54 protein-coding genes, 1 tRNA gene and 1 pseudogene (2 of these 56 running past the window's edge) are annotated in these 57671 nt (G+C 54.5%); 24 read left to right on the top strand and 32 right to left on the bottom strand.

Features of this window, described 5'->3' with window-relative positions:
* Together OGV82_RS12665 and OGV82_RS12660 are read left to right on the top strand one after the other, a co-directional pair.
* Positions 1 to 1086: the 3' portion of an MFS transporter gene (locus OGV82_RS12665; protein WP_012131609.1), read on the top strand. 237 nt of this gene lie to the left of the window's left edge; only the last 1086 of its 1323 coding nucleotides appear in the window; the start codon falls outside the window, past its left edge; the stop codon is at positions 1084 to 1086.
* 311 nt (positions 1087 to 1397) lie between these two features.
* Positions 1398 to 3383, top strand: a complete 1986-nt coding sequence (locus OGV82_RS12660) for a ligand-gated channel protein (protein WP_024130173.1) — start codon at positions 1398 to 1400, stop codon at positions 3381 to 3383.
* A gap of 51 nt (positions 3384 to 3434) precedes the next feature.
* On the opposite strand, the pseudogene OGV82_RS22985 reads toward OGV82_RS12660, so the two are convergent.
* From OGV82_RS22985 to yieE, 3 genes and pseudogenes are all read right to left on the bottom strand, one after another.
* Positions 3435 to 3523: pseudogene (locus OGV82_RS22985) on the bottom strand (hypothetical protein); the annotation flags it as partial.
* A 1-nt stretch (position 3524) separates the two neighbouring features.
* Entirely contained in the window at positions 3525 to 4994 is a 1470-nt protein-coding gene (lysP, locus tag OGV82_RS12655; RefSeq protein ID WP_012131607.1) for a lysine-specific permease, read from the bottom strand.
* A 259-nt stretch (positions 4995 to 5253) separates the two neighbouring features.
* Positions 5254 to 6117: a DNA-binding transcriptional regulator YeiE gene (gene yieE, locus OGV82_RS12650; RefSeq protein ID WP_012131605.1), complete on the bottom strand. Its 864-nt coding sequence runs from the start codon at positions 6115 to 6117 to the stop codon at positions 5254 to 5256.
* A 119-nt stretch (positions 6118 to 6236) separates the two neighbouring features.
* Here yieE and OGV82_RS12645 point away from each other — a divergent pair, with 119 nt between their 5' ends.
* From OGV82_RS12645 to OGV82_RS12635, 3 genes are all read left to right on the top strand, one after another.
* Positions 6237 to 7286 carry a YeiH family protein gene (locus OGV82_RS12645; protein ID WP_012131604.1) on the top strand — a complete coding sequence of 350 codons (1050 nt, stop codon included), beginning with the start codon at positions 6237 to 6239 and terminating at the stop codon, positions 7284 to 7286.
* Between the two features lie 115 nt (positions 7287 to 7401).
* Positions 7402 to 8259, top strand: a complete 858-nt coding sequence (gene nfo, locus OGV82_RS12640; RefSeq protein WP_047462483.1) for a deoxyribonuclease IV — start codon at positions 7402 to 7404, stop codon at positions 8257 to 8259.
* Positions 8260 to 8261: 2 nt separating this feature from the next.
* Positions 8262 to 9356, top strand: coding sequence for a sugar kinase (locus tag OGV82_RS12635; RefSeq protein WP_047463977.1), 1095 nt, complete (start codon positions 8262 to 8264; stop codon positions 9354 to 9356).
* Positions 9357 to 9729: 373 nt separating this feature from the next.
* On the opposite strand, the gene OGV82_RS12630 is transcribed toward OGV82_RS12635, so the two are convergent.
* The 6 genes from OGV82_RS12630 to fruB form a co-directional block, all read right to left on the bottom strand.
* Entirely contained in the window at positions 9730 to 10980 is a 1251-nt protein-coding gene (locus tag OGV82_RS12630; RefSeq protein ID WP_047462480.1) for a NupC/NupG family nucleoside CNT transporter, read from the bottom strand.
* An 85-nt stretch (positions 10981 to 11065) separates the two neighbouring features.
* Positions 11066 to 12001: a pseudouridine-5'-phosphate glycosidase gene (locus tag OGV82_RS12625; RefSeq protein WP_012131595.1), complete on the bottom strand. Its 936-nt coding sequence runs from the start codon at positions 11999 to 12001 to the stop codon at positions 11066 to 11068.
* Positions 11989 to 12930, bottom strand: a complete 942-nt coding sequence (locus OGV82_RS12620; RefSeq protein ID WP_012131594.1) for a pseudouridine kinase — start codon at positions 12928 to 12930, stop codon at positions 11989 to 11991. The genes OGV82_RS12625 and OGV82_RS12620 overlap by 13 nt, the downstream gene beginning before the upstream one ends.
* Positions 12931 to 13288: 358 nt before the next feature.
* On the bottom strand, positions 13289 to 14980 hold the full coding sequence (fruA, locus tag OGV82_RS12615; RefSeq protein WP_101744025.1) for a PTS fructose transporter subunit IIBC: 1692 nt from the start codon (positions 14978 to 14980) through the stop codon (positions 13289 to 13291).
* Positions 14981 to 14996: 16 nt separating this feature from the next.
* A complete protein-coding gene (fruK, locus tag OGV82_RS12610) occupies positions 14997 to 15935 on the bottom strand; it encodes a 1-phosphofructokinase (protein ID WP_012131592.1) in 939 nt (312 codons plus the stop codon).
* Positions 15935 to 17065, bottom strand: coding sequence for a fused PTS fructose transporter subunit IIA/HPr protein (gene fruB, locus OGV82_RS12605; RefSeq protein ID WP_101744026.1), 1131 nt, complete (start codon positions 17063 to 17065; stop codon positions 15935 to 15937). Before fruB ends, fruK begins: the two co-directional genes overlap by 1 nt.
* Before the next feature lie 369 nt (positions 17066 to 17434).
* Between fruB and setB the strand changes: the two genes are divergently transcribed.
* Positions 17435 to 18616, top strand: a complete 1182-nt coding sequence (gene setB / locus OGV82_RS12600) for a sugar efflux transporter SetB (protein WP_047462472.1) — start codon at positions 17435 to 17437, stop codon at positions 18614 to 18616.
* Here the strand turns inward: setB and OGV82_RS12595 are convergent.
* Positions 18613 to 18867, bottom strand: a complete 255-nt coding sequence (locus OGV82_RS12595) for a YkgJ family cysteine cluster protein (protein WP_024130170.1) — start codon at positions 18865 to 18867, stop codon at positions 18613 to 18615. The genes setB and OGV82_RS12595 overlap by 4 nt on opposite strands.
* A 171-nt stretch (positions 18868 to 19038) precedes the next feature.
* On the opposite strand from OGV82_RS12595, the gene yeiP reads away from it, so the two are divergent.
* Entirely contained in the window at positions 19039 to 19611 is a 573-nt protein-coding gene (yeiP, locus tag OGV82_RS12590; RefSeq protein WP_012131588.1) for an elongation factor P-like protein YeiP, read from the top strand.
* A gap of 67 nt (positions 19612 to 19678) precedes the next feature.
* Here the strand turns inward: yeiP and uxuA are convergent, their stop codons facing one another.
* Entirely contained in the window at positions 19679 to 20869 is a 1191-nt protein-coding gene (uxuA, locus tag OGV82_RS12585; protein WP_012131587.1) for a mannonate dehydratase, read from the bottom strand.
* Between the two features lie 204 nt (positions 20870 to 21073).
* On the opposite strand from uxuA, the gene OGV82_RS12580 reads away from it, so the two are divergent.
* The 9 genes from OGV82_RS12580 to yejF all read left to right on the top strand — a co-directional run bounded on the left by OGV82_RS12580 (position 21074) and on the right by yejF (position 32757).
* Positions 21074 to 22540: a mannitol dehydrogenase family protein gene (locus OGV82_RS12580; protein WP_101744027.1), complete on the top strand. Its 1467-nt coding sequence runs from the start codon at positions 21074 to 21076 to the stop codon at positions 22538 to 22540.
* Positions 22541 to 22659: 119 nt separating this feature from the next.
* Positions 22660 to 23646, top strand: a complete 987-nt coding sequence (locus OGV82_RS12575; RefSeq protein ID WP_101744028.1) for a CobW family GTP-binding protein — start codon at positions 22660 to 22662, stop codon at positions 23644 to 23646.
* Positions 23647 to 23674: 28 nt separating this feature from the next.
* Positions 23675 to 24394, top strand: coding sequence for a phosphatase PAP2 family protein (locus tag OGV82_RS12570; protein ID WP_012131584.1), 720 nt, complete (start codon positions 23675 to 23677; stop codon positions 24392 to 24394).
* 413 nt (positions 24395 to 24807) lie between these two features.
* Entirely contained in the window at positions 24808 to 25377 is a 570-nt protein-coding gene (gene mepS, locus OGV82_RS12565; RefSeq protein ID WP_012131581.1) for a bifunctional murein DD-endopeptidase/murein LD-carboxypeptidase, read from the top strand.
* A 188-nt stretch (positions 25378 to 25565) separates the two neighbouring features.
* Positions 25566 to 27122 (top strand): cyclic di-GMP phosphodiesterase, encoded by a 1557-nt coding sequence (locus OGV82_RS12560; RefSeq protein ID WP_049009458.1) that lies wholly within the window; start codon positions 25566 to 25568, stop codon positions 27120 to 27122.
* A 109-nt stretch (positions 27123 to 27231) separates the two neighbouring features.
* Positions 27232 to 29046 carry an extracellular solute-binding protein gene (locus OGV82_RS12555; RefSeq protein ID WP_101744029.1) on the top strand — a complete coding sequence of 605 codons (1815 nt, stop codon included), beginning with the start codon at positions 27232 to 27234 and terminating at the stop codon, positions 29044 to 29046.
* A complete protein-coding gene (locus OGV82_RS12550; RefSeq protein WP_012131578.1) occupies positions 29047 to 30141 on the top strand; it encodes a microcin C ABC transporter permease YejB in 1095 nt (364 codons plus the stop codon).
* On the top strand, positions 30141 to 31166 hold the full coding sequence (locus tag OGV82_RS12545; RefSeq protein ID WP_012131577.1) for an ABC transporter permease: 1026 nt from the start codon (positions 30141 to 30143) through the stop codon (positions 31164 to 31166). Before OGV82_RS12550 ends, OGV82_RS12545 begins: the two co-directional genes overlap by 1 nt.
* Position 31167: 1 nt before the next feature.
* A complete protein-coding gene (yejF, locus tag OGV82_RS12540) occupies positions 31168 to 32757 on the top strand; it encodes a microcin C ABC transporter ATP-binding protein YejF (RefSeq protein ID WP_047462454.1) in 1590 nt (529 codons plus the stop codon).
* A gap of 3 nt (positions 32758 to 32760) precedes the next feature.
* Here the strand turns inward: yejF and OGV82_RS12535 are convergent, their stop codons facing one another.
* The 3 genes from OGV82_RS12535 to rsuA form a co-directional block, all read right to left on the bottom strand.
* Complete coding sequence (locus tag OGV82_RS12535) at positions 32761 to 33105, bottom strand: YejG family protein (RefSeq protein WP_047462451.1); 345 nt, start codon at positions 33103 to 33105, stop codon at positions 32761 to 32763.
* A 335-nt stretch (positions 33106 to 33440) separates the two neighbouring features.
* The gene (locus OGV82_RS12530) at positions 33441 to 34631 is read right to left on the bottom strand and encodes a Bcr/CflA family multidrug efflux MFS transporter (RefSeq protein WP_024130168.1); all 1191 of its coding nucleotides are present in this window, start codon (positions 34629 to 34631) and stop codon (positions 33441 to 33443) included.
* 49 nt (positions 34632 to 34680) lie between these two features.
* Positions 34681 to 35379, bottom strand: a complete 699-nt coding sequence (rsuA, locus tag OGV82_RS12525; protein WP_047463976.1) for a 16S rRNA pseudouridine(516) synthase RsuA — start codon at positions 35377 to 35379, stop codon at positions 34681 to 34683.
* Between the two features lie 150 nt (positions 35380 to 35529).
* On the opposite strand from rsuA, the gene radD reads away from it, so the two are divergent.
* Positions 35530 to 37290, top strand: coding sequence for a DNA repair helicase RadD (radD, locus tag OGV82_RS12520; protein WP_047462446.1), 1761 nt, complete (start codon positions 35530 to 35532; stop codon positions 37288 to 37290).
* Positions 37291 to 37414: 124 nt separating this feature from the next.
* A complete protein-coding gene (rplY, locus tag OGV82_RS12515; protein WP_012131568.1) occupies positions 37415 to 37699 on the top strand; it encodes a 50S ribosomal protein L25 in 285 nt (94 codons plus the stop codon).
* 130 nt (positions 37700 to 37829) lie between these two features.
* Here the strand turns inward: rplY and yejK are convergent, their stop codons facing one another.
* Positions 37830 to 38837 carry a nucleoid-associated protein YejK gene (yejK, locus tag OGV82_RS12510; protein WP_012131566.1) on the bottom strand — a complete coding sequence of 336 codons (1008 nt, stop codon included), beginning with the start codon at positions 38835 to 38837 and terminating at the stop codon, positions 37830 to 37832.
* 134 nt (positions 38838 to 38971) lie between these two features.
* Here yejK and OGV82_RS12505 point away from each other — a divergent pair, with 134 nt between their 5' ends.
* The 4 genes from OGV82_RS12505 to narP all read left to right on the top strand — a co-directional run bounded on the left by OGV82_RS12505 (position 38972) and on the right by narP (position 41987).
* Positions 38972 to 39199: a YejL family protein gene (locus OGV82_RS12505; RefSeq protein WP_012131565.1), complete on the top strand. Its 228-nt coding sequence runs from the start codon at positions 38972 to 38974 to the stop codon at positions 39197 to 39199.
* Between the two features lie 19 nt (positions 39200 to 39218).
* The gene (gene yejM, locus OGV82_RS12500; RefSeq protein WP_012131564.1) at positions 39219 to 40979 is read left to right on the top strand and encodes an LPS biosynthesis-modulating metalloenzyme YejM; all 1761 of its coding nucleotides are present in this window, start codon (positions 39219 to 39221) and stop codon (positions 40977 to 40979) included.
* 73 nt (positions 40980 to 41052) lie between these two features.
* A tRNA-Pro gene (locus tag OGV82_RS12495) sits at positions 41053 to 41129 on the top strand.
* A 210-nt stretch (positions 41130 to 41339) separates the two neighbouring features.
* Positions 41340 to 41987 (top strand): nitrate/nitrite response regulator protein NarP, encoded by a 648-nt coding sequence (gene narP, locus OGV82_RS12490; protein WP_012131563.1) that lies wholly within the window; start codon positions 41340 to 41342, stop codon positions 41985 to 41987.
* Positions 41988 to 42065: 78 nt separating this feature from the next.
* Here the strand turns inward: narP and OGV82_RS12485 are convergent, their stop codons facing one another.
* From OGV82_RS12485 to napF, 15 genes are all read right to left on the bottom strand, one after another.
* Positions 42066 to 43115 carry a cytochrome c-type biogenesis protein CcmH gene (locus OGV82_RS12485; protein ID WP_047462441.1) on the bottom strand — a complete coding sequence of 350 codons (1050 nt, stop codon included), beginning with the start codon at positions 43113 to 43115 and terminating at the stop codon, positions 42066 to 42068.
* Entirely contained in the window at positions 43112 to 43669 is a 558-nt protein-coding gene (dsbE, locus tag OGV82_RS12480; RefSeq protein ID WP_012131561.1) for a thiol:disulfide interchange protein DsbE, read from the bottom strand. The genes OGV82_RS12485 and dsbE overlap by 4 nt, the downstream gene beginning before the upstream one ends.
* Positions 43666 to 45609: a heme lyase CcmF/NrfE family subunit gene (locus OGV82_RS12475; RefSeq protein WP_047462438.1), complete on the bottom strand. Its 1944-nt coding sequence runs from the start codon at positions 45607 to 45609 to the stop codon at positions 43666 to 43668. Before OGV82_RS12475 ends, dsbE begins: the two co-directional genes overlap by 4 nt.
* Entirely contained in the window at positions 45606 to 46085 is a 480-nt protein-coding gene (ccmE, locus tag OGV82_RS12470) for a cytochrome c maturation protein CcmE (RefSeq protein WP_047462435.1), read from the bottom strand. The genes OGV82_RS12475 and ccmE overlap by 4 nt, the downstream gene beginning before the upstream one ends.
* Positions 46082 to 46294 carry a heme exporter protein CcmD gene (ccmD, locus tag OGV82_RS12465; protein ID WP_012131557.1) on the bottom strand — a complete coding sequence of 71 codons (213 nt, stop codon included), beginning with the start codon at positions 46292 to 46294 and terminating at the stop codon, positions 46082 to 46084. The genes ccmE and ccmD overlap by 4 nt, the downstream gene beginning before the upstream one ends.
* The gene (locus tag OGV82_RS12460) at positions 46291 to 47028 is read right to left on the bottom strand and encodes a heme ABC transporter permease (protein ID WP_286462726.1); all 738 of its coding nucleotides are present in this window, start codon (positions 47026 to 47028) and stop codon (positions 46291 to 46293) included. Before OGV82_RS12460 ends, ccmD begins: the two co-directional genes overlap by 4 nt.
* Positions 47029 to 47172: 144 nt before the next feature.
* A complete protein-coding gene (ccmB, locus tag OGV82_RS12455; protein WP_012131555.1) occupies positions 47173 to 47832 on the bottom strand; it encodes a heme exporter protein CcmB in 660 nt (219 codons plus the stop codon).
* Positions 47829 to 48455, bottom strand: coding sequence for a cytochrome c biogenesis heme-transporting ATPase CcmA (ccmA, locus tag OGV82_RS12450; RefSeq protein ID WP_101724221.1), 627 nt, complete (start codon positions 48453 to 48455; stop codon positions 47829 to 47831). Before ccmA ends, ccmB begins: the two co-directional genes overlap by 4 nt.
* A 6-nt stretch (positions 48456 to 48461) precedes the next feature.
* Positions 48462 to 49064, bottom strand: coding sequence for a cytochrome c-type protein NapC (gene napC / locus OGV82_RS12445; RefSeq protein WP_012131552.1), 603 nt, complete (start codon positions 49062 to 49064; stop codon positions 48462 to 48464).
* A gap of 9 nt (positions 49065 to 49073) precedes the next feature.
* Entirely contained in the window at positions 49074 to 49523 is a 450-nt protein-coding gene (gene napB, locus OGV82_RS12440) for a nitrate reductase cytochrome c-type subunit (protein WP_024130166.1), read from the bottom strand.
* Complete coding sequence (gene napH, locus OGV82_RS12435; RefSeq protein ID WP_047462425.1) at positions 49520 to 50383, bottom strand: quinol dehydrogenase ferredoxin subunit NapH; 864 nt, start codon at positions 50381 to 50383, stop codon at positions 49520 to 49522. The genes napB and napH overlap by 4 nt, the downstream gene beginning before the upstream one ends.
* Complete coding sequence (napG, locus tag OGV82_RS12430; protein WP_058667724.1) at positions 50370 to 51065, bottom strand: ferredoxin-type protein NapG; 696 nt, start codon at positions 51063 to 51065, stop codon at positions 50370 to 50372. Before napG ends, napH begins: the two co-directional genes overlap by 14 nt.
* A 6-nt stretch (positions 51066 to 51071) precedes the next feature.
* On the bottom strand, positions 51072 to 53558 hold the full coding sequence (napA, locus tag OGV82_RS12425) for a nitrate reductase catalytic subunit NapA (protein WP_012131548.1): 2487 nt from the start codon (positions 53556 to 53558) through the stop codon (positions 51072 to 51074).
* Positions 53555 to 53821, bottom strand: coding sequence for a chaperone NapD (napD, locus tag OGV82_RS12420; protein WP_012131547.1), 267 nt, complete (start codon positions 53819 to 53821; stop codon positions 53555 to 53557). The genes napA and napD overlap by 4 nt, the downstream gene beginning before the upstream one ends.
* Positions 53808 to 54302 (bottom strand): ferredoxin-type protein NapF, encoded by a 495-nt coding sequence (gene napF, locus OGV82_RS12415; RefSeq protein WP_024130164.1) that lies wholly within the window; start codon positions 54300 to 54302, stop codon positions 53808 to 53810. Before napF ends, napD begins: the two co-directional genes overlap by 14 nt.
* Positions 54303 to 54379: 77 nt before the next feature.
* On the opposite strand from napF, the gene yojO reads away from it, so the two are divergent.
* Together yojO and eco are read left to right on the top strand one after the other, a co-directional pair.
* Positions 54380 to 54547 (top strand): protein YojO, encoded by a 168-nt coding sequence (yojO, locus tag OGV82_RS22980; protein WP_502873744.1) that lies wholly within the window; start codon positions 54380 to 54382, stop codon positions 54545 to 54547.
* Between the two features lie 165 nt (positions 54548 to 54712).
* Positions 54713 to 55210 (top strand): serine protease inhibitor ecotin, encoded by a 498-nt coding sequence (gene eco / locus OGV82_RS12410; protein ID WP_101744056.1) that lies wholly within the window; start codon positions 54713 to 54715, stop codon positions 55208 to 55210.
* Positions 55211 to 55311: 101 nt separating this feature from the next.
* On the opposite strand, the gene mqo is transcribed toward eco, so the two are convergent.
* Both mqo and mgtE read right to left on the bottom strand, forming a co-directional pair.
* Entirely contained in the window at positions 55312 to 56973 is a 1662-nt protein-coding gene (mqo, locus tag OGV82_RS12405; protein WP_101744030.1) for a malate dehydrogenase (quinone), read from the bottom strand.
* A gap of 243 nt (positions 56974 to 57216) precedes the next feature.
* Positions 57217 to 57671, bottom strand: partial view of a magnesium transporter gene (gene mgtE, locus OGV82_RS12400; RefSeq protein ID WP_049009135.1) — the final stretch only. The gene runs 982 nt beyond the window's last position; the window shows 455 of its 1437 coding nt (coding positions 983–1437); its start codon lies beyond the right edge, outside the window — the gene reads right to left on this strand; its stop codon occupies positions 57217 to 57219.

The raw sequence follows: 57671 nt of genomic DNA, 5'->3' as shown, positions 1-57671 counted from the left end.
TATGGTTCCATGAAGTTTGTTGGCGGCATGCTGGTTGATAAAATTAACCCTAAAGCCATGACCGGCCCGGTGCTGATTGGCGTCGGCATCGTCAATATTCTCTTTGGCTTTTCCGATAGCGTCGCGGCGTTCTACGTATTGTACAGCCTCAATGCGATTCTCCAGGGCACCAGCTTCCCGCCAATGGCGAAAATTATGGCCTCCTGGTTCTCAAAAAACGAACGCGGGCGCTGGTGGGCAATCGTTGAAGCAGCGCATAACATTGGCGGCAGCCTTGCCCCGCTGCTCACCAGCTTCGCCATTGCCTTTAGCGGCAGCTGGAAAATGGGCTTCTATGTCCCTGGAGTCATTTCCCTTCTGATGGGGGTTGTCGCGCTGTTTACGATTCAGGATCGTCCCGGCACCCTCGGGCTACCCAATGTCGGCGAATGGCGTAACGACCCTACCGAGCTTGCACAGGTAAAAGCCAGCCCGGTCAATCTGAGCTTCTGGCAGGTGTTCGTTAAATACATTCTGACCAACCCACTGGTATGGATCATCATCGTAGGCGATATGTCCGTGTATATTGCGCGCACTATTCTCAATGACTGGCCGCAAATCTATTACTCGCAGGTACACGGCTGGAGCCTGATTAAAGCAAACTCCATTATCTCGTGGTTCGAAGCTGGCGGGCTGGCAGGGGGACTGCTGGCCGGATATTTGTCAGACTTTATGTTTAAAAGCAACCGCTGGATGACGGGGTTAATCTTCGCCTTAATGCTCTGCGTATGCATCGTGCTTATCCCACTGGTGCAGGATACCTCTTACACCATCACCGCCGTACTTTTCACCATCATGGGATTTGCACTGTACGGGCCGCATATGCTTTTTGCCGTCGGCTGCCTGGACGTTACTCACAAAGATGCTGCGGGTTCTATTACCGGTTTCCGGGGATTATTCAGTTATGTTGGCGCGGCAATGGCCGGCGTACCGGTCATTCTGGTGAAAAATAGCTGGGAATGGTCTGGCGTCTATATTTACGCCTTCATCGCTATTTTATTAACCACGCTCTCCCTGGCGCTACTTTCTCGTCTCCATCGTCTGTAAAAAACGATAATCTATTGCCATAACGTAACAACGGAGGGTATCTGCCCTCCTTTTCATCCTTCATTTCTCCATTTTTTCTTCAAAATTTCCTCACATTTACGATCCGCCATCTTATTGATTTGAAATCCCTTTCCGTGAAAAACAATTAAACACAAATGATTTCAATTATCATTTGTGTTTACAAATATTCATTCTTTTGTACAATTCGTCCCGCTTATTCACCGCAAAGAGTACTTAAAAGACAAATACATACCGTTGTCATGGCCTTTTTTCATGGCTCGCAGTTTTACTCATTTAATGGAATGACAAAAATGACCATACCTCACGTTAAGGCTATCGCTGCCGCAGTATGCGCAGCGTGTCTCCCATCGCTCGTCTATGCTGCCGATCAGGACACCGTCGTTGTTACCGCCACGGGATTTGAGCAGAAAATCCAGAACGCCCCCGCGTCTATCTCCGTTATCACCAAACAGCAGATCGAAGACAAAGCCTATCGCGATGTCACCGATGCGCTGAAAGATGTGCCCGGAGTCGTCGTTACCGGCGGCGGCAGCAGTAGCGATATCAGCATCCGCGGGATGGCTTCGCAATACACGCTGTTCCTGGTCAACGGTAAGCGCATCAGCACGCGCGGCACGCGTCCGAACAGCGATAATTCCGGGATCGAGCAAGGCTGGCTGCCGCCGCTGGAATCGATCGAGCGTATTGAAGTTATTCGCGGGCCAATGTCATCGCTTTACGGTTCAGATGCGATGGGTGGCGTCATTAACGTGATCACCAAAAAAGTGTCCAACACGAAAGGCTGGACCGGCTCCCTGCATGGCGACGCCACCTTCCAGGAAGACAGGGACTCCGGTGATTTGTACCAGACCAACGCTTATGCGTCCGGCCCGCTGATTGACGGATTGCTGGGGGCGAAAGTGACCGGGCTGCTCTCTCGCCGTGCGGAAGACAAAATCGTCAATGGCTACAACGAGCAGCGCCTGCGCAACGGGGCTTTAACGCTTAACTTTACGCCGGATGATAAAAACGATTTTGACTTCGACATCGCGCGTGAATTGCAGGATCGCGACAGTACGCCAGGCAAGTCAATGGCAGAAGAAAGCTGCCGCAACGGTAGCTGTAAGCCAAACAGCAAAAGCGAAAACCGCTATGAGCACACCACCTATTCCTTAACCCACAGCGGTTATTACGACGACTTCAACACCACCAGCTACATTCAGCAGGAAGAGACCAACAACCCCGGTCGCCAGATGAAGTCTTACAACACCATCTTTAATAACCAGAACCAGATCTTCCTCGGCGCGCATACCCTGACATTAGGTGGGCAGTATCGTTACGAGAAACTGAGCGATAACGGCAACCAGTTAAAAGCCTACGAAGACGTGAACAAGCTGACCCGCTGGAGCTGGGCGCTGTTTGCTGAAGATGAGTGGGCGATGACCGACAGCTTTACGCTGACCGGCGGTATCCGTATGGATAAAGATGAAAACTATGGCGACAACTGGACGCCGCGTGGCTATGGCGTATGGCATCTTACCGATCAGTGGACCTTAAAAGGCGGCGTCTCTGCGGGCTACCGCGCACCGGATCTGCGCCAGTCCTCCCCGACCTGGGGACAGATTACCGGCGGCGGTCGTCTGAACGGTATTATTGTCGGTAACGCAGACCTGAAACCAGAAAAGAGCCTGAGCGAAGAGTTGGGCCTGCTGTGGGATAACGGAGATAACCTTAACGCTGGCGTGACGCTGTTCAATACCGACTTCAAAGATAAGATAACTGAAGTGCGTCGCTGCAACAGCAGTTCAGATCCGGCCTGTACTATTGGTGGTGAGAAATACGACTTTGTCAGCGATCGCGTCAACGTTGATAAAGCCAATATGCGCGGCGTGGAGTCCACCTTTGGCTGGAAGATCACCCGCGATCTCAACTGGACGGCGAACTACACCTATACCGAATCTGAGCAGAAAAGCGGCCAGTTCTCTGGCAAGCCGTTGAATAAAATGCCGAAGCATATGTTCAATACCACGCTGGACTGGCAGGCAACGCAGGATGTTGGCTTCTGGAGCCGTCTGAACTTCCGCGGCAAGACCTCCGAATACCTGAGCCGTACTTCAATGGCCCAGGGAACGCCGTCTTATACGCAGGTTGATGTTGGTGTGCGTTATTACGCGTACAAAAATCTGCTGTTAACTGCGGGCGTGTATAACGTTCTGGACAAACAGATCGATTACGAGACTTACGATACCATTCTCGACGGTCGTCGTTACACGGTTGGCCTGACTTATAACTTCTAAGTTCAGTACAACAAAAAGCCCCGGCATGATGAATGCCGGGGCTTTTTTATTTTACCTGCCGGATGGCGGCGTAAACGCCTTATCCGGCCTACAAATGTCGCTCCTGTAGGCCTGATAAGCGCAGCGCCATCAGGCACCAGGTTATTTCTTCACACGCTCCGGGAAGTGCATTTCACTGTAGCGAACAAAGTGCGTTCCCTTTGTCAGCTTGTAGCCAAACCAGATAGCCAGGAACAGCGGAATCCCGATATAGGTTGCCGCTACGCCGCCCCAGTCAATGGTGTCTTTCAGGAAGGCTTCATAGTTCTGCCCCAGCGTGATGGTCAGACACAGCACAAACGCAAAGATCGGCCCCAGCGGGAAGAATCCAGAACGATACGGCAGATCTTTCACATCGTTACCCTGCAACACATAGCCACGGCGGAAACGATAATGGCTGATGGCAATCCCCAGCCAGGCGATAAAGCCCGTCATCCCGGAGGTATTCAGCAGCCACAGGTATACCGTCTGGTTGCCAAACATCGACGTCAGGAAACAAAGCCCCGCAATTACCGTCGTCGCATACAGCGCGTTACGCGGAACGCCGCCGCGTGACAGCTGCGCGAAAATACGCGGCGCTTTACCGTCACAGGCCAGGGTGTAGAGCATACGGGTAGACGCGTACATCCCGGAGTTACCCGCCGACAGCACCGCCGTCAGGATAACCGCGTTCATTACCGCCGCAGCGGAAAGCAGACCCGCATGCTGGAACACCAGAGTGAACGGGCTGACGCTAATGTCTTTCACATCGTTACGCAGCAGGCTCGGGTCGGTATACGGGATAATCAGGCTGATAATCAGGATCGCGAACACATAGAACAGCAGGATACGCCAGAATACCTGACGCACCGCGCGCGGAATGTTTTTCTCTGGATCTTCAGACTCACCCGCCGCGATACCAATCAGTTCCGTCCCCTGGAAGGAGAAGCCGACGATCATCGCCACGCCAATCATCGCCGCAAAACCCCCGGCAAACGGCGCATCGCCGGTCGTCCAGTTGCTCCAGCCCACTGGCTGCGCCCCTTTGAAGATGCCGACGATCATCATGACGCCCACGATGATAAAGATAATGACGGTCGCCACTTTGATCAGCGAGAACCAGTATTCTGCTTCGCCAAAGCCTCTGACCGAGATGTAGTTCAGCAGGAAGATCACGCCGAGGAACAGCGCACTCCAGATCCAACCCGGCGTATCCGGGAACCACCAGTTCATCACCAGCTGTGCGGCCACGAGGTCTACGGCGATGGTCACCGCCCAGTTGTACCAGTAGTTCCAGCCAAGCGCGAAGCCAAAGCCTTCTTCAACATAGTTCTGACCGTAAGTCGCAAATGAACCGGATACCGGCATATACGCCGCCAGTTCGCCGAGACTGGTCATCAGGAAGTAGACCATCAGACCGATCAGGATATAAGAAAACAGCGCGCCGCCTGGACCCGCCGCAGAAATGGTTGCACCAGATGCAACGAAAAGACCCGTACCGATGGAACCGCCAATGGCGATCATTGTCAGGTGACGCGCCTTTAATTCGCGACGTAACGCGGGCGCTTCTGTGGTTTTAGTTTCGGAAACCATGTGAAAATGCTATCCATCCAAAAAATGAGGCGCGATTGTAGCAGACGAAACGCCATCCTTCCGGCACAAATGCGCAGTTATAAGAGACCTTCATGACTGGCCGCGGATTATAAGTAAAGTGTAGATCGGATAGACGTTAAGACATTCGCCTGATGGCGCTACGCTTATCAGGCCTACAGGATCGACATTTGTAGGCCGGATAAAGCGTCGAGTTTGTAGGCCGGATAAGGCGTTTACGCCGCCATCCGGCAAAGGACGCTTATTCGCAGTAGCGCAGAAAACGCTGTAAGGCATTGGAAAGGTGTTTCTGGCGATGGTGGATTCGCCACAGGGTTCGCACCAGGCGCGGCAAAGGCACCGCGATTTCACTCAACGTTCCCGCCTGAAGCTGTTCCTCAATAACCCGCCGCGACAGGCAGCTGATGCCCAGACCATGACGCACGGCGTGTTTGATCGCTTCGGAGTTACCCAACTCCATCGCCATTTCGAATTTTGGCAAGTGCGAAAGCAACAGGTAGTCAACAATCTCACGCGTACCGGAACCGCGCTCGCGCAGTATCCAGGGCGCGGCGGCAAGTTGTTCAAGCGTTACCGGCCCTTGCGCCAACGGCGAGGACGGTGCGGCAAACACCACCAGCTCATCGTCCAGCCACGGCTCAGAAATAATCTCAGTATTGTGGCACGGGCCTTCAATCAGGCCGATATCTACCCGAAAATCGAGCACCGCCGTAATGACATCCTGGCTGTTGCCCACGCTAAGTTCCAGCGGCAGATCGGGAAAGTCTTTCCTGTAACGGGCAATTACCGCAGGCAGGATGTAATTACCGATGGTGCTACTGGCATAAACGCGGATTGCGCCATTGTCTTCCCGAAACAGTTGCTCAATTTCGACAGCCTGCTCCAGCAGCGCCAGCGCGCGCGGGTACAGCAAGCGCCCGTGTTCATTAACCACCAGCCGTTTTCCGACGCGGTCAAATAGCTGTACGCCAAGCTGACCTTCCAGATCGGTCAATGCCGCGCTTACGGCCGACTGCGACAGCGACAGCATGACAGATGCCTGGGTCGTCGAGCCGCTTTTTAGCACCTCAGTAAAAACTTCTAGTTGTCGTAGCGTGATATGCATTGTTGTTTTCCACTGGCAGGCCGTCGCTTACCACTTATAAAGATTAATTATAAATATATAATCAATTTTATTTTTAAACCAGTTCGCCATAACATTTTACCCATATAGAGGAGAAGGTTATGACAGAACTCACCTTACAGAATCACCATCGTACAGTGTGGCATTTTATACCGGGGCTTGCCCTGAGCGCAGTTATCACAGGGGCCGCCCTGTGGGGTGGATCTATTCCAGCCGTCGCGGGAGCCGGGTTCAGCGCCCTCACCTTAGCCATCTTACTGGGAATGGTCATCGGCAATACGGTGTATCCGCAAATCTGGAAAAGCTGTGACGGCGGCGTGCTGTTCGCTAAACAACATCTATTACGCCTGGGGATCATTCTCTACGGGTTTCGCCTCACCTTCTCACAGATTGCAGACGTGGGCGTCAGCGGGATTGTGATTGATGTACTGACGCTCTCCAGCACTTTTTTACTCGCCTGTTTCCTCGGGCAGAAAGTGTTTGGTCTGGACAAGCACACCAGTTGGCTGATTGGCGCCGGAAGCAGCATTTGCGGAGCGGCGGCAGTGCTGGCAACGGAGCCCGTCGTTAAAGCGGAGGCCAGTAAAGTTACGGTGGCCGTCGCGACGGTGGTGATTTTCGGTACGCTGGCAATCTTCCTCTACCCGGCAATGTATCCGCTGCTGGCGCACTGGTTCAGCCCGGAAACCTACGGCATCTATATTGGTTCGACCATGCATGAAGTAGCCCAGGTCGTTGCCGCCGGACACGCCATTAACCCGGACGCGGAAAACGCCGCGGTGATTGCCAAAATGCTGCGCGTAATGATGCTGGCGCCGTTTCTGATTCTGCTGGCCGCCCGCGTGAAACAACTTTCTCCGGCGACGGGCGCGGAGAAAAGCAAAATCACCATCCCGTGGTTTGCGGTGCTGTTCATCGTAGTGGCAATCGTTAACTCGTTCCATCTGCTGCCGCAGGCGGTGGTAAACATGTTGATTACGCTGGATACGGTTCTGCTGGCGATGGCAATGGCCGCGCTGGGCCTTACAACGCACGTCAGCGCGCTGAAGAAAGCCGGGGCGAAACCGTTACTGATGGCGCTGGTGCTGTTTGTCTGGCTGATTGTTGGCGGCGGCGTGATTAACGTACTGATTCACCATCTTATCGCATAAAGCACTACATTTTGCCCCTGTTAACCCGCTATCATTGGAGAGTATTTTTTTCGAATACACGACATTATTCAAACCTGAAGAATAATGTGTATAGCGGGTTTAACAGGAGTCTTCCATGAAATATATCGGAGCGCATGTCAGCGCCGCTGGCGGGTTAGCCAACGCTGCAATTCGCGCCGCAGAAATTGACGCAACCGCATTTGCACTGTTCACGAAAAATCAGCGTCAATGGCGCGCCGCGCCGCTCACTGCCCAAATCATTGATGACTTTAAGGCCGCCTGCGAGAAATACCACTATTCGCCTGCGCAGATCCTTCCCCACGACAGCTATCTGATCAACCTCGGGCACCCTGTCAGCGAAGCGCTGGAAAAATCGCGCGATGCGTTTATTGATGAAATGCAGCGTTGTGAGCAACTGGGGCTATCGCTGCTCAATTTCCACCCGGGTAGCCATTTACAGCAAATCCCGGAAGAGGAATGTCTGGCGCGAATTGCAGAGTCGATCAACATTGCCCTTGAGAAAACGCAAGGGGTCACGGCAGTCATTGAAAACACTGCGGGTCAGGGGAGCAATCTGGGATTCAGGTTTGAGCATCTCGCCGCCATCATCGACGGCGTGGAAGATAAGTCCCGCGTGGGCGTCTGTATTGATACCTGTCACGCGTTCGCGGCCGGTTACGATCTGCGTACCACCGGCGAATGTGAAAAAACATTCGCCGACTTTGAGCGTGTTGTGGGCTTTACATACCTGCGCGGCATGCACCTGAACGACGCGAAAAGCGCCTTTGGCAGCCGCGTTGACCGTCACCACAGTTTGGGCGAAGGCAACATTGGTCATGATGCATTTCGCTGGATTATGCAGGACGATCGTTTTGACGGTATTCCGCTGATTCTGGAAACCATCAACCCGGATATCTGGGCAGAAGAGATTGCCTGGCTGAAAGCGCAGCAAACGGCAAAGGTGGTTGCGTAATGATGAACGACAGGGAAAAGCAGATCCTCAAGATCCTGCGCCGCAATCCGCTCATTCAGCAAAATGAAATCGCTGATATTTTGCAGATCAGTCGCTCACGCGTGGCGGCCCATATTATGGATCTGATGCGCAAAGGGATGATCAAAGGCAAAGGCTATATCCTCACCGAGCAGGAGTATTGCGTGGTGGTCGGGGCGATCAATATGGATATTCGCGGCGTGGCGGATATCCATTATCCGCAGGCGGCTTCCAACCCTGGCAGCATTCACTGTTCTGCTGGCGGCGTGGGGCGCAATATTGCGCATAATCTGGCGCTACTGGGTCGCGATGTGCATTTGCTCTCTGCGGTCGGTAGCGACTTTTATGGTGAAACGCTGCTGGAGCAGACTCGTCAGGCTGGTGTGAACATCTCCAGCTGTATCCGTCTGCATGGGCATAACACTTCAACCTATCTGTCCATCGCCAACCAGCAGGAAGAGACAGTGCTGGCGATTAACGACACCCACATTCTGCAACAGCTGACGCCGCAGTTGCTGAATAGCTCGCGGGATCTGATCCGTCACGCTGGCGTGGTGCTGGCGGACTGCAACCTGACGCCAGAAGCCATCGAATGGGTCTTTACCATTGCGGATGAAATCCCGGTCTTTATTGATACCGTTTCAGAGTTCAAAGCGGAAAAAATCAGGACCTGGTATTCACGCATTCATACGTTAAAACCCACGCAAAAAGAGCTGGAGATTCTGTGGGGAAAAGCGGTGCGTTCCGATGCCGACCGTGTACAGGCCGTCAATGACCTGCATCAGCAAGGCGTACAGCGAATCTTCGTTTGCCTGGAAGATGAAGCGGTCTTTTGTAGCGAGAAAAACGGCGAGCAGTTTTTACTCACCCCGCCGCCTCACACCCGCGTGGACAGCTTCGGCGCGGATGATGGCTTCATGGCCGGGTTGCTCTACAGCTTTCTGGAGGGAAGTGATTTTCGCGATAGCGCGAATTTCGCGATGGCCTGCGCGGCGTTATCGCGCGCCAGCATCAGTATTAACAACCCCACCCTCTCCGCCGATAACGCGCTTTATCTGCTGAAAACAACCCTGGCATAATGCCTGATGGCGCTTCGCTTATCAGGCCTACGGAGTGCGTCACTGTGGGTCGGATATGCCTGATGGCGCTACGCTTATCAGGCCTACGGAGTGCGTCACTGTGGGGCGGATATGCCTGATGGCGCTGCGCTTATCAGGCCTACGAATTGCGTTACTGTGGGTCGGATATGCCTGATGGCGCTGCGCTTATCAGGCCTACGAGGTGCGTTACTGTGGGTCGGATATGCCTGATGGCACTATGCTTATCAGGCCTACGGGTTGCGTCACTGTGGGTCGGATATGCCTGATGGCGCTGCGCTTATCAGGCCTACGGAGTGCGTTACTGTAGGCCGGATAAGGCGAAGCCGCCATCCGGCAAAATCGTCTACTACAACTACGCCAGCCCGATAAAGAACCCCGCGATAGTAGCACTCATCAGGTTAGAGAGCGTTGCCGCCGCCAGCGCCCGTAAACCTAGCTGAGCGATTTCCGGCGCACGCTGCGGCGCAATCGCAGAAAACGCGCCCACCACCACGCCAATCGAACCAAAGTTGGCAAAGCCACACAACGCGAAAGAGATGATCGCTATCGTCTTCACATCCAGCGTACCGGCAGCTTGCAGATACGGAGAGAAGTTGAGGTAAGCGACAAACTCGTTAATCGCCAGTTTTTGCCCAATCAGGCTACCGGCAAGCGTCGCATCGCTCCAGTCCACGCCCATAATCCAGGCCAGCGGCGCTAAAACCCAGCCGAAGATCCCTTCTAGCGTGGCGTGACCAAAGCCGAACCAGCCGCCAACGCCGCCGATGATGCCGTTAATCAGCGCGATAATCGCCACAAACGCCATCACCACCGTCGCCACACCGGCGGCGATTTTCAGCCCGGTCATCGCGCCGCTGGCCGCCGCTTCGATGATGCTTTTTGGCGGCGTTTCGGTAAATGACAGATTTTCAAACGTCACCTTCGATTCTTCCGTCGCCGGGCTCAGCATACGGGCAAACAGAATGCCGCCAGGGATCGCCATTAAGGACGCCGCCAGCAGATAATCAATCGGCACCCCCATTCCGGCATAGCCGATCATCATCGAACCGGCGATTGAAGCCATGCCGCTACAAATGGCGGTAAACAGTTCATTACGATTTAGACGGTCGATAAACGGCTTAACAATCGCCGGGATCTCGTTTTGCCCGAGGAAAATGGTAGTGACCGCAACGAACGACTCGATCTTGCTGATGTTCAGCGCTTTCTGGAAAATACCACCGAGAATACGGATCAGCAGTCCCATCACGCCAATGTAGTAAAGCAAGCTGATCAGCGCAGTCACAAAGATGATGGCCGGCAACACGCGAAAGGCAAAGATAAACCCAGCGCCGTCAAACAGCACATCCATTTTTGGCCCTACTAATGAGCCAAAGATAAATGCGCTACCCGCGTCGCTGTAGGACATCACCTTGTGGACACCGAGCGCGGCCTGCTCCACCAGCCATTTCCCCGGCGGGAAATAAAGCATGATCCCACCGATGGCGATTTGCAGCACCAGCGCCGCGCCAACGGTACGCAGGCTGATACGTTTTTTATTCACTGACAGCAGAAATGCGATTGCCAGTAGTACCACCATACCCACAACACTTCTCATTATATCCATAATGATTTTCCCTTCATGCCAGGAAACCCGGCGTGAAAGCCAGGTTTGATATCGCGGGCGACCGCTCTCTGCCCGTGCGTTTTTATCAGGCGAGGCGTTGATATTCCTTCGCTATTTCACAGGCCAGTACAGCGTTGTTGAACACCAGTTGGATATTGGATTTCAGGCTATCGCCGCCGGTCAGTTCCGCCACGCGCGCCAGCAAGAATGGCGTGCTTTCTTTCCCCACGACGCCCTGCTCTTCCGCTTCTTTCACGGCCTGATCGATCGCCGCGTTGATTTTCTCTTCCGCCATCGCAAACTGTTCCGGGATCGGGTTTGCCACAACCAGACCACCGTTCAGGCCGGTTTGCCATTTCACCGCCATTGCGCGGGCGATGTCTTGCGCGCTGTCCAGGCGAATACTGACGTCAAACGGACTGGTACGGCAGAAAAATGCCGGTAATGCCTGGGTCTGATAGCCAATTAACGGCACGCCAAAAGTCTCTAAATATTCGGTGGTTAATCCCAGGTCGAGAATTGATTTCGCCCCCGCACAAACTACCGTGACATTGGTATGCGCCAGCTCCTGTAAGTCAGCAGAAATATCAAACGTATGTTCTGCGCCACGATGTACGCCACCGATACCGCCGGTTGCAAATACTTTAATTCCGGCCAGTGCGGCAATAATCATGGTGGATGCGACCGTCGTTGCGCCATTTTTCCCAGCGGCAACCACAAATGGTAAGTCACGACGACTGACTTTTGTAACGTTATGTCCTTCACGACCTAATAATTCAATTTCTTCTTTATTCAGGCCCACTTTCATTACACCGCCAATAATGGCAATGGTTGCGGGCACGGCGCCATGCTTACGAATGGTTTCTTCAACTTCAATTGCCGTTTGCGCATTTTGCGGAAAAGGCATGCCGTGGGAAATAATGGTTGATTCCAGCGCAACAATGGGTTTCTTACTCTTTAATGCGTCCTGTACTTCTGGCGAAATTTGTAATAATTCAGAGGAAAGAGTTAATTCAGACATTCTGTGTTCTCCACTAACGATGTAACATTCGCGACAGATAAATCAGGGTTATTGGTATATTCACAGGCAAGCGCCATTGATGAACAACCCTGTGCAAATCGAACCGAATCTATAAAGGGTAAGCCGTCCATCCAGCAGGCGGCGAGTCCCGCCATCATGGCGTCGCCAGCGCCGGTCACATTGACGACGTTGGTTTTAATGGGGAGCGACCAGCCGTTTTCGCCGTTGATATCGCTGTAATAAACGCCGTCGCCACCCATACTGAGCACCAGACGGTTCAGGCCATGTTCATGAAACCATGCCGCAACGCTCCCGACATCTTCCCGCCCGGAGAGGGGAATGCCGCTGAGGGTTTCAGCTTCAAGCCGGTTGGGTTTCAGCGTGTGAATTTTGCCAAGTCGCTCGCGAATTTTGACACACTTCCAGGCAGAAACCGGATCAACAAACACCGGCACATCGCCCGCATTTTCCAGCACCCAGTTCAGTGCCTCTTCGCTGATATTACAATCGGCGACAATCACTTTTGCCCCACGAATAAAATCAGCATGCTGTGATAAAAATTCAGCCGAAATAAAGTCGGTAATGCTCATGTCATTTATGGCGACCAGCATTTCTCCGGTATTGTCGAGCAGGGATAAGTAACTTGACGTATTTTCTCCCGGCACAATCAGACATTTATCAACGTGCACACCGGATTGATTCGTTTGCGCCATTAATGACTGCCCATAGAAATCACTCCCGACTGCCGTCAGTAGCCATGAGTTTTTTCCCAGTAGCGCCAGATTATGCGCAATATTGCGCCCCACGCCGCCGGGGGTAAATTTTATTTTTCCCGGATTGGAGTCCGCATAATTTAAAGAAGCATGCGAATACCCGGCAACATCCATATTGGCTGAGCCAATCGTCACTATGTATTCCGTTTCACGCATAGAACGTCCTCTGGCATTAAGCTGCCATAACAATGAGTTCGTTAAGAATAACCACCGCCACAATCGAGATTATTAGAGCACATGTTCATATTAAAACATGTGTTCATGATATGCGTGTTTTTGATAAAGTAAATCCATCCGCAAGCCCCAAAGCGAATAGATATGAACAGAGTCACAATTTTTTATAGATACAGTTTGCAAGGGAGGAAAAAGTTGCGAGCCAGGACACAAAATAGGGGGGATAAAAAAGGCAGAAAAATGCCGGATGGCGACGCTAATGCGTTTTATCCGGCCTACAGGATCGGTATCCGTAGGCCGGATAAGGCGCTCACACCACCATCCGGCACAAGGTTTTACATTATGCCGCTTTCGCGATAACTTCAGCTTCCGGGCGTTTCAGGAACGCATAGGCCAGACCGGCAACCAGCGTACCCGCAACAATCGCCAGCAGATAGCCCAGCACCGGTGTAATCGCGCCAGGAATCAGCAGCACAAACAGACCGCCGTGCGGCGCCATCAGTTTCGCGCCAACCCACATTGAGATTGCGCCTGTCAGCGCGCCGCCGACGATACAGCATGGCAGGACACGCATTGGGTCGCGCGCCGCAAACGGGATCGCGCCTTCGGTAATGAAGCACAACCCCAGCACCAGCGCGGCTTTGCCCCCTTCCTGCTGCGCCTTGTCGAACTTACGACGCGCAACCAGAGTTGCCAGCCCAAGAGCCAGCGGAGGAACCATGCCTGCCGCCATAATCGCCGCCATCGGCGCATAAGTCTGGGTACTCAGCAGACCAACACCGAACGCATACGCCGCTTTGTTAACCGGGCCGCCCATATCAGTACACATCATACCGCCGAGGATCGCGCCCAGCAGTACCGCATTCGCCGTCCCCATCGTTTGCAGCCAGTGAGTCAGCCCTTCCAGAATGCCGGCAACCGGTTTACCGATAAGGTAAATCATCGCCAGACCGACAATCAGACTGGAAATCAGTGGAATGATCAGGATCGGTTTCAGCGCTTCCATACTCTGCGGAAGTTTTAGTTTAGTGCTGATAAGTTTCGCGACATAACCGGCCAGGAAGCCCGCGATAATACCGCCGATAAAGCCAGATCCGGTGCTCACCGCCAGCATACCGCCGATAAGACCCGGCGTCAGGCCTGGACGATCCGCGATGGAAAACGCGATATATCCCGCCAGCACTGGCACCATTAGCGCGAAGGCGGAACCGCCGCCGATCTGCATCAGCACCGCAGCCAGCGTACCTTCTTCTTTAAACGCCTCAATACCAAACGCAAAGGAGAGCGCGATACACAACCCACCTGCAACCACCATTGGCAGCATGTAGGAAACGCCCGTCAGCAGATGGCGATATGCGCCAGCGCTCTCTTTTTTCCCTTCTGTCGCGGCGGCCTGCGCTTTGCCCGTAGGCGCATACGGCGTCGCTTCCGCTACGGCTTTGTCCAGTTCCTGCGCGGTTTTCTTCAGCGCCAGGCCGGTTGATGTACGGTACATCGGTTTTCCGGCAAACTTCGCCAGATCCACTTCGATGTCAGCCGCCACGATCACCAGATCCGCTTCCGCAACCTCTTCCGGCGTGATGGCATTGCCTGCGCCCACGGAGCCGCGGGTTTCGACCTTCACCCACCAGCCACGTTTTTTCGCTTCGGTTTCAATCGCCTCAGCCGCCATAAAGGTATGCGCGACGCCTGTCGGACACGCCGTCACCGCCACGACGCGTTTCGGGCCGCTGGCCGCTGCCGGGGCGGCAACCGCTGTCGGCGCGCTGTATGGCGTCGCGTGTCCTTTCGCTTCATTGAGGAACAGTTCCGGGTGCGCCACGGCACGGGCAATATCGCCCAGCCAGACTTTTTTACCGTTCAGCGCGCTGTCGTTCGGCACAGCGTCAGCCAACACAATGGCTAACTCTGCGTCATTCGGATTGTCGATAATTTCCAGATTTGCTTTATGTGCCGCCGCGCCGAGCAGGGTCTTCGCCATGTAAGCGCGAGCCTGGCCGAGATTGGCGTCAATAATCAGCAGCGTTTTCATTATGCCTCTCCTGCTGTCAGTTAAACGGTTTTAAGTCGACGCGCGCCATCATTGCGGCCAACTGAGGACGATCGGTAATGCCCACATTGCTCTGGCTTACCGCAAGCGCGGCAACGGCTGTCGCCAGACGCAACGTATGTTCACTGGATTCACGCATCAGCAGGCCGTAAATCAGACCGCCAACCATAGAATCCCCTGCACCTACGGTACTCACCACATCAACGGACGGTGGCTTCGCGATCCATTCGCCGGATGCGTTCACCCACAGCGCCCCTTCCGCACCGAGAGAGATCACCACATGCGCAATACCTTGCTCACGCAGGGCGTGCGCCGCGTCGATCACATCTTTCATTTCCGGCAGCTTACGGCCTGCCCAGATTTCTAATTCACGACGGTTCGGTTTCACCAGCCACGGCGCCGCTTTCAGACCCGCCACCAACGCTTCACGACTACTATCAAAGATAATGCATGGGCACTGGCTACGCAGACGCGTCATCCAGTCGGTAAACGCTTCCGGGCTGACGCCTGTCGGCAAGCTGCCGCTGACGCAGACCATATCGAACTGACCCAGCCAGCTCAGCGAATCGTTCACAAAACGTTCCCAGTCAGCCGGAGTCACGTCAAAACCGGAGAAGTTAAAGTCGGTCACTTCACCGTCTTTTTCCGTCAGCTTAACGTTGATGCGGGTACGCCCCTGCACCACCTGAAAACGGTTGGCAATGCCCAGCTCGCTGAACAACTGCTGGAAACCGTCCTGGTTGTCTTTACCCAGGAAACCGCCAACCGTGACATCAATACCTAAATCTTTCAGAACCCTGGCAACGTTGATGCCTTTACCCGCCGCATGCAGACCCGTGGTTTTCACCAGGTTCACTTCGCCGCGTTCAATCTCCGGGCAGAAACCGACCAGGTCGTATGCCGGATTAAGGGTGATAGTAGCAACACGTCTGCTCATTACGCGCCCTCCCCAAGACCAGCGGCAATGGCGTCGCCAATCGCTTTCAGCGCCTGTTCAGCATCTTCGCCCTGCGCCGTAAAGCGCAGACGATGGCCTTTCTTCACACCCAACGCCACCACTTTCATCAAACTGCGTCCATTTGCCGGTTTTCCGGTTCCATCAAGGTTTGCCACGGTAATTTCGCTATTAAATTGTTTAATGGTATTCACCAGCATGGTGCCCGGACGGGCGTGTAAGCCATGCTCATTGCGCACGACAAATTCGGCGCTCAGCACGTCGTCAGTCAATGCTTCATCACTGGTCAGCAGCGCCAGCACGGTGGCGGCATCCGCTTTCAGCAAACGGTCAGCTTTATTGTTCAGCAGCAGATCGCCAAGGCGCTTCAGCACGGCGACGGGCTGATCGTCATTCATCGCGACAGTCACCAGCAGCGCAGCCGCTTCGCCCTCTACGTCAAACGCCGTGGCCGCACGGCTCACAGCGATAGCGCTGCGCAGGTTGCCGTCCGCGCTGTCGTTCAGCCAGATGCCCTGGCCGAGATTCATCGGCTGTTCATTGATGGTTCTGGCGACAAACGCGGCATCCACAGCGCCTGCTTCTTTCAGGCGCGCGGCGTTCAGCGCCTGTAGCGTCACCAGGTCGCTGGCCGTCACATCCAGCGTCAGGGTGTCGTTATCCAGCTTCAGCTGTTCGCTCTGCTTTTCACCCATCAGCAACGCGCGCAGTTCTTCTGCCGTCGTGGCGGATTTCAGCTGTTCAGCCACAGAGTCATCGCTTAATACGTGCGTCAGCTGACGCAGCAACCCGAGATGCTCATCGGAGCTGGCGGCAATACCAATCGCCACATAGGCCACTTGCCCTTCGCCCCAGGTTACGCCCTGCGGAAACTGGAACACCTGCACGCCGGTTTTCAGCACCTGATCGCGCGTGTCGGTCGTTCCGTGCGGAATGGCGATACCGTTGCCAAGGAAAGTGGATGTCTGTTGCTCACGCGCCAGCATGCCGTCGACGTAGCCGTCTGCGACGTTGCCCGCCTGCACTAACGCAGCGGCAACCTGGCGAATGGCCTCTTCTTTGTTTCCGGCCTGTTCGCCCGGATGAATGTCCTGAACCGATAACTGGAACATAGTTCTCCTCTCCTGCTGAACTTGAAACGATTCAGCTAACATGAGAAAAAAGGCGCTAATCTGACTTGTAATCAAAAACAAAATAGCGCTGAAACGTTTCAAGAAGTCTTGCGCTTTCTGCTTCAGCACGCAAGTAAAGTCGTAAAATTGATGACAGAATTTAGAGATAAAGCACACTTTTCATTCAGGCAGGTAATAAATGCTGAAGTGAATTGCCCGTAAAACGATCTGTTTCAGCACCGTCAGCATCTTCCCTTCATAGACTGAAATGCTATTTTGATTTTTTGTGGCGATTTTGATTTGGGCACCTGTTTATTTCCTGACGAGCAGCGTAAACTCCGCGTCTCTTCACACCACTGATATAGAAACATGCATAACACCCCCGTTGCCGCCACACCAAAAACGTTTGATTTGACGTCTTCGGCATTCCTGCTCGTCGCGTTTCTGACGGGTATCGCCGGTGCGTTACAGACGCCGACGCTCAGTCTTTTTCTGACGGATGAGGTACACGCTCGTCCGGGCATGGTTGGCTTCTTTTTTACCGGCAGCGCCGTTATCGGCATTCTGGTGAGCCAGTTTCTGGCCGGGCGCTCCGACAAAAAAGGCGATCGCAAAAGCCTGATCGTTTTTTGCTGTGTGCTGGGCATGTTGGCCTGCGTGCTGTTTGCCTGGAACCGCAACTATTTTATTTTGCTGTTCGTCGGCGTTTTCCTGAGTAGTTTTGGTTCGACCGCGAACCCGCAAATGTTCGCCCTTGCCCGCGAACATGCCGATCGCACCGGTCGCGAAGCCGTGATGTTCAGCTCGATATTGCGCGCCCAGGTTTCGCTGGCGTGGGTGATCGGGCCGCCGCTGGCCTATGCGCTGGCGATGGGGTTCAGCTTTACCGTGATGTACCTGAGCGCGGCGGCGGCGTTTGTCGTCTGTGGCGTTATGGTCTGGCTGTTTTTACCGTCAATGCGTAAAGATGCGCCGCTTGCTGCCGGAACCCTTGAAGCGCCGCGCCGTAATCGCCGCGATACGCTGCTGCTTTTTGTTATCTGCACATTAATGTGGGGAACCAACAGCCTCTATATCATTAATATGCCGCTGTTTATCATTAACGAACTGCATCTGCCGGAAAAACTTGCCGGCGTCATGATGGGGACTGCCGCCGGGCTGGAAATTCCCACTATGTTGATTGCAGGCTATTTTGCTAAACGTCTGGGGAAACGCCTGCTGATGCGGATCGCCATCGTGGCGGGGTTTTGCTTTTATGCGGGTATGCTGCTGGCGCACTCGCCTGTCGTTCTGCTCGGCTTGCAGTTGCTGAACGCAATTTACATCGGCATTCTCGGCGGCATCGGGATGCTCTATTTTCAGGATCTGATGCCCGGCCAGGCGGGTTCAGCAACCACGCTGTATACCAATACCATCCGCGTAGGCTGGATTATCGCCGGATCGCTGGCGGGGATTGCGGCGGAAATCTGGAATTACCACGCCGTATTCTGGTTTGCGCTGGTGATGGCCCTCGCGACGATGGTTTGTCTGGCACGCATTAAAGACGTTTAAGGCGCCGTGAGCGTTTCCAGTTCAATGAGGTAGATCATTGCCTGCGCCCTTGTCTGACCGCACATATCGGCGCTGGGTTGCAGACCTGCGCAGACCTTTGGACGCAGCGGCGAACCGAAGATCTTACAGCGTTGATGTTCATCAAGCTGGACGCACGGCGTGTTTGCGGGTTTACCGTCAGGCATACCCGGAATGGGGCTGGAGATTGAAGGCGCGGTGCAACATGCTCCGCAATCCGGGCGGCATTCCATACAGTATTCTCTATTCGTAAGCCACCGGACTGAAAGTGGGCGAACAGTATACACAAAATCATCCGGGATGCACCGAGGCAGCAAGTGAATGTGAATTCCACTTGCCTGAATCGCCCGGCGCGAGTAGTTTGACGCGATATTTTAGACATTCTCTACAACAGGATTTTTTCGATGCCAAGAGCGAACGAAATTAAAAAAGGTATGGTACTGAACTACAACGGCAAACTGCTGATTGTAAAAGATATTGATATTCAGTCACCGACCGCCCGCGGTGCCGCGACGCTGTACAAAATGCGTTTTTCCGACGTCCGTACGGGTCTGAAAGTCGAAGAGCGTTTCAAAGGCGACGACATCGTTGATACCGTCACCCTGAGCCGCCGTGGCGTCGATTTCTCTTATATCGACGGCAACGAATATGTGTTCATGGATAAAGAAGACTATACCCCGTATACCTTCACCAAAGATCAGATTGAAGAAGAACTGCTGTTTATTCCTGAAGGCGGAATGCCGGATATGCAGGTGCTGACCTGGGACGGTCAGTTGCTGGCGCTCGAACTGCCGCAGACGGTTGATCTGGAAATCGTGGAAACCGCACCGGGCATTAAAGGCGCGTCAGCCAGCGCCCGCAACAAACCCGCAACGCTGAGCACCGGTCTGGTGATTCAGGTGCCGGAATACCTGAGCGCCGGTGAAAAAATCCGTATTCACATTGAAGAACGTCGCTACATGGGCCGCGCGGACTAAGCGCCCGTTGCCGATGCACCAACAAAAAAGGACAGCCAGGGCTGTCCTTTTTTATGACCAACAGGTGTTACAGCAAATCGCGGAACTGGGTCTTTTTCAGCGCCAGTTCAACGCCACGAATTTCCGCCAGCCCTTTCAGACGACCAATAGCGGAGTAGCCGGGGTTGGTTTTCTTATGCAGATCGTCAAGCATCTGATGACCGTGATCCGGGCGCATTGGGATCGGACGCAGATCGCCTGCCAGCTTACGACGCTGTTCTTCCGTAAGAATTGCGGTAATTACCGCAACCATATCGACATCCCCTTGCAAATGCGCGCCTTCGTGGAAGGTTTTCGGGTTATCTTCACGGCAGGTTGAGCGTAAATGGGTAAAGTGAATGCGGTCGCCAAACGTCTCGATCATTTTCACCAGGTCGTTATCCGCGCGTACGCCGTACGAACCGGTACACATGGTGAACCCGTTGTTAATGCTGTCTACGGTTTCTTTCAGCCACTGCATATCTTCAATGGTAGAAACGATGCGCGGCAGGCCGAGGATGGGGCGCGGCGGATCGTCAGGATGCACTGCCAGGCGCACGCCGACTTCTTCTGCCACCGGTACAATCGCACGCAGGAACACCGCCATATTTTCGCGTAAATCCTCTTTGCTGATACCGTTATATTCCGCCAGACGCGCACGGAACTGATCCAGCGTATAACCCTCTTCAGCGCCAGGCAGCCCGGCGATAATATTCCGGGTCAGTTTTTCGATATCCGCAGCGCTCATGGCGTTGAAGTAGTCCAGCGCCTGGCGCTGCTCTTCTTCGCTGTAGTCCGCTTGCGCGCCGTCACGCTTCAGGATGTGCAGTTCGAAAGCCGCAAAGGCAATCTGATCGAAACGCAGCGCTCTGGAACCATCGGGCAACGGATATTCAAGGTCGGTACGCGTCCAGTCGAGAATCGGCATAAAGTTGTAGCACACGGTATCAATACCGCAGGCGGCCAGATTACGGATGCTTTGCTGATAATTTGCAATCCAGGTCTGGTACTGCCCGGAGCGTGTTTTAATCTCTTCATGCACCGGAATACTTTCGACAACAGACCAGGTCAGCCCTTTCTCAGCCAGAATGGCCTGGCGCTTTTTAATCTCTTCAACCGGCCACACATCACCGTTCGGAATGTGGTGCAATGCCGTCACAACCCCCGTTGCGCCAGCCTGACGCACATCATCAAGCGATACCGGATCGTTAGGCCCGTACCAACGCCAGGTTTGTTCCATTGCTTCACCTCACAAGTTGTTATACCAAATTAGTTTACCTGAGTGATGACTACCATACAGGTATCGCGTAAATGGTCAACGCAGGGCGCATGATTGATTGATCCAGCTCACAATCCCCGGATAAATGCGGCATACCAATTCAATTTGGTGTCATATAACTTTACACTACCATTGTTAATTAATGGTTAATCAGGTGTGTTCTTAATGAAGACTATTGCCTCTGCCCCACTCCCGGAAGGCGTACAGACGCCTCGCTACGATCGACAACAACTACAAACCCGGATTGTGCACTTCGGTTTTGGCGCGTTTCACCGCGCCCATCAGGCATTATTGACCGACAGAGTGCTGAATGCGCAAGGCGGAGACTGGGGGATCTGCGAGATCAGCCTGTTCAGCGGCGATCGCCTGATGAGCCAGCTTCGCGAGCAGAATCACTTGTACACCGTGCTGGAAAAAGGCGCGAACGGCAATCAGGCGATTATCGTCGGCGCGGTCAAGGAGTGTCTGAACGCAAAGCTGGATTCGCTTGCCGCTATTATCGAAAAGTTCTGCGAGCCGCAGGTGGCGATAGTGTCACTCACTATCACCGAAAAAGGATATTGCATCGATCCGGCAACCGGTTCGCTCGACGTGTCAAACCCGCGCATTATTCACGATATGCAACACCCCACGGAGCCGCACTCGGCGCCGGGGATTCTTGTGGAGGCCCTGCATCGTCGGCGTGAGCGCGGGTTGTCGCCTTTCACGGTTCTCTCCTGCGATAATATCCCGGATAACGGCCATGTGGTTAAAAACGCCGTTCTGGGCATGGCGGAAAAACGCGCGGCGGAGCTGGCGGCGTGGATTCAGCAGCACGTCAGCTTCCCGGGAACGATGGTAGACAGAATCGTGCCTGCCGCCACAGAGGAATCACTGGACGAAATTACCCGCGAGCTGGGCGTCGCCGATCCCTGCGCCATCAGTTGTGAACCGTTTATACAGTGGGTCATTGAAGATAACTTTGTGGCAGGCCGCCCGCAGTGGGAAGTCGCTGGCGTGCAGATGGTTGATGACGTGCTGCCCTGGGAGCAAATGAAACTACGCATGCTCAACGGCAGCCATTCGTTCCTTGCGTATCTCGGCTATCTGGCCGGGTTCCAGCACATCAGCGATTGTATGCAGGACAGCGCGTTTCGCGAGGCCGCTTACCGCCTGATGATGAATGAACAGGCGCCGACATTGCGCATCACCAACGTCGATTTATCCCGCTATGCCGCCAGCCTGATTGAACGCTTCGCCAATCCGGCGCTGAAGCACCGGACCTGGCAAATCGCGATGGACGGCAGCCAGAAATTACCGCAGCGGATGCTGGAAGGCATTCGCGAACATCTGGCGCGTGGGAGTGACTGGCCGCTGCTGGCGCTGGGCGTAGCAGGCTGGATGCGCTACGTCAGCGGCGTGGACGACGCTGGTGCAACGATTGATATTCGGGACCCGCTCAGTGAAAAAATTCGCCTGCTTGTTGAAAGCAGCAGTGACGCGGAGCGGGTTAGCGCGCTGCTGTCGTTGCAGGAGGTTTTCGGCACAGATCTCGTGAAAAATCCCCTGTTTGTGCAGGCCATTGAGCAAGCCTGGCGGCGCATTGCGCAACATGGCGCGCATCAGGCGGTCATTGATACGTTAAAAAATTAACAATTTATGTCTTTCCAGCGGATGAAAAAATTCTTCGTCCGCTCTGCCCTTCTCTTTTTCGTTTTTTTTCGCCAGGATTAGCACGAGCCGTTACGGCATATCATTATTCTGGAGCAGACGTGACCAAAACCAACCTCATTACCGGCTTTCTCGGCAGTGGAAAAACAACCTCTATTCTTCATCTGTTAGCCAACAAAGATCCTGCGGAAAAATGGGCCGTGCTGGTCAACGAATTTGGCGAAGTGGGCATTGACGGCGCACTGCTTGCGGACAGCGGCGCATTGCTGAAAGAGATCCCCGGTGGTTGCATGTGTTGCGTGAACGGATTACCAATGCAGGTGGGGCTAAATACCCTGCTGCGCCAGGGCAAGCCGGATCGCTTGCTGATCGAACCGACAGGACTTGGCCATCCGAAACAGATTCTCGATTTGTTAACCGCGCCGGTTTACGAGCCGTGGATCGACCTGCGCGCCACGCTGTGCATCCTTGATCCGCGTTTACTGCTGGATGAAAAGAGCGTCGCCAACGAAAACTTCCGCGACCAGCTGGCTGCCGCCGATGTCATCGTCGCGAATAAAACCGATCGCGCTACGCCGGAAAGCGAACGCGCCCTGCAAACCTGGTGGCAACAGTACGGCGACAATCGTCAACTGGTTCATGCCGACCACGGGCAAATCAACGGACAGCTGCTGGATTTACCGCGCCAGAACCTGGCGGAACTGCCCGCCAGCGCCGCCCACACGCACCAGCATGCCGAAAGAAAAGGGCTCGCCGCGCTTAGCCTGCCGGCGCAACAGCGCTGGCGTCGCAGCCTGAACAGCGGCCAGGGGCATCAGGCCTGCGGCTGGATTTTTGATGCGGATACCGTGTTCGACACCATCGGCCTGCTCGAATGGGCGCGCCTCGCGCCGGTTGGACGAGTGAAAGGCGTTATGCGCATTAAGGAAGGTCTGGTGCGTATTAATCGTCAGGGCGACGATCTTCATATTGAGACCCAAAACGTCGCGCCGCCGGACAGCCGCATCGAACTCATCTCAGACCGTGAAACAGACTGGAACACATTACAGACCGCATTGTTGAAGCTTCGTTTAGCCGAGGACGCGTAAGGTTGCCTCCGTTTTACTGAATGGCGAGATGATAATGAAAACCCGGTATCCCCTCATACTGCTGATTAACGCTGCGGGTCTGGCGTTGTTTTTGTCGTGGTATATTCCAGTCAATCACGGATTCTGGTCTCCTCTCGACGCAAACATTTTCCACTTCTTTAACCAGAAGCTGATTGAAAGCCGCGCATTTCTCTGGCTGGTGGCGATCACCAATAATCGGGCGTTTGATGGTTGCGCGCTGCTGGCGATGGGCTGCCTGATGCTGAGCTTCTGGTTAAAAGAGACCCCGGCGGGCCGTCGGCGTATTATCATCATCGGCCTGGTGATGCTTTTATCTGCGGTTGTGGTGAATCAGTTAGGCCAGGCGTTTATTCCGGTCAAACGCGCCAGCCCTACGCTGACGCTTGAAAATATTCACCGCGTCAGCGATCTCCTGCATATTCCCACCAAGGATGCGTCAAAAGACAGTTTCCCTGGCGATCACGGAATGATGCTGCTTATTTTTTCCGCATTTATGCTGCGTTATTTCGGAAAAGTCGCAGGTTTCATCGCCCTTATTATATTTGTGGTTTTTGCCTTTCCGCGCGTAATGATCGGCGCCCACTGGTTCACGGATATTGCGGTCGGTTCGCTGACAACGGTGCTGATTGGATTGCCCTGGCTGTTAATGACGTCGTTCAGCGATCGCGTGATACGGTTTTTCGATAATTATCTGCCCGGTAAAAACAAACAAAATTTAAACAAATAAATCACATTAATTAACATCGTCATCAGAGAGCGTTCTCACTCCTGATGGCGATCGTCGATTATTTCCCGCCCCGCCGTCATCTTCCTGTCATCTTCTTCCCGTTGAAAATGAACGCATTGCCTGTTATTCGCCTCATTTGCGTTTAATTTAGCCAATGCCACTAATTCACTTTCAGTATCATAATTTCTTATAAAAAATCCCGCCAAACTGCTCGCAATGGCAGCAACGATCGGGTAATCTTGAACTCGTTTTGCCTCGCTGGATAATTATTCTCTTTGCGAATAAATTTGTGCGTTCCGCCACAGATTTGACCTTAAAGAATTGTCTCATTGTGCGCAGGTAATTAGTCTCGTCACGTTTGGCATTTTTATAACGATATTTGTCGTTAAGGACTTCAAGGGAAAACAAACAACATGGTCAGGTCTCAACCGATTTTGAGATATATCCTGCGGGGAATTCCCGCGATTGCAGTGGCGGTTCTGCTTTCTGCATGTAGCACTACAAATACCGCAAAGAACGTGCATTCTGAGACGCATGCTGTGGGCAATGGAGATAACTCTTCACTGCAAGCCTCTCAGGATGAATTTGAAAATATGGTGCGTAACCTCGATGTTAAATCGCGGATTATGGATCAGTATGCTGACTGGAAAGGCGTACGTTACCGCCTTGGCGGCAGCACCAAAAAAGGTGTCGATTGTTCCAGCTTTGTACAGCGTACATTCCGTGAACAATTTGGTTTAGAACTGCCTCGCTCAACCTATGAGCAGCAGGAAATGGGCAAATCCGTTTCGCGCAATAACCTGCGCACGGGCGATCTGGTTCTGTTCCGCGCCGGTTCGACGGGCCGTCATGTAGGCATCTACATCGGCAACAACCAGTTTGTTCATGCGTCTACCAGTAGCGGCGTTATTATTTCCAGCATGAACGAGCCTTACTGGAAAAAACGTTACAACGAAGGGCGCCGGGTTCTGAGCCGCAGTTAATTTTTCGTCTGACCGCTATCCCTTGGCAATCCTGACGAGACACATAAAAAGCACTGCTTCGGCGGTGCTTTTTTTGCGTTCTATCGCATCCCTGTAGAAAAGTATGACGATGCAGTTTAATCCAGGTTATAGTCTTTTAAATCAAGCATTTTAATCGCATTCGGTTACCTCAGGTAGAACCAGTAACTATGTTCACACGCGCCTCCTCGTCCTCGCGAAAAATCCTGCTCACCTGCATTCTCACAGGGGTCATCGTCGCGTTACTTATCAGTAGCCTGCAATTTTTAATGTCATGGCATAAACGTGAAGTCAAATACGACACGCTGATATCCGACGTACAACATTATCTGGTGAGCTACTTCGCCGACCTTAAAGCCACGACGGATGTGTTACAGCCCCTGACGCTTAATGACTGCCAGCAAGTCTCTTCCGAGCTGACCTCCCGCGCCGCTTTTAGCCTGAATGTGCGCGCCTTTTTGCTCGTCAAAGACAAAATCGCCTTCTGCTCGTCGGCAACCGGATCGATGGACACGCCGCTTACCGACCTGGTATCCAATATCGACATCCGCAAAGAGATTGATATGGCGATACTTCCCGGCACGCCGATGATGCCGGATAAACCGGCGATGGCGATTTGGTATCGCAACCCGTTATTAAAAGAGAGCGGCGTATTTACCTCGCTGAATATCAACCTGACGCCCTACCTTATTTACACCGCCCGACAGGAAGATTTTGATGGCATCGCATTAATTATTGGCGATACCGTGCTCTCGACGTTTTCTTCGCATTTAATGACCGTGAAAGAGCTGTCGGGTACGCCTTCGCGCCAGGCGACAATAAAAGGGCTGCCGCTGAAGATACAGCTATACGCCGACAGCTGGACCTATAACGACGTGGGCTATGCCCTGCTGCTGGGCAGTATGAGTGGTATCATCGCCGCCCTGCTCTGCTACTACATCAGCTCTATCCGCCTGAAGCCGGGGCGAGAGATCCTGGTGGCTATCAAGCGCGAACAATTTTATGTGGTCTATCAACCGGTCGTTGATACCCAAACGCTCAGGGTCACGGGTCTGGAAGTGCTGTTACGCTGGCGTCACCCTACGGCAGGCGAAATCCCGCCTGACGCGTTTATTCATTACGCAGAAGCCCAGCAGCTTATTGTGCCGCTCACCCAGCATCTGTTTAAACTCGTGGCGCGCGACGCCCCCGCGTTGCAGAAGGTACTGCCTGTCGGGGCAAAGTTTGGCATCAATATCGCGCCTGACCACCTGCACAGCAACAGCTTTAAAGAGGACATCCGTCTCCTGGCGGAATCCTTACCGCCGCATCATTTTCAGATCGTACTGGAAATTACCGAACGCGATATGCTCAATCAGCATGAAGCGGCTAAATTATTTGAGTGGCTGCACTGCGCTGGATTCGAAATCGCAATTGATGATTTTGGCACCGGCCATAGCGCCCTCATCTATCTGGAACGCTTTACGCTGGACTACCTGAAAATCGACCGGGGCTTTATTAATGCGATTGGTACGGAAACCGTGACCTCTCCAGTTCTGGATGCGGTTTTGATGCTCTCTAAGCGCCTGCATATGCTGACCGTTGCGGAAGGAGTGGAAACCCCGGAGCAGGCCCGATGGCTACGCGATCATGGCGTCAACTTCCTCCAGGGGTACTGGATTAGCCGCCCTTTAGCGCTTGAGGACTTCGTTCACTGGATGAATACCCGGCCCGCGCCAAAATGGTGACGGCACTCTTCTGCCCGAATGGATTCACAACAGAGGCTGCGTCACTTATTATTCAGGATTGACGCTTGCCTGACGGTGGCAGGTGATAAGAAAAGGAAACCATTTTCCGATGATTGCTCGCGTAATGCTTCTGTTTGTCGCCCTGGCCAGCTTTGGCGTACAGGCTCAGGCCATCAAAGAAAGTTACGCCTTTTCCGTGCTTGGCGAACCCAAATACGCCTTCAATTTTAATCATTTCGATTATGTCAATCCGGCGGCGCCAAAAGGGGGGCGGATAACGCTTTCCGCGACCGGGACATTCGATAATTTCAACCGCTATTCCATGCGCGGTAATCCTGGCGCACGTACCGAGCAGCTTTACGACACGCTTTTTACCACCTCTGACGATGAACCCGGCAGCTACTACCCGCTCATTGCCGACAACGCGCGATATGCGGAGGATTACTCCTGGGTGGAAGTGACCATCAACCCACGCGCCCATTTTCATGATGGTTCGCCCATCACTGCCCGCGACGTCGCCTTCACCTTCCATAAATTTATGACCGAGGGCGTGCCGCAATTTCGTCTGGTGTACAAAGGCACGACCGTCAAAGCCATCGCTCCGCTTACCGTCCGCATTGAATTAGCCAAACCCGGTAAAGAGGATATGCTCAGCCTGTTTTCTTTACCGGTCATGCCGGAAAAATTCTGGAAGGATCATAAGCTCAGCGACCCGCTCTCTAAGCCTCCTCTTGCCAGCGGCCCGTACCGCATAACCCAGTGGAAAATGGGCCAGTACATTGTCTATTCCCGGGTAAAAAACTATTGGGCTGCTAACCTGCCGGTAAACCGGGGGCGCTGGAACTTTGATACCATCCGCTACGACTACTACCTTGATGACAACGTTGCGTTTGAAGCCTTTAAGGCCGGGGCGTTTGACCTGCGTCTGGAGAATGACGCGAAAAACTGGGCGACGCGCTACACCGGTAAAAACTTCGATAACCATTACATCGTTAAAGACGAACAGAAAAATGAATCCGCACAGGATACGCGCTGGCTGGCCTTTAATATTCAGCGTCCGGTATTTAACGATCGTCGCGTGCGTGAAGCGATAACCCTGGCATTTGATTTCGAATGGATGAACAAGGCATTGTTTTATAATGCCTGGAGCCGGGCAAACAGCTATTTCCAGAATACCGAGTATGCCGCCAGAAACTACCCCAGTGCGGACGAACTGGTCTTACTCGCACCCATGAAAAAGGATCTGCCGCCGGAGGTCTTTACCCGGATTTATCAGCCGCCAGTCTCAAACGGCGATGGCTACGATCGGGAAAACCTGCTGAAGGCCGATAAATTACTCACAGAGGCGGGATGGGTACTGAAAGGCCAGCGACGCGTTAACAGCGCGACCGGCAAAACGCTGAGCTTTGAACTGCTGCTTCCGGCAGGCGGCAACAGCCAGTGGGTTCTCCCCTTCCAGCATAATTTGCAGCGTCTTGGCATCACGATGAACATCCGCCAGGTTGATAACTCGCAAATCACCAACCGTATGCGCAGTCGCGACTACGACATGATGCCGCGACTGTGGCGCGCCATGCCGTGGCCCAGCTCCGATCTACAAATATCCTGGGCGTCTGAATACATTGACTCCAGCTATAACGCGCCAGGCGTGCAAAGCCCGGTCATTGATAAACTGATTGCCCAAATCATTGCCGCCCAGGGCGATAAAACAAAGCTGGTTCCCCTCGGGCGGGCGCTGGATCGGGTATTGACCTGGAATTACTACATGCTGCCAATGTGGTATATGGCGGAAGACAGGCTCGCCTGGTGGGATAAATTTTCCCATCCGGCCATTCGGCCGATCTACACCATTGGACTGGATACCTGGTGGTATGACGTCAACAAAGCGGCAAAACTTCCCGCCGCCAGACGACAGGGAGAATAAATGGGCGCCTACCTGATTCGACGTCTGTTACTGGTGATCCCGACGCTGTGGGCCATCATTACAATCAACTTTTTTATTGTCCAGATCGCACCGGGCGGCCCGGTTGACCAGGCGATCGCGGCCATTGAATTCGGCCAGTCTGGCGCCTTGCCCGGCGCCGGTAGCGAAGGCGTTCGCGCCAGCCACGCCCAGACCGGCGTAGGGAATATTAGCGACAGCCACTATCGCGGCGGACGTGGGTTAGATCCCGAGGTGATCGCGGAGATCACGCATCGCTACGGCTTTGATAAGCCGGTTCATGAGCGCTACTTTAAAATGCTCTGGGACTATGTTCGTTTCGATTTCGGCGACAGCCTGTTTCGCAGCGCATCCGTACTGACGTTAATCAAAGACAGTCTGCCCGTGTCCATTACGCTCGGATTGTGGAGTACGCTCATCATTTATCTGGTGTCGATCCCGCTGGGCATCCGCAAAGCGGTATATAACGGCAGCCGTTTCGACATCTGGAGCAGCGCTTTTATCATCGTTGGCTACGCTATCCCCGCCTTCCTGTTCGCCATCTTATTGATCGTTTTCTTTGCTGGCGGTAGCTATTACGACCTCTTCCCGCTGCGCGGCCTGGTATCCGCCAATTTTGATTCCCTGCCCTGGTATCAGAAAATTACCGACTACCTCTGGCATATCACGTTACCGGTACTGGCGACGGTGATCGGCGGGTTCGCCGCGCTGACCATGTTGACCAAAAACTCTTTTCTGGATGAAGTCCGCAAACAGTACGTTGTCACCGCGCGCGCAAAAGGGGTGAGCGAAAAAAACATTCTGTGGAAGCACGTTTTCCGCAACGCCATGCTGCTGGTGATCGCCGGTTTTCCGGCCACCTTTATCAGCATGTTTTTCACCGGTTCGCTGCTCATTGAAGTGATGTTTTCCTTAAACGGGCTGGGGTTGCTGGGCTACGAAGCGACCGTGTCACGCGACTACCCGGTAATGTTTGGCACGTTATACATTTTCACCCTGATCGGCTTGCTGCTGAATATTCTGAGCGATATCAGCTATACGCTGGTTGATCCACGCATTGATTTTGAGGGACGCTGATGCCGCGATTAAGCCCTGCAAACCAGGCCCGCTGGGCGCGTTTTCGTCATAATCGCCGGGGGTACTGGTCACTGTGGATTTTCCTGGTGCTGTTTGGCCTGAGTCTGTGCGCCGAACTGGTCGCCAACGATAAACCGCTGCTGGTGCGCTATGAGGGAAGCTGGTACTTTCCGCTGGTCAAAAACTACAGCGAAAGCGATTTCGGCGGGCCGTTCGCAACGCAGGCGGATTATCAGGATCCCTGGCTACAAAAGCAGCTTGAAAACCACGGATGGGTGCTGTGGGCGCCCGTGCGTTTTGGCGCCACCAGCATCAACTTTGCCACTGATAAACCCTTCCCCTCTCCGCCATCCACACAAAACTGGCTGGGAACCGACGCGAATGGCGGCGACGTGCTGGCGCGCATCCTCTACGGCACGCGAATCTCTATCCTGTTTGGTTTGATGCTTACCCTCTGTTCCAGCGTAATGGGCGTGCTGGCAGGCGCGTTGCAGGGGTATTACGGCGGAAAAATCGACCTGTGGGGGCAACGGTTCATCGAAGTGTGGTCAGGAATGCCGACGCTGTTTCTGATTATTCTGCTCTCAAGCGTAGTGCAACCCAATTTCTGGTGGCTGCTGGCCATTACCGTCCTGTTTGGCTGGATGAGCCTGGTCGGGGTGGTTCGCGCGGAATTCCTGCGCACGCGCAATTTCGACTACATCCGCGCCGCACAGGCGCTGGGCGTCAGCGATCGCAGCATTATCCTGCGTCACATGCTGCCCAACGCGATGGTCGCCACGCTGACCTTTTTACCGTTCATTTTGTGCAGCTCGATTACCACATTGACGTCGCTGGATTTTCTCGGATTTGGCCTGCCGCTCGGCTCCCCTTCCCTCGGCGAATTACTCCTGCAAGGTAAAAATAATTTGCAGGCGCCGTGGCTTGGGATCACCGCGTTCCTGTCCGTCGCGGTGTTATTGTCGCTGCTGATTTTTATTGGCGAAGCAGTACGCGACGCGTTTGATCCCAACAAGGCGGTATAAGATGACGCATCCTCTGTTAACTATTGAGAATTTATCGGTAGGTTTTCGCCATCAGGAGAACGTGCGCACGGTTGTTAACGACATCTCTCTACAGGTTGACGCAGGCGAAACGCTGGCGCTGGTGGGCGAATCCGGCTCCGGTAAAAGCGTCACCGCGCTGTCGATTCTGCGGTTGCTGCCCTCTCCACCTGCGGTGTATCTCGCGGGCGATATCCGTTTTCATGGCGAGTCATTGCTCCACGCCAGCGAGCAGACGCTGCGCGGCGTGCGGGGCAATAAAATCGCCATGATTTTTCAGGAACCGATGGTATCGCTAAACCCGTTGCATACGCTGGAAAAACAGCTCTACGAAGTGCTGTCCCTGCACCGGGGAATGCGCCGTGAGGCCGCCAGGGCCGAAATCCTGAGCTGCCTGGATCGCGTAGGGATTCGTCAGGCCGCGAAACGGCTGAGCGATTATCCCCATCAGCTCTCAGGCGGCGAACGCCAGCGCGTGATGATCGCAATGGCGTTGCTCACGCATCCTGAACTGTTAATCGCCGATGAACCCACGACCGCTCTGGATGTCTCCGTACAGGCGCAAATCCTGCAACTGCTGCGTGAACTGCAACGCGAACTGAATATGGGTATGCTGTTTATCACCCATAATCTCAGCATTGTGAAAAAACTGGCGGACGCCGTGGCGGTGATGCAAAACGGACGATGCGTGGAGCAAAACCGTGCGTTGCCGTTGCTTAGCGCGCCTGAGCACCCCTATACGCAGAAGTTGCTGAACAGCGAACCCACCGGCTCCCCGGTTCCATTGCCCGGTGAGTCGTCGCCGCTACTGGAAGTGAGCCAGCTTCGCGTCGCATTCCCGATTCGAAAAGGGGTTCTGAAACGCGTGGTGGATCATAACGTCGTGGTTAACGAGGTGAGTTTCGCGCTTCGACCCGGTGAAACGCTGGGGCTGGTCGGTGAATCCGGGTCAGGAAAAAGCACTACCGGTCTGGCCTTACTGCGGTTGATTCGCTCGCAGGGCAGCATCACTTTTGACGGCCAGCCGTTGCAAAATTTAACCCGCCGTCAGTTGCTGCCGGTTCGTCACCGTATTCAGGTGGTATTTCAGGACCCGAACTCATCGCTGAACCCCCGCCTCAACGTACTGCAAATTATTGAAGAAGGCTTACGCGTCCATCAACCGGCCCTTTCTGCCGGGCAGCGCGAAGAACAGGTTATCGCCGTCATGAAGGAAGTGGGTCTGGATGCTGAAACGCGCCATCGTTACCCGGCGGAATTTTCCGGCGGCCAGCGCCAGCGTATCGCTATCGCCAGGGCGCTAATACTGAAACCATCGCTGATTGTTCTGGATGAACCGACATCATCGCTGGACAGAACGGTTCAGGCACAAATCCTGGCGCTGTTGAAATCTTTACAACAAAAGCATCGCCTGGCTTACATTTTCATCAGCCACGATCTGCATGTTGTGCGCGCATTATGCCATCAGGTCATTGTACTGCGACAAGGAGAAGTGGTGGAACAGGGGCAATGTGAGCGTGTCTTTACCGCACCACAACAGGAGTATACGCGTCAGTTGCTCGCGCTAAGCTGACGCTCAAAAAGGATTGTTGTTCGAAAAGGGTTCCGCTATCGCTACGCCGAAATTTTTCAGGCGGCAGGTCGCGGCAAATTCGTCCTGACGATTAACAAACAGGCACGGCTCGCCTTCGCACTCCAGAACAGAGCAAGGCACTTCGATGTCGCTAAGCGCCTGGCTAAGTGTATGCATCACCGGCCATGCGCTGTCGCCATCGGGACTCAGGAGTTTGAGCGCCACCAGACTGTTTTCTGTGTTCTGCCCGTTTTGCGGAATCGGTTCAACTTTTGAACCTGCAAAACCCGTTAACCACCGATAGTTCTGCGGTAAACGATGAATGATTGAGAGTTGTAATGTAGTCACTTTCTTTCCCCGGAAGCACATTCACTTCACAATTTATTTACATCCATATTAACACATCATTGACAACCCGTCCTTAAACAGATCGAAAACGCTTACATCCCTGGTCTGAGCGGCCTGTACAGCCCGTTATTAAAATATTTTTTGCCAGTGCCGGACGTATTTGCGGGCTATATGTACCCGTTTCTGCGATCTAACTCAACCTTTTTAACTACAATGATGTGACTTTTTACATAAATTGATTTTACATAAAATAAACATAAATGGAAAAAATGATGGATTTGACGTTGATGTACGTCAACAAAGGAAGCCTTCCGGCTTCCATGTTGTGTATTAGATCACCGTTTTTTCGGGCGGCTGGCGTAGAGATAGAAGAGAATGGAGCAGGTTGCGCAGAAAGCAATCGACCAAATCATCGGCCAGGCGGAGGTAAAGGTTGCCAGCGACAGCAGCGCCCCAACAATCGCGCCAATGCCAAACCGGAACGTACCGGCCAGCGACGAGGCGGTGCCCGCCATATGCGGAAATTCATCCAGAATAACGGCCATCGCGTTTGAAGAGACCATAGAAACGCATCCGACAAACGCCGCGACGCCAACCACCAGCGCCCAAAAGCCCACGCCAAACAGCGCGCTGAATACCATCCAGGCCGCCATCACAAACTGAATCCATAACCCGGTACGGAACATATTCAACGCCCCAACCCGGCGCACGAAGCGGCTGTTGATAATGGTCATCACAAACAAGAACACAATGTTCAGCGCAAAGTAATAGCCAAAATGCTGCGGCGACACATGGTTAATCTCGATGTACACAAACGGGCCGGCGCTGAGGAACGAGAACATTCCCGCAAAGCTAAATCCGCTGGCCAGCATATAGCTCAGTACGCGTTTGTGTCGGAACAGCGAGGCAAAGTTCCCTATCGTGGTACGAATATGGAACGGCTGACGGCGTTCAACGGGAAGCGTCTCGTTAATCAACAAGAAGATCATCACCGATGCCAGAATCGCCGCCACCGCCAGAATCCAGAAGATGTAATGCCAGCTCAACCACACCAGAACCCACCCACCAATAATCGGCGCCATCAGCGGCGCGATTGTCGTCACCAGCATGACGAATGACATCATGCGGGAGAACTCTTCTTTCGGGTAGATATCGCGCATCAGAGCATTGATCACCACGCTCGCCGCAGCGGCGGCAAGACCGTGGAAGAAACGCATGATGATCAACTGGTCGATAGTCTGCGCCAGCGCGCATGCCACCGCCGCCGCCGCAAACACCAGCGTCCCGCCGAGGATAACCGGCTTGCGCCCGAGACTGTCCGCCATCGGGCCGTAAATAAGCTGCCCCACGGCGAACCCCAGAATATAGGTACTGAGGGTCATCTGCGCGCTGCCCGCCGGTACGCCAAACTGGGCAGAAATCACCGGCAGCGCCGGAAGATACATATCAATCGACAGCGGCATCAGCATGGCTAACAGGCCAAGGATAAAAACAATGGCAAAGGATGAGTGCTGCCGGGTGGTCACAAATGAACTCCTGAATTTAGCGGGACGTAAAGCGCCTGGCTCACCGGGTCTATAAACCGACGCTGGCGATTTCTTCTTCGGTCAACGGGCGATACTCGCCAGGTTCGAGGTCGTCATCCAGCACAATTGCGCCGATGCGTTCGCGGTGCAGTTCGACAACATGGTTCCCCACGGCGGCGAACATCCGCTTCACCTGGTGGTAGCGCCCTTCGCTAATGGTCAGACGCACCTGCGTCGGGGTGATCACCTCCAGCACGGCCGGTTTGGTGAGGTCTTTCTCATTATGCAGTTGCACGCCTTTGGCAAACTGTTCGGCGGTATCCGCAGCTACCGGCGATTCCAGCGTGACCAGATAGGTTTTCTCACAATGATGGCGCGGAGAGGTGATCCGGTGCGACCACTGGCCATCATCCGTCATCAACACCAGTCCCGTGGTGTCGATATCCAGCCGCCCGGCGGCATGCAGCTTGTACGCGACAGGTTCATCAAGGAAATAGAGTACCGTGGGATGATCCGGGTCGTCCGTTGAACAGACATAGCCCTGAGGCTTATTAAGCATAAAGTAGCGCGGACCATTTTGCTGAACCAGCGTGTTGCCATCGTACTCGACATTATGTTCTGGCAGGAGTTTAAACGCCGCGTTTCGGATGATTTCGCCATCGACGATAACACGGTTACTACGAATCTCACGCCCGGCAATAGCACGGCTGACGCCGAGTTGCTGAGCGATAAATTTATCAAGTCGCATGAGTTTGATTTTGCCTGTAATAATACGGAAATCGGGCATAACGCCCGAAAAATGAAGCCGTTGTCCATCCAGTATAACGGGCTCTAACCATCGCTCAAGGGAAATGATTCATGGCATACTATTCCCTGTACCGTTCATCGTAGTGAGACCATGATTTTTACACTTCGCCCTTACCAGCAAGAAGCCGTGGATGCCACGCTCAACCATTTTCGCCGCCACCGCACGCCTGCCGTGATTGTCCTGCCAACCGGCGCAGGCAAAAGTCTGGTGATTGCCGAGCTGGCGCGAGTGGCGCGTGGGCGCGTGCTGGTGCTGGCGCACGTAAAAGAGCTGGTCGCGCAAAACCATGCCAAATATTGCGCGCTGGGGCTGGAGGCCGACATTTTCGCCGCCGGTCTGAAGCGTAAAGAGAGCCACGGCAAGGTGGTGTTTGGCAGTGTGCAGTCGGTCGCCCGTAACCTTGACGCCTTCCAGGGCGAGTTTTCGCTGTTGATTGTCGATGAATGTCACCGCATCGGCGACGATGAAGAGAGTCAGTATCAGCAAATCCTGGCGCACTTGAGTAAAGTGAACCCCCACTTACGTCTGCTCGGCCTGACGGCCACCCCTTTCCGGTTAGGCAAAGGCTGGATTTATCATTTTCATTACCACGGCATGGTGCGCGGCGACGAAAAAGCGCTCTTTCGCGACTGCATTTATGAGTTACCGCTGCGCTACATGATTAAACATGGCTATCTGACGCCGCCGGAGCGTCTGGATATGCCGGTGGTGCAGTATGATTTTAGCCGCTTGCAGGCACAGAGTAACGGCCTGTTCAGCGAAGCTGACCTCAATCGCGAGCTGAAAAAGCAGCAGCGCGTGACCCCGCACATCATCAGCCAGATTGTTGAATTTGCCCAAACCCGCAAAGGGGTGATGATTTTCGCCGCCACCGTCGAACATGCCAAAGAGATTGTGGGTTTGCTGCCCGCCGATGATGCAGCGCTGATTACCGGGGACACGCCGGGCGCAGAGCGCGACGTGATGATTAACGATTTCAAAGCCCAGCGCTTTCGTTATCTGGTGAACGTCGCCGTGCTGACGACGGGGTTTGACGCGCCGCATGTCGATCTTATCGCTATCCTGCGCCCGACAGAGTCAGTCAGTCTTTACCAACAAATCGTGGGGCGCGGTCTGCGGCTTGCGCCTGGAAAAACTGACTGTCTGATCCTCGACTATGCCGGAAACCCGCACGATCTGTATGCGCCGGAAGTGGGCACGCCAAAAGGCAAAAGTGACAACGTTCCCGTGCAGGTGTTCTGCCCTGCCTGCGGGTTCGCCAATACCTTCTGGGGGAAAACCACCGCTGACGGCACGCTGATTGAGCATTTCGGTCGCCGCTGCCAGGGCTGGTTTGAAGATGATGACGGGCATCGCGAACAGTGCGATTTTCGCTTCCGCTTTAAAAACTGCCCACAATGCAACGCGGAAAACGATATCGCCGCCCGGCGCTGCCGGGAGTGCGACACGATTCTGGTCGACCCGGACGATATGCTGAAAGCGGCGCTAAAACTCAAAGATGCGCTGGTATTGCGCTGTAGCGGGATGGCGTTACAACACGGGCATGATGAGAAAGGCGAATGGCTGAAAATCACCTACTACGATGAGGACGGCGCCGATGTGAGTGAGCGCTTCCGATTGCAGACGCCCGCTCAACGCACCGCCTTTGAACAGTTGTTTATTCGCCCGCATACCCGCACGCCGGGTATTCCGTTACGCTGGATCGCTGCGGCGGATATCCTGGCGCAACAGGCGCTGCTTCGCCACCCTGATTTTGTCGTCGCCCGCATGAAAGGCCAGTACTGGCAGGTGCGCGAAAAAGTCTTCGATTATGAAGGCCGCTTCCGGCGGGCACATGAATTGCGCGGTTAATCGTACTTTTGATTGATGTGATAGCCATTTGAGTATAGAATCTCGCCCGCTTTTGCATACGCAAAGCAGATCACTTACCTGTTGCTGGGTCGCCTGTAACAGGAATTATTTAAGAGAGATTTAAATGTTTACTATCAACGCAGAAGTACGTAAAGAGCAGGGTAAGGGTGCGAGCCGCCGCCTGCGCGCCGCTAACAAGTTCCCGGCAATCATCTACGGTGGCGCTGAAGCCCCGATTGCTATCGAACTGGACCACGACCAGGTTATGAACATGCAAGCTAAAGCTGAGTTCTACAGCGAAGTTCTGACCATCGTTGTTGACGGTAAAGAAGTCAAAGTTAAAGCTCAGGCTGTACAGCGTCACGCGTTCAAGCCGAAGCTAACTCACATCGACTTCGTTCGCGCGTAATCGCCAACAAGTTGAAGAAAAACCCCGCCACGGCGGGGTTTTTTTATGGTGCGCGACAAGGCGATGAACCGTAAGCCGAATAAGGTGCCTGCACCGCTATCCGGCGTTACAACACATAACGTCAAAACCGTTAATTACCGCCGGACGTCCGACGCTGGAGCTGATCGCGCAGGTTTGGCGGCGTTCCCTTGATCGTCAGCGTATCGGTCGCCGGGTCCCAGAAAATCCGCTCACCTAACAGCATGGCGTCGAAGTTGATGGTTAACCCACCGCCGCTCCCGGCATATTTCGTCAGCTGACGCAGCGTGCTGCGGTCCGCCGGGAAACTCTCTTCCAGCTCATAGCCTTTGTCAGCGGTAAATTCTCTGAAGCTGACTTCGCTGACGCCGGATAACTCTTTCGACAGCGATTCAAGCTCAATCTCTTCACCAGACTGCAATTGCTCATTGCAGTAGCTGTACACCTGCTGACGGACATTCTGACGTTCAGCTTTGTCCAGCTGCGCTTCTGCGGTGAAATCGTCCACCGCCTGCAACAGCCCCCGGTTTTGCGCTTTCGCGTTCAGCCCTTCGCTGGCGCCCAGAAAATCCATAAAGAAATCGGCCACTTTGCGCCCTACCCGGCCTTTCAGGAAGGTCAGATAACGGGTGGATTCCGGGTTCGTTTCCCATTCGGTCAAATCGATACGCGCCACAATATCCGCATGGTTAATATCCAGATAGTGCGTCGGGTTGATATCCAGGTTCTCATTCACGCGCATGCTGCTTAAGTTGTTCAGCACCGCCACCAGCAGATACTCCACCGCCAGATAACGGTAATGGCAGAACAGGACAATACCGCCGTCCGCAAACGGGTATTTCGCCAGTTCATCGCGTAAACGGCCGGTCGCCGCACGGCTAAAGGCAAGAAAATCCTCCTCGCCCTGACGCTGCAACCGCAGCGTTTGCGCCAGTTCACTCTCTTCGCTGAACAGGCCGTACGCTTTGTTCTTGGCGCTATAGACCCGGTGCAGTTCAGCCACCATATCGACAACGGTGGTTGTCGGCTCCAGTAATGAATCGCGCAAGACCAGCTCAAGATTTTGCTCATCACGTTTGATAAGCTGGTGCAGGGCAATCTGGTTGATATCCAGACTCATGATAAACTCTCCTTTATGACCGGGCGGTATTCAATCACCTGACGGGCGGTGACGCAACAGGAGATAAAAAAGCAGAAAAAAAACTGTTGCTACGGTAATATGTTGCCCTTTCATGAACAAACTGATTGCGATTTATGCCACAACACTCCCGCTATAGTGACGAACACGTTGAACAATTACTGAGTGACCTGCTCAACGTACTGGAAAAACATAAGGCACCGACCGACCTTTCCCTGATGGTGCTGGGAAACATGGTCACCAACCTTATCAACACCAGCATCGCACCGGCTCAACGCCAGGCGATTGCGAACTCTTTTGCCCGCGCATTACAGTCTTCAATTAACGACGACAAAGCGCATTAAGGGAAACGAACGGCTATTTATGGTAACTCATCGTCAGCGCTACCGTGAAAAAGTCTCCCAGATGGTTAGCTGGGGGCACTGGTTTGCACTGTTCAACATTCTGCTGGCCATGGTGCTCGGTAGCCGTTACCTGTTTGTCGCAGACTGGCCGACAACGCTTGCAGGGCGTATTTACTCGTACCTGAGCATTGTCGGGCACTTCAGCTTTCTGGTGTTCGCCGCCTACCTGCTGATCCTGTTTCCTCTGACATTTATTGTCATGTCTCAGCGGCTGATGCGTTTTTTGTCAGCCATCCTGGCGACGGCGGGCATGACGCTGTTGCTGATCGACAGCGAAGTTTTTACCCGCTTCCACCTGCACCTGAATCCCATTGTCTGGGAACTGGTCATTAACCCCGATCAGAACGAGATGGCGCGCGACTGGCAGCTGATGTTTATTAGCGTGCCGGTCATCCTGTTAATCGAAATGCTGTTTGCGACCTGGAGCTGGCAAAAGCTGCGCAGCCTGACGCGACGTCGCCATTTCGCCAAACCGCTTGCCGCGTTCTTTTTCGTCTCATTTATCGCTTCGCATGTGGTGTATATCTGGGCAGACGCCAACTTCTATCGCCCAATCACCATGCAGCGCGCGAATTTACCGCTGTCATACCCGATGACGGCGCGCCGTTTTCTGGAAAAACACGGCCTGCTGGATGCGCAGGAGTATCAGCGCCGTCTGGTGGAACAAGGCAACCCGGAAGCCGTTTCCGTTCAGTATCCGCTGAGCGATTTGCAGTATCGCGACATGGGCACCGGCCAGAACGTACTGTTAATTACGGTCGACGCGCTGAACTACTCCCGCTATGAAAAACAGATGCCCGCGTTGGCCGCATTCGCCGAACAGAATACGTCATTCACGCGCCACATGAGTTCAGGCAACACGTCTGACAATGGGATATTTGGTCTGTTCTATGGCGTATCGCCCAGCTATATGGACGGTATTCTGTCGACCAGAACGCCTGCCGCGCTGATCTCGGCGCTGAACCAGCAAGGCTATCAGTTAGGGTTATTCTCTTCTGACGGCTTCACCAGCCCGCTCTACCGCCAGGCGCTGCTGTCAGACTTTTCCATGCCAACCGTGCAAACGCAGTCCGACGAGCAGACGGCAAGCCAGTGGATTAACTGGTTAGGACGTTACGCCCAGGAAGATAACCGCTGGTTCTCATGGGTTTCCTTCAACGGCACAAACGTTGACGACAGCAACCAGAAAGACTTTGCGAAACGGTATGCCCGCGCCGCAGAGAACGTGGATGCCCAGATTAACCGGGTGCTCAGCGCACTGCGTGACGCAGGGAAACTCAACAACACCGTGGTGATCATTACGGGCGGTCGCGGCGTACCGTTAGCGCAGGAAGAGAGCCATTTCGCCTGGTCTCGCGGCCATCTGCAAGTACCGTTGATCATTCACTGGCCGGGCACGCCAGCGCAGCGAATCAACACTCTGACCGACCATACGGATTTGATGACGACGCTGATGCAGCGACTGTTGCACGTCAGTACGCCAGCCAATGAGTACTCGCAGGGACAGGATCTGTTCAACGCCACGCGCCGCCATTACTGGGTGACCGCGGCGGACGGCAGTACGCTGGCGATTACCACGCCGGAAATGACGCTGGTACTGAACAATAACGGCACCTATCAGACATACGATCTACACGGCGAGAAGATCAAAGACCAGAAGCCGCAGCTGAGCCTGTTGTTGCAGGTACTGACCGACGAGAAACGATTCATTGCTAACTGATTAATTATAAATCAGTTAGCAAGACATCCCCTTGCATTCGTGGTGGAAAGCGGTAGTATTGGCATCCACAAGTCGGCACGTAGCGCAGCCTGGTAGCGCACCGTCATGGGGTGTCGGGGGTCGGAGGTTCAAATCCTCTCGTGCCGACCAAAATCCCTTAGAAAAACCAACCTCTTACGGTTGGTTTTTTTATGCCTGCCGTTCTCTTCCAGTACCGTGCTAACACCGCATAATCAAAAGGTTTTACTACTTACCCATGCCCAAAATAGGGTAAAATTTATTCTCTCATCAACGCGATGAATCTGGACGATTTTCGCGCTAAAAACAATAATGATACGAGTATGTACTCAGGAGAATAGTATGCCTGAAGCAACGCCTTTTCAGGTGCTTATTGTGGACGATCATCCACTTATGCGACGAGGTATTCGTCAATTACTGGAACTGGATACCGCATTTAATGTCGTTGCCGAAGCTGGCGATGGGGCGAGTGCTATCGATCTGGCAAGCCGTCTCGATCTTGATCTGATCCTGCTTGACCTGAATATGAAAGGCCTGAGCGGGCTTGATACGCTGAATGCGCTGCGTCGGGATGGCGTCACCGCACAGATCATTATCCTGACGGTTTCCGACTCTGCCAGTGACGTGTACGCGCTGATTGATGCCGGGGCGGACGGCTATTTACTAAAAGACAGCGACCCGGAAGTGCTGCTGGAAGCGATTCGTGCTGGCGCCAACGGCGGCAAGGTATTCAGCGATCGCGTCAGCGAATACCTGCGCGAACGGGAACTGTTTGGCGCAGAGGAAGATCCCTTTAGCGTGCTCACTGAACGCGAACTGGACGTGCTGCACGAACTGGCTCAGGGACTGTCGAACAAACAGATTGCCTCCGTGCTGAATATTTCTGAGCAGACGGTTAAGGTGCATATTCGTAATTTACTGCGAAAGCTGAACGTGCGCTCGCGCGTCGCGGCGACCATTCTCTTTTTACAAACACGCGGAATGCAGTAACAAGATATGCCCGATGGCGCTACGCTTATCGGGCCTACAAGCCGCGTGGCAAGTACCGTCCGGCCTTGCCACACTCATTTATTCCGCCTGCGGCGAAAGCTGCGCTAATGCCTGCTTAATACTGCGTTCAATCACTGCCCGGCGGGAATCATTGGCGGGCAGCAATTTCAGCATCATCTCCCAGGCTGCGACCGCCTCGCCGAAACGCTGCTGCTCGAAGGCATTAAACGCATACATACTCAACGTCCGAATATTGGCATGATCGCTTCTCACCAGCTGGCGCAACAGCTCCCCTCCCCGACGATTATCATCAGGATCGGAAGAACGGGTCAGCGCTTCCGCATACCCTAATGCGGCATCGCTATTTTTGGGGTCCAGTCTGTACGCATTGGCATACGCTTCCGTCGCCGTGCTGGCATTCCCCAGCACCATGCCGATACGCCCAAGCATAATCCAGCCTTCCACATTGCCAGCATCGCTTTGCAGTCGGGTACGCAAACCAAGCGCCAGGCGTGTCATCTCTTCTTCATTCAGCGGCTGCGCATCAGGGTCCAGCGCGCGCTCCAGCAGCGCTGGCGTCTGCGCCGTAGCCTGTTGCCAGATTTTTACCTGCTGATAGTTACCGGTCTGGTAGTAACTTACCGCCCCGACAATCAGCGCGATCACAACCCCGGGAGCAAACAGCCATAATCCTGCCTGGCGTCCCTTCGGCGTCACCTCATCAGAAAAGGTTTCCTGTTTTACACGTACGCGCCGCCGCGAACGGGCGAAGATAATCCAGCCGCCAGCACCAATAGCGGCAATCGGCAAGATCCACAACAGCACGGTAAGCGGCGTCAGCGGCGGATCGTAGGTGACGAAGTTACCGTAGCGCGCCACCATGTAATCAACGATCTCCTGCTTGCTTTTACCTTCCTGCATCAGTTCATAAACCTTCTGACGCAGGTCGGTGGCAATCATCGAGTTAGAGTCCGCGATGCTGTTGTTCTGGCATTTCGGGCAGCGCAGCTGCTCGGTGAGCTGGCGGAACTGCTGCTCCTGCGCTTCATCTTTGAACTGCATAACATCAATGGCAGCCAGCGACGAGCCGGAGATCACCAGCATCAGCACGCCCAGTAAGAATCTCATTGCGCGGCCTCCTTGCTGTACTGCTCCCAGAGCGGTTTTATTTCACTTTCCCATACCCTGGCGTTCAGATCGCCTGCATGGCGATAACGAATGATCCCTTTACCGTCGATCAGGAAGGTTTCCGGCGCGCCGTAAACACCCAGATCCAGCCCAAGCATACCGTCGCCATCAAACAGGCTTAACGCATAAGGATTCCCTAACTCTTTCAGCCAGGTAATCGCTTTCTGGCGATCGTCTTTATAATTCAGGCCAACCACGCGAATTCCCTGCGCAGACAGCTGATTCAGATACTGATGTTCAGCGCGGCAGGTCGGGCACCAGGTCGCCCACACGTTAAGCAGCACCGGTTTCCCCTGCGTTAGCACGTCTGCCTGATAATGCTGACCAGGATTTTCCAGCGATTCGAGACGGAAGGTCGGCACCGGTTTGCCAATCAGCGCCGATTCCAGATTCGTCGGATCGTCCCCTTCTGCATTACGCGCCAGCTGCCACAGCAACGCCGCCGCAATAACCAGAAAAATGACGAAAGGTATTAACAGTACGTTGCGCTTCATACAGCCTCCGGCGCGGTTTTTTGCGGGCATGAACGCTGGCGATAGCGCGGATCAAACAGGCAGAACAACCCGCCAAGCGCCATCAACAGTCCTCCCGCCCAGATCCAACGGATAAACGGTTTGTAATACAGGCGCACCGCCCATGCGCCATTGTCCAGCTCTTCGCCGAGAGCGGCATACAGATCGCGGGTGATCCCGCCATCGATCGCCGCTTCCGTCATCATTGAGCTGGTGCTGTTATAAAAACGTTTTTCCGCATGCAGCGTCGCTTCTGCTTTACCTTCCCGCGTCACGCCGATAATCGCCACCCCGCCGCGATAGTTCGGGCCGGTAATCTCCTTCACTTCACGGAAGGTGAATTGATAGTCGTGGATGCTGACGCTGTCGCCCGCTTTCATGCGGACATCACGTTCCACGCTGTAGTTTTGGCTAAACGCGATGCCGACAATCGTCACCGCCAGCCCAACGTGCCCGGCGACCATTCCCCAGTAGCTGAGCGTCATTTTCGTACCGCGCGAAACGCGCTGCGCGACTTCCGCTACCGCCAGCACAAATACCCAGCACGCCATCGCCAGCCCGACCACCGTCATGGCGACAATCTTGTCTTCAAACAGCCACGGCAGCAGCATCGACAACACTAACGTGCTCACCAGCGCGATAACCAACAACCGCTGCAACTTGCGCGGTCTGTCACGTCCCCAGCGAACCAGCGGCCCAATGCCCAGCAGCAGCGCGAACGGCGCCATCAGCCAGGTGAACATGGTATTAAAGAACGGTTCGCCGATTGAAATACTGCCCAGACCGAGCTGTTTATGCACCAGCGGCAGCAATGTTCCCAGCAACACCACCAGCATGGCGGCGATAAGCAGGACGTTATTGGCTAACAGCAGTGACTCACGCGACCAGAGCGCGTTATTCACCCGCGAGCGAACCTTGTGTCCGCGCGTCGCGAACAGCAGCAGCGAACCGCCGATCACCAGTACCATAAAGGCGAGAATAAACATCCCGCGCGATGGATCGGAGGCAAAAGCATGCACCGACACCAGCACGCCAGAACGCACCAGGAAAGTACCGAGCAGGCAGAGTGAGAAGGCGCATATTGAAAGCAGGAGCGTCCAGGCTTTGAAGCTGGCGCGCTGTTCAGTCACCGCCAGGGAGTGCATCAACGCGGTGCCCACCAGCCACGGCATAAATGAGGCGTTTTCCACCGGGTCCCAGAACCACCAGCCGCCCCAGCCCAGCTCGTAATAGGCCCAGGCAGAGCCAAGCACGATACCCAGCGTTAAGAATACCCATGCAGCCAGCGTCCAGGGACGGGAAAAGCGGGCAAAGGTGCTGTCCAGACGCCCACTCATCAGCGCGGCGATCGCGAACGCGAACGCCACCGAGAAACCGACATAGCCCATATAGAGCAGCGGCGGGTGGAAGATCAGCCCCGGGTCCTGCAACAGCGGATTCAGGTCGCGCCCTTCAATCGGAAAGTTGGGCAACGTACGGGAAAACGGGTTGGAGGTGAACAGAATAAACAGCAGAAAACCGACGCTGACCATCCCCATCACCGCCAGTACGCGGGCGACGATATCCAGCGGCATCCGCTGACTGAACACGGCCACGGCAAACGTCCAGCCACTCATCAGCAATACCCATAGCAGAAGCGACCCTTCGTGCGCTCCCCAGGTCGCGGCGACGCGATACCAGACCGGCAGTTGCGTGTTGGAGTTGCTGGCGACATAGGTAACGGTAAAATCATTCACCACGAAGGCATTGATCAGCACCAGAAACGCGCCCATCACCAGGATAAACAGCAGCCAGGAGAATGGCCTCGCCGAGGCCATCATGCGCACATCGCCGCGCCCCACGCCCCACAGCGGATAAACGGATAGCAACAGCGCCACGCCGAGTGCGAGACACAGCAGCGCGTTGCCAATTTCAGGCATCATGATGCTTTATCCTTATAAACGCTTTCCGGGCGACGATGGTTTTCCTGCATCGCTTTTTCAACTTCCGGCGGGGTATAGTTTTCATCATGTTTGGCGAGCACCTCTTTCGCCTGCACATGGTTTTTCTCGCCCAGCTCCCCCTGCACCACCACGCCCTGCCCTTCGCGGAACAGATCCGGCAGAATGCCTTCGTACGTCACATCCACCACGCCTTCGGCGTCGTAGATGCTGAAATTCACTTTCAGCGAATCCGGGTCGCGCTTCACGCTTCCGGGCATGACCATGCCGCCGACGCGCAGGCGTTGCCCCACTTCAGGCAGTTGGTGCGTTTCGCGTTTACCGTAGAGAATTTCGCCTGGCGTATAGAACAGGTCGATATTGGAACGCAGCGCATAAAGTACCAGCGTGATAGTCAGAGCCAAACCGGCCAGCACCGCGCAGGCTATCCACAAACGATTTTTACGACGGAGATTCATGCGGCCTCCCGCTGCGCCTGCGCCGCACGCATCCGCGCTTCACGCGCTCGCTGCTGCGCCACGCCGCGCAAAATCACGCGGTGCTGCATGGCGGTATGCACCACCAGCGCCGCCAGCGGGATCACTGTCATCACAACCGCCAGCCAGACATAAAAGGCGTAACCGCCCATAGCAAAGAAATCACTCCAGGATGCAAATGCGCTGGTCATTGGCGGCCTCTTTTTAAAATCAGTTCACTCACCCACGGGCGACGTTTTTCCATTAACAAAATCAGGTTACGCATCCGCATCAGCGCCAGCGTGATAAACAGCAGCAGATAACCGATAATCGCCAGGCGCAGCGGCGCGCGCATCGCCGGGTCAATGCTCTGCTGCATACGAGTTGATCCCTGATGTAGCGTATTCCACCACTCCACCGAGTAGTGGATGATCGGCAAATTAACGACGCCAATCAGCACCAGAATGCCCGCCGCGCGCCCCGCCAGGCGGCGATCGTCAAAGGCGTGCCACAACGCTATCGCCCCGACGTACAGGAACAGCAGCACCAGTTCAGAGGTCAATCGCGCGTCCCATACCCACCAGGTTCCCCACATCGGTTTGCCCCAGGCGGAACCGGTAACCAGCGCGATAAAGGTAAACACCGCGCCAACAGGCGCCATCGCCGCCACCGCCAGGTTAGCCATTTTCATTTGCCAGACCAGACCGATGAATGCGGCGACCGCCATCGAGGCGTAAATCCCCATCGACCAGATCGCCGCCGGGACATGCAGGTAGATGATGCGGTAGCTTTGCCCCTGCTGATAATCCGCAGGCGCGAAGCCAAACCCCCAGACCCAGCCCGCCGCCAGCACCACCACGCTGGCTATCGCCAGCCACGGGATGAACCAGCCACAGATCTGATAAAGCCGTGGGGGAAGCGCCAGTTGATGAAGTGTTTTCCACATAGTTCAGTCACCAGATTCAATCAAAACGAATGAAACTTCAGTTATGCCGGATGACGGCAAAGACGCCTTATCAGACCTACAGACTTTCCTGATAAGCGTAACGTCATCCGGCATCCTACAGTTTGTCGCCAGTCAAAGACCGCGCTACTGCATGCTGATACGTAACGCTGCCGCCGTAGCAAAAGGACTTAACGTTGCGCTGCCCGCCAGCAACGCGCCCAAAATCGCCATATATCCCTCAACGGGCAAATGCATGGAGGCCGCATCCATCGCCGCAGTGGCGAAAATCAGTAACGGAATGGTCAGCGGCAGCACCAGCACGCTCAGCAATACGCCGCCGCGCTTCAGGCCCACCGTTAACCCCACGCCCGGCGCGCCAAGAAAACTCAGGGTCGGCGTGCCAAGCAGCAGAGTCAGCGCCATGATTTGCCAGCCGTACATATCCATTCCCAGCAATAACGCCACCAGCGGGGAGAGGATCAGCAGCGGCAGGCCGGTCACCACCCAGTGCGCCATCACTTTCGCCAGCACTACCGCCGGTAACGGCAGCGGCAGGAGCATCAGTTGCTCCAGGCTGCCGTCCTGTAAGTCATCGCGAAACAGACGCTCCAGCGCCAGCAGCGAGGAGAGCAACGCCGCCACCCAGATAATGCCGGGAACAATGCGCGCCAGCAGCTGCGGCTCCGGGCCAATGCTCAGCGGGAAAAGCGTGATAACAATCAGAAAGAACCACAGCGGGTTAGCGATTTCCGCGCTATGACGAAACGCCACGCGCAGCTCAAGACGAAAGATTTGCCACATCATTGCGCTACCCTCTCGCCGGTCAGCGCGATACGCCGTATTTTGTCAGTCGCGACATTCAGCGGCTGGTGCGTGGTGAGGATGACGATCCCGCCCTGCTGTGTATGTTCAGCCATGCGCTGCGTCAGGCGCTCAACGCCATTGACATCAATGGCGGTAAACGGCTCGTCGAGGATCCAGAGCGTCGCGCGGGTCAGCCACAGACGCGCCAGTGCCACGCGCCGTTGCTGTCCAGCGGAAAGCTGGTTGACGGGGATGTCTTCGTATCCGGCCAGCCCCGCCTGCGCCAGCGCGGCCAGACACTGCGCCGTATCGCCGTCATGGTGGAAAAAGCGCAGGTTCTCCAACGCCGAAAGCCGGGTTTTAATCCCCGGCTGATGTCCAATCCACAACAGATTTTGATGGTAGCTGTCGCGCACGCGGTGCAACGCCTGCTCTTGCCAGCACACTTCCCCTGCGTCGGGGCGCGCCAGCCCGGTGAGCAACCGCAAAAGGGTGGTTTTCCCCGCGCCGTTGCCCCCGGTAATTTGTACCCATTCCCCTGCGTTCACGCGAAACGACAGCCCACTGAACAGTATTCTGTCATCCCGCTCGCAGAGCAGTTCTCTGGCTTCAAGCATACCCACTCATTATTAAAAGCCCGGTTTCACTTCGCGCATATCCGGGAGTTTATGCGCAATCCCTTTGTGGCAGTCGATACAGGTTTGCCCCTCTTTCACTGCCTGGTCGTGCATTTTGGCGGCAACGCCTTTCTGAGCGGTGAGATCCATAAATTCGAAGTTGTGGCAGTTACGGCACTCCCGCGAATTGGTGTCTTTCATCCGTCGCCACTCGCTCTGCGCCATTGTCAGACGGTGATCTTCAAACTTCTGCGGAGTATCTATAATGCCGAACACCTTCCCGTACAGCTCTTTACTGGCCTTGATCTTACGGATCATTTTCGGGCCCCACTCGTGCGGAACGTGACAGTCAGGACAGGTGGCGCGAACGCCGCTGCGGTTGTTGTAGTGCACGGTTTCCATGTATTCCTGATAGACGGTGTTGCGCATTTCGTGGCAGCTGATACAGAACTCTTCGGTGTTGGCCTTTTCCATCCCGGTGTTGAAACCGCCCCAGAAAATAATGCCGCCGACAAAACCGATTAACAGCAACGTGCCAATCGCCAGGCGGCTAGGGCGACGCCACCATTGCCAGACCCGCTTAATCACGCCAGGTTTACGGTTAGAATTTTCCATAATGACCTCTTATTTCCCGTAACCTTTCGACGGGGTAAAGGTATTACCCACGATCGGCGCGGCATCCGCCTGCGGCACATGGCACTGCAAACAGAAGTAACGACGCGGCGCGACTTCGCCTAAAACTTTGCCGTCGCTGTCCATAAAGTGCGTTGGGCTAATACGCGGCGCGCCGGTAGTACGGTAGCTTTCCACACCATGACATTGCAGGCAGCGGTTGGTATTGGTCGTTACCTGATAACCTTCAACGCTATGCGGGATCATCGGCGGCTGATTAACATAGTTCAGCGGCATACGTTCCTGCTCTTTCGGCATGCGAATCGCCCCTTCCTGCGTCCCCGAAACTTCCGGCGACTGGCTCAGATCCACTCCGTTTGCTGCCCAAACCGCACCACTCACCACCAGGGCAAGCAGGGCCGTCCATTGACACAGCGCTTTCTTCAGGTCATGGCTTTTCATGATTTCGCTCCCGAACTCCATCGTGTTGTTATTGTAAATACGTCCTCAGAACAGACATCCACGCAGCGACCGCACGTCATGCAATCGCGGCTGGTGACCTGCACCGGGCTTTGCTCATCCAGCACCGGCGCACGCAGGACGTGCGGTTCCGGGCAAACATGAAAACAATCCATACAGCGGTTACATTTCTCGCGATCTTTCGCCGCCACCGTTAGCGCGCCTTTACTTCCCAGCACGCCATACAACGCGCCCAAAGGGCAGATATGTCCGCACCAGCCGTGTTCAACGACCAGTAAATCAAATAAAAACAGAGCGATAATCAGCAGTGCACCGCTACCGAATCCCATCACCAGGCTACGCCCCAGCAGGGAAACCGGGTTTATCCATTCCCACAGTAGCGTTCCGGTTAGCGCCGATCCCACCAGCACGACAACCAGAAGGACGTACCGTATATGACGCGGAATCGTTGCGGACTGATTCAGGTCAAACCTTCTGCGTAGCCAGTTCGCAAAATCGGTAATTGGGTTCAGCGGACAGACCCAACTGCAAAATAATCGCTTTCCTGCCAGGGCATACAGCACCGTAATAATGGCGGCGCCGGTCAGCGCAACGGCGGCCGGTAAATGCCCGCTGGCAAGGCTTTGCAACGTTATCAGCGGGTCGGTTAAAGGAATGGTATCCAGCAACAAGCTACTGCTGTAGTTACCGTGCAGAATCCAGACGCCCGCCCACGGGCCACTGAGAAACATTCCCAGCACCAGAAACTGACTTATCCGCCGCAAAACCAGCCAGCGATGGCTGCGCCACCAGCCTTTTTTCGCTCGCGCTTCGCGCCCGGCATCGCGTTTACGATTTGCCATCTTTCCCCTCCAGCCAGCCGAAGCGGTAGTGGTGCCCCAACTCCCCTTTCGCCAGCGACAGCGGCAACACTTTTATCGCCGGTTGTTCCAGCACACAGACTTTTTCGCATTTACCGCAGCCGGTGCAGGCGTCGCTGTGAACGGTGGGAAGAAAGCGCGCATGTTTGCCGGTACGCATATTGCGATCCAGCTCCAGCGTGATCGCCTCATCGATTTTTGGGCACTCGCGATAACAAACGTCGCAGCGCAGTCCCTGGAAGTTAAGGCAGTTCTCCTGGTCCAGCAGTACCGCCAGCCCCATGCGCGCATCGTCAATGGATTCGATCTCTCGATCCAACGCCCCACTGGGGCAAACTTTAGCGCATGGAATGTCTTCACACATTTCGCAGGGAATATCGCGGGCGACAAAGTAAGGCGTACCGGCAGACAAACCCGAAGCCAGCGTCGCCAGCTTCAGGGTGTCATACGGACATGCCTGAACGCACTGCCCGCAGCGCACGCAGGCGCTGGCGAACGCGTCTTCACCCAATGCCCCCGGCGGGCGCAACCGCACGCCCGTTGCGCGAGCGGTTTGCTGCTGTAACCCCAGCGCTACGCCAACGGCAGCCAGCCCGCCTGCCGTGCGAACCATATCGCGCAAAAAGCGGCGGCGGCCATTTTGGGGTTTCGCTGACCGGGACATGGTGTGTTACACCTTCGCCAGTTTGACGGCGCACTTCTTGAAATCCGTCTCTTTAGAGAGCGGGTCCGTCGCATCCAGCGTCAGGTTGTTCACCAGCTGTGCGGCATCGAAGAACGGCATGTACACCAGTCCCTGCGGCGGACGGTTACGCCCGCGCGTTTCAACAACCGAAATCACTTCCCCACGGCGGGAGATGACTTTGACCTTATCGCCACGGCGCAGGTCACGCGTTTTCGCGTCCAGCGGATGAATAAAGAGCACCGCTTCCGGGAAGGCGCGATGCAGCTCAGGCACGCGGCGCGTCATGCTGCCGGTGTGCCAGTGCTCCAGTACGCGACCGGTAGAGAGCCACAGGTCATACTCTTTATCCGGCGCTTCCGCGGCGGGTTCAAACGGCAGGGCGAAAATCACCGCTTTGCCGTCCGGCTTACCGTAAAACTTGTAGCCTTCTCCCGCTTTGACATACGGGTCATGGCCTTCGCTGTAACGCCACTGGGTCTCTTTACCATCAACCACCGGCCAGCGCAGACCGCGCGCTTTGTGATAATCATCGAACGGCGCGAGATCGTGGCCGTGTCCGCGACCAAACCAGGCGTACTCTTCAAACAGCCCTTTTTGCAGGTAGAAACCCAGCTCACGGGATTCATCGTTCAGCTGGTCTTCCGCCAGATCGGTCAGCGGGAATTTGCTGACCGCAGGCGTGGCAAACAGAACGTCGTAGAGGGTTTTGCCGCGCAGTTCTGGTTTTTGCGCCAGCAGATCTTCCGGCCAGACCTCTTCCGTTTTGAAACGACGAGCGAACTGCACTAGCTGCCACAGGTCTGATTTCGCTTCACCCGGCGCTTTAATTTGTTGACGCCAGAACTGGGTACGACGCTCAGCGTTACCGTAGGCCCCTTCTTTCTCCACCCACATCGCCGTTGGCAGAATCAGGTCAGCGGCCAGCGCGCTGACGGTCGGGTACGGATCGGAGACGATGACGAAGTTACGCGGATCGCGCCAGCCCGGCATACGCTCTTCGTTGATGTTCGGCCCGGCCTGCATGTTGTTGTTGCACATCACCCAGTAGACGTTCAGCTTGCCGTCTTTCAGCGCACGATCCTGCGCTACGGCGTGCAGACCGATTTTCGCCGGGATGGTGCCCGTTGGGATCTGCCAGTGTTTTTCGCAGATATCACGGTGTTTTTCATTAGTGACCACCATGTCCGCAGGCAGACGGTGGGAGAATGTCCCAACTTCACGCGCCGTACCACAGGCGGAAGGCTGACCGGTCAGGGAGAACGGACCACAGCCTGGCTGGGAGATCTTGCCGGTCAACAGGTGCAGGTTATACACCAGGTTGTTGGCCCATACGCCACGCGTATGCTGGTTAAAGCCCATCGTCCAGTAGGAGATCACTTTTTTCTTCGGATCGGCATACAGCTGCGCCAGCTGCTCCAGCTGATCTTTCGGCACGCCGGTCATTTCTGCGGTTTTCTCCAGCGTGTACTCCGCGACAAACGCTTTGTACTCGTCGAAGCTCATCGGCTCAGAGGCGTCGGAGCCCGGATTCTTCGCCGCTTTTTCCAGCGGGTGCGTTGGACGCAGACCATAACCGATGTCGGTCGTCCCTTTACGCAGGTTGACGTATTTGCTGAAGAAATCCTGATTTATCGCATTGTTTTGAATGATGTAATTGGCGATATAGTTGAGGATCACCAGATCGCTTTGCGGCGTAAAGACAATGCCGTTATCCGCCAGCTCAAAGCTACGATGCTGGAAGGTTGAGAGAACCGCGACATTAACGTTCGGATCGGACAGACGGCGGTTGGTGATGCGCGACCACAGGATCGGGTGCATCTCCGCCATGTTAGAGCCCCATAGCACAAAGGCGTCGGCTTGTTCGATATCGTCGTAGCACCCCATCGGCTCATCCATACCAAAAGTACGCATGAAGCCCACCACCGCCGACGCCATGCAGTGGCGCGCGTTCGGGTCGATATTGTTGGAACGGAAACCGGCTTTGAACAGCTTCGCGGCGGCATAACCTTCCCAGACCGTCCACTGCCCGGAACCAAACATACCAATCGCTTCCGGCCCTTTTTCTTTCAGAGAGGCCTTAAATTTCTCTTCCATCACATCGAAAGCCTGATCCCAACTGATTGGGGTAAATTCGCCTTCTTTGTTGTACTGGCCGTCTTTCATGCGCAGCATCGGCTGCGTTAAACGGTCTTTGCCATACATAATCTTGGGCAGGAAGTAGCCCTTAATGCAGTTAAGGCCACGGTTGACCGGCGCATCAGGATCGCCCTGACAGGCCACAATACGGCCCTGCTGAGTACCGACCAGCACGCCGCAACCCGTTCCGCAAAAACGGCACGGGGCTTTGTCCCATTTGATGGCTTCCTGCTGACCAACCACTGCGCGGGCGACGCCCGGCACGCTTAGCCCGGCAGCCGCCGCAGCGGCCGCAACGGCGTTAGCTTTCATAAAGCTACGACGACTGAGTTTCATGGTGTTTCCTCACCTTGCTCATCCTGCTGGTGATAAACCAGCGACACCGCCAGCACGCCCGCAACGTTGCGTACCGACTCAATTGTTTGCATCAGCGTTCCGCTGTGTTCTGCTTCCACCACCACGATCAACTGACCGCTGTCGACATCGCTCAGCGCGACTTCACAGCCCGGAAACTGGTGCAATTGCGTGCTGATGTCGGTGATGTGCTGACTTTTGGCCTGGACGACCAGGCTACAGACCTGCCAGTTACTGTGCTGCATGGTTGTACTCCGCATTGATCGCTGATGTCGGGCAAATGGCGACACACGCCCCGCATCCGCTGCATGCCTGATTGTCGAGTTGCGGCTGATAAATGCCTGACAGCGTGGGGCGAAACGTTATCGCCAGTGGTTCGCAGCTATCCTGGCAGCGATGACACTCAACGGACTGATACGCCAGACAATTCTGCCCAATCGTAAAGTTCAGATCCCAGGCCCTGGTGTGGCGCGGAAGGAAGAGTGATTCAGGACAGGCTTGCGCGCAGGCATAACAAAAGCTGCATTCACCCTGCTTAAAATTAACGCCCGGATAGCCGCCTTGCCCCCGCTGTAAAATGTCGGTTTCACATGCCTGAATGCAGGCGTCACAACGGATGCAGTGCGTCAGGAAGTGTGATTCGTCCCCAGACCAGGGCGGACGGAGCCCGCTGTTGGCTTTGCGCCAACTGCCTGTCAGTATTCCTCGACGGGATAGATCAACCATGACATCGCCCTTCCATCACGACGCTCACACCGGAAGGTGAACGACTAAATAAACCGCACTACCACTAAGTCATTATTATGATCGGTAAGATATTTCAGGATGTGTTAGAGGTGCATACCCCGATTGGGGTAAATGCTGTCGCCGGATCAAAAGAGTGTGGGGTTAGCGTATCTGAATGTGCTTTTGTTCACATTTCAAAGTGTTATATCAATAAGTATATAACGAAAGGCTTAAATGGAGAATAATCCTATTTAACATGTATAAAATGGAATATATCGCTATCAAACAAGTAAACATTCAATTAACCATCTTAAAATATAAGTAAATTTAGATTAATAGCCAATATGAATGTGTTAACCTGCCGGGAATCGTTCAGAAGACAGAAGAAAGGAAACGCGGTGAACTCGAAAATGAAGACAATTGTACCTGCCGTACTGTTAGCGGCTTTCGCCAGTACCTCCGCATGGGCGGCGACCAGCGATGCCAGTACGCAACCTCTGGAAAAAATCGCGCCGTATCCGAAAGCGGAAAAAGGGATGAAGCGCCAGGTTATCCAGCTTACTCCCCAGGAAGATGAGTCTACCCTGAAAGTGGAACTGCTGATCGGCCAGACGCTGGAAGTGGATTGCAACCATCACCGTCTTGGCGGCGAACTGGCGAGCAAAACGCTGGAAGGCTGGGGTTACGACTACTACGTTTTTGATAAAGTAACCTCCCCGGTTTCTACCATGATGGCCTGCCCGGATGGCAAGAAAGAGCAGAAGTTTGTGACGGCCTATCTGGGCGATGCCGGAATGGTGCGTTATAACAGCAAGCTGCCGATCGTGGTGTACACCCCGGCTAACGTAGAGGTGAAATACCGTATCTGGAAAGCGGAAGATAAAGTACAGGACGCAGTGGCGCGTTAAGGAACGTTTTGCCGGATGGCGGCGTACCGCCTATCTGGCCTACATATTGCTCGTTGTAGGCCGGATAAGTGCAGCGCCATCCGGCATGCCGCAATACGTTTTTACAGCGCGATATCCGCGACAGCTTTATGCGCCGGCTGCGGTTGAACCTGCGGCTTAAGCTGCGGTTTTGGCGCTTCGTCCACCACCTGCGGCTTGTCATATTTCAGCCCCAGAACGTCGCTGGTGTATTGCAGCTCTTGTTCCGTGGCCTCAATATTGCCGTTCAGCTTAGTCCCGTAAGACGGAACAATCGTTTTCAGTTTCGCCTGCCATTCCGGGCTGGCCACTTTCTCTTTAAACACTTTTTCCATCAGATGCAGCATGATCGGCGCAGCAGTGGATGCCCCCGGAGACGCGCCCAGCAGCGCGGCAATCGTACCGTCTTTGTCGCTGACCACTTCAGTGCCCAGACGCAGTACGCCGCCCTTGTCTTCATCACGCTTGATGATCTGCACGCGCTGGCCCGCCTGCCACAAACGCCAGTCTTCTTTCTTCGCCTGCGGATAGTACTCTTTCAGCGCTTCAAAGCGTTCATCATCGCTCAGCATCACCTGGCTAATCAGGTATTTCACCAGATCGAAGTTATCCATCCCTACGTTAACCATCGGCATAAAGTTAGAGGTCGTGGTCGAACTCAGCAGATCCCACAGCGAACCGTTTTTCAGGAACTTCGTGGAGAACGTCGCGAACGGCCCAAACAGCACGACGCGTTTACCATCCAGGATACGGGTATCGATGTGCGGTACGGACATCGGCGGCGCGCCGACCGACGCCTGGCCATATACCTTCGCCAGGTGGTTGTTAACCACATCCGGGTTCTCTGAAACCAGGAACTGGCCGCCAACCGGGAATCCCGCGTAATCTTTCGCTTCAGGAATGCCCGTCTCCTGCAACAGCTTCAGCGCCGCGCCGCCCGCGCCGATAAAGACAAATTTCGCCTTAATCGCATGTTCTGCTTCACCGTTTTTCAGATCGGCGACGGTCACGGTCCAGGAGTTATCCGCGTTACGTTTAAATCCACGGACTTCGGTACTCAGTTGCAGCGCAAAGTTCGGTTTTTTCTGCAACGATGCCACCAGCTGACGCGTGATTTCCCCGTAGTTCACGTCAGTACCGATTTCAGTGCGGGTCGCGGCAACCTTCTGTTTCGGGTCGCGACCTTCCATGACCAGCGGCGCCCACTCTTTAATTTGCGCATGATCTTCGGAGTAACGCATACCGCGGAACAGCGTGCTCTGCTGCAACGCGGTATAGCGGGCGCGCAGGAAATTGACGTTATCATCGCCCCAGACAAAGCTCATGTGCGGAACGGTATTGATAAACGAGTGTGGTTCGTGCAGAACGCCGCTCTGTACCTGATGCGCCCAGAACTGGCGGGAAACCTGGAAGGCTTCGTTAATGTCGACTGCCTTTTCGATGCTGACGGAACCATCGGCTTTTTTCGGCGTGTAGTTCAGTTCCATCAGCGCGGAGTGGCCTGTTCCGGCGTTGTTCCAGCCGTTGGAACTCTCCTGTGCAACCCCATCCAGTCGCTCAACCATGGTCATTGACCACTCCGGTTCCAGCTCCTGCAAATAGGTTCCCAACGTGGCGCTCATGATGCCGCCGCCAATCAACAGTACATCCGTTTCCTGCTCTTCGGTCGCTTTCGCTTTTGCCGCCATCGAGACAGCATTCAGCCCCACAGCCATGGTGAAGAGCATGGCAGTCACTTTTTTCATAATGTTAATGCCTTACTTTTAGTATCGTTTTTTTGCTTTTTGCAGGTGAAAATCGAGCGGCATCAACGTTAACACTTCAGGTAAAAGATTTAAATATTGTTTATAAATTATATTAAGATTTTAAAAACGTTAGTAATACGTTGAATATTTATAAGGTTATTGACAATTAACGAGACAACAGCATTCCCGCATCGCTAATCGCCATGCTTTTGCTGCTACGGATGATGAGACGTAATCAGGCGGTTAAAGCAGAAATACCGTCGCCAGCCCCAGAAAAATAAAGAAACCGCCGGTATCGGTAATGGCGGTAATCATCACGCTTGAGCCGACCGCCGGGTCGCGCCCGAGCTTTACCATCGTCATCGGGATGATCACGCCCATCAGCGCCGCCACCAGTAAATTCAGCACCATCGCCAGCGTCATAACGCCGCCAAGGGCGATATCGTCGTAGAGCCACCAGGTCACGCCGCCCATGATGCCGCCCCAGACAAGGCCGTTGACCAGCGCCACGCCCATTTCACGCAAAATGAGAAAGGTCAGGTTGCCGGGCTGAATATTTTGCAGCGCCAGCGCGCGAACAATCATGGTAATGGTTTGATTCCCGGTATTACCGCCAATCCCGGCGACAATCGGCATGAGAGAAGCCAGCGCCACCAGTTGCGAGATCGTGTGTTCAAAGCCGTCGATCACCCGGGAGG

The sequence above is a fragment of the Citrobacter sp. CK191 genome, assembly GCF_030333435.1.
GTDB classification, from domain to species: Bacteria; Pseudomonadota; Gammaproteobacteria; order Enterobacterales; family Enterobacteriaceae; genus Citrobacter_B; species Citrobacter_B koseri.
The sequence above is the reverse complement of the archived record's forward strand: the minus strand, read 5'-3'. Positions and strand labels throughout refer to the sequence as shown.

Bases quoted from the DNA above. Each gene is read 5' to 3' on its own strand.
- OGV82_RS12505 (WP_012131565.1), top strand. From the start codon at position 38,972: ATGCCACAACACTCCCGCTATAGTGACGAACACGTTGAACAATTACTG.
- OGV82_RS12595 (WP_024130170.1), bottom strand. From the start codon at position 18,867: ATGGAATGCCGCCCGGATTGCGGAGCATGTTGCACCGCGCCTTCAATC.
- fruB (WP_101744026.1), bottom strand. From the start codon at position 17,065: ATGTTCCAGTTATCGGTTCAGGACATTCATCCGGGCGAACAGGCCGGA.
- rsuA (WP_047463976.1), bottom strand. From the start codon at position 35,379: ATGCGACTTGATAAATTTATCGCTCAGCAACTCGGCGTCAGCCGTGCT.
- OGV82_RS12580 (WP_101744027.1), top strand. From the start codon at position 21,074: ATGAAGACTATTGCCTCTGCCCCACTCCCGGAAGGCGTACAGACGCCT.
- radD (WP_047462446.1), top strand. From the start codon at position 35,530: ATGATTTTTACACTTCGCCCTTACCAGCAAGAAGCCGTGGATGCCACG.
- rplY (WP_012131568.1), top strand. From the start codon at position 37,415: ATGTTTACTATCAACGCAGAAGTACGTAAAGAGCAGGGTAAGGGTGCG.
- mqo (WP_101744030.1), bottom strand. From the start codon at position 56,973: ATGAAAAAAGTGACTGCCATGCTCTTCACCATGGCTGTGGGGCTGAAT.
- yieE (WP_012131605.1), bottom strand. From the start codon at position 6,117: ATGCATATCACGCTACGACAACTAGAAGTTTTTACTGAGGTGCTAAAA.
- ccmE (WP_047462435.1), bottom strand. From the start codon at position 46,085: ATGAATCTCCGTCGTAAAAATCGTTTGTGGATAGCCTGCGCGGTGCTG.
- ccmD (WP_012131557.1), bottom strand. From the start codon at position 46,294: ATGACCAGCGCATTTGCATCCTGGAGTGATTTCTTTGCTATGGGCGGT.
- OGV82_RS12630 (WP_047462480.1), bottom strand. From the start codon at position 10,980: ATGGATATAATGAGAAGTGTTGTGGGTATGGTGGTACTACTGGCAATC.
- fruA (WP_101744025.1), bottom strand. From the start codon at position 14,980: ATGAAAACGCTGCTGATTATTGACGCCAATCTCGGCCAGGCTCGCGCT.
- fruK (WP_012131592.1), bottom strand. From the start codon at position 15,935: ATGAGCAGACGTGTTGCTACTATCACCCTTAATCCGGCATACGACCTG.
- uxuA (WP_012131587.1), bottom strand. From the start codon at position 20,869: ATGGAACAAACCTGGCGTTGGTACGGGCCTAACGATCCGGTATCGCTT.
- setB (WP_047462472.1), top strand. From the start codon at position 17,435: ATGCATAACACCCCCGTTGCCGCCACACCAAAAACGTTTGATTTGACG.
- napD (WP_012131547.1), bottom strand. From the start codon at position 53,821: ATGCAGCACAGTAACTGGCAGGTCTGTAGCCTGGTCGTCCAGGCCAAA.
- yeiP (WP_012131588.1), top strand. From the start codon at position 19,039: ATGCCAAGAGCGAACGAAATTAAAAAAGGTATGGTACTGAACTACAAC.
- OGV82_RS12555 (WP_101744029.1), top strand. From the start codon at position 27,232: ATGATTGCTCGCGTAATGCTTCTGTTTGTCGCCCTGGCCAGCTTTGGC.
- OGV82_RS12645 (WP_012131604.1), top strand. From the start codon at position 6,237: ATGACAGAACTCACCTTACAGAATCACCATCGTACAGTGTGGCATTTT.
- OGV82_RS12475 (WP_047462438.1), bottom strand. From the start codon at position 45,609: ATGATGCCTGAAATTGGCAACGCGCTGCTGTGTCTCGCACTCGGCGTG.
- OGV82_RS12560 (WP_049009458.1), top strand. From the start codon at position 25,566: ATGTTCACACGCGCCTCCTCGTCCTCGCGAAAAATCCTGCTCACCTGC.
- napB (WP_024130166.1), bottom strand. From the start codon at position 49,523: ATGAAAAGCCATGACCTGAAGAAAGCGCTGTGTCAATGGACGGCCCTG.
- OGV82_RS12485 (WP_047462441.1), bottom strand. From the start codon at position 43,115: ATGAGATTCTTACTGGGCGTGCTGATGCTGGTGATCTCCGGCTCGTCG.
- ccmB (WP_012131555.1), bottom strand. From the start codon at position 47,832: ATGATGTGGCAAATCTTTCGTCTTGAGCTGCGCGTGGCGTTTCGTCAT.
- OGV82_RS12635 (WP_047463977.1), top strand. From the start codon at position 8,262: ATGAACGACAGGGAAAAGCAGATCCTCAAGATCCTGCGCCGCAATCCG.
- OGV82_RS12620 (WP_012131594.1), bottom strand. From the start codon at position 12,930: ATGCGTGAAACGGAATACATAGTGACGATTGGCTCAGCCAATATGGAT.
- napH (WP_047462425.1), bottom strand. From the start codon at position 50,383: ATGGCAAATCGTAAACGCGATGCCGGGCGCGAAGCGCGAGCGAAAAAA.
- yejM (WP_012131564.1), top strand. From the start codon at position 39,219: ATGGTAACTCATCGTCAGCGCTACCGTGAAAAAGTCTCCCAGATGGTT.
- OGV82_RS12570 (WP_012131584.1), top strand. From the start codon at position 23,675: ATGATAATGAAAACCCGGTATCCCCTCATACTGCTGATTAACGCTGCG.
- yojO (WP_502873744.1), top strand. From the start codon at position 54,380: ATGATCGGTAAGATATTTCAGGATGTGTTAGAGGTGCATACCCCGATT.
- mepS (WP_012131581.1), top strand. From the start codon at position 24,808: ATGGTCAGGTCTCAACCGATTTTGAGATATATCCTGCGGGGAATTCCC.
- yejK (WP_012131566.1), bottom strand. From the start codon at position 38,837: ATGAGTCTGGATATCAACCAGATTGCCCTGCACCAGCTTATCAAACGT.
- napF (WP_024130164.1), bottom strand. From the start codon at position 54,302: ATGGTTGATCTATCCCGTCGAGGAATACTGACAGGCAGTTGGCGCAAA.
- OGV82_RS12550 (WP_012131578.1), top strand. From the start codon at position 29,047: ATGGGCGCCTACCTGATTCGACGTCTGTTACTGGTGATCCCGACGCTG.
- OGV82_RS12460 (WP_286462726.1), bottom strand. From the start codon at position 47,028: ATGTGGAAAACACTTCATCAACTGGCGCTTCCCCCACGGCTTTATCAG.
- lysP (WP_012131607.1), bottom strand. From the start codon at position 4,994: ATGGTTTCCGAAACTAAAACCACAGAAGCGCCCGCGTTACGTCGCGAA.
- dsbE (WP_012131561.1), bottom strand. From the start codon at position 43,669: ATGAAGCGCAACGTACTGTTAATACCTTTCGTCATTTTTCTGGTTATT.
- napG (WP_058667724.1), bottom strand. From the start codon at position 51,065: ATGTCCCGGTCAGCGAAACCCCAAAATGGCCGCCGCCGCTTTTTGCGC.
- yejF (WP_047462454.1), top strand. From the start codon at position 31,168: ATGACGCATCCTCTGTTAACTATTGAGAATTTATCGGTAGGTTTTCGC.
- napC (WP_012131552.1), bottom strand. From the start codon at position 49,064: ATGGAAAATTCTAACCGTAAACCTGGCGTGATTAAGCGGGTCTGGCAA.
- OGV82_RS12545 (WP_012131577.1), top strand. From the start codon at position 30,141: ATGCCGCGATTAAGCCCTGCAAACCAGGCCCGCTGGGCGCGTTTTCGT.
- narP (WP_012131563.1), top strand. From the start codon at position 41,340: ATGCCTGAAGCAACGCCTTTTCAGGTGCTTATTGTGGACGATCATCCA.
- OGV82_RS12625 (WP_012131595.1), bottom strand. From the start codon at position 12,001: ATGTCTGAATTAACTCTTTCCTCTGAATTATTACAAATTTCGCCAGAA.
- nfo (WP_047462483.1), top strand. From the start codon at position 7,402: ATGAAATATATCGGAGCGCATGTCAGCGCCGCTGGCGGGTTAGCCAAC.
- napA (WP_012131548.1), bottom strand. From the start codon at position 53,558: ATGAAACTCAGTCGTCGTAGCTTTATGAAAGCTAACGCCGTTGCGGCC.
- eco (WP_101744056.1), top strand. From the start codon at position 54,713: ATGAAGACAATTGTACCTGCCGTACTGTTAGCGGCTTTCGCCAGTACC.
- OGV82_RS12660 (WP_024130173.1), top strand. From the start codon at position 1,398: ATGACCATACCTCACGTTAAGGCTATCGCTGCCGCAGTATGCGCAGCG.